The sequence below is a fragment of the Stappia stellulata DSM 5886 genome, assembly GCF_000423705.1.
Classification (GTDB): Bacteria; Pseudomonadota; Alphaproteobacteria; order Rhizobiales; family Stappiaceae; genus Stappia; species Stappia stellulata.
Genome location: NZ_AUIM01000013.1, coordinates 7501 through 63586 on the forward strand (window position 1 = coordinate 7501; position 56086 = coordinate 63586).

Annotated in this window: 55 protein-coding genes and 1 tRNA gene (2 of these 56 running past the window's edge); 25 read left to right on the plus strand and 31 right to left on the minus strand. The window is 66.5% G+C overall.

Annotated features, from left to right (window positions below):
- On the plus strand, window positions 1–818 hold the end of the coding sequence (locus G572_RS0111375; protein WP_029058584.1) for a M23 family metallopeptidase. It extends 1144 nt beyond the left edge of the window; only the last 818 of its 1962 coding nucleotides appear in the window; the start codon falls outside the window, past its left edge; it ends in the stop codon at window positions 816–818.
- Between the two features lie 161 nt (window positions 819–979).
- On the opposite strand, the gene clpB is transcribed toward G572_RS0111375, so the two are convergent.
- The 6 genes from clpB to G572_RS0111405 all read right to left on the minus strand — a co-directional run bounded on the left by clpB (window position 980) and on the right by G572_RS0111405 (window position 10781).
- A complete protein-coding gene (gene clpB / locus G572_RS0111380) occupies window positions 980–3577 on the minus strand; it encodes an ATP-dependent chaperone ClpB (RefSeq protein WP_029058585.1) in 2598 nt (865 codons plus the stop codon).
- 252 nt (window positions 3578–3829) lie between these two features.
- Complete coding sequence (locus G572_RS23535; RefSeq protein WP_245566207.1) at window positions 3830–4753, minus strand: DUF4167 domain-containing protein; 924 nt, start codon at window positions 4751–4753, stop codon at window positions 3830–3832.
- A 370-nt stretch (window positions 4754–5123) separates the two neighbouring features.
- The gene (prmC, locus tag G572_RS0111390; RefSeq protein ID WP_029058587.1) at window positions 5124–6017 is read right to left on the minus strand and encodes a peptide chain release factor N(5)-glutamine methyltransferase; all 894 of its coding nucleotides are present in this window, start codon (window positions 6015–6017) and stop codon (window positions 5124–5126) included.
- Window positions 6014–7087, minus strand: coding sequence for a peptide chain release factor 1 (prfA, locus tag G572_RS0111395; RefSeq protein ID WP_029058588.1), 1074 nt, complete (start codon window positions 7085–7087; stop codon window positions 6014–6016). Before prfA ends, prmC begins: the two co-directional genes overlap by 4 nt.
- 85 nt (window positions 7088–7172) lie before the next feature.
- Window positions 7173–9440 carry a phosphoenolpyruvate--protein phosphotransferase gene (ptsP, locus tag G572_RS0111400; protein WP_029058589.1) on the minus strand — a complete coding sequence of 756 codons (2268 nt, stop codon included), beginning with the start codon at window positions 9438–9440 and terminating at the stop codon, window positions 7173–7175.
- 90 nt (window positions 9441–9530) lie between these two features.
- Window positions 9531–10781 carry an aspartate kinase gene (locus G572_RS0111405; protein WP_029058590.1) on the minus strand — a complete coding sequence of 417 codons (1251 nt, stop codon included), beginning with the start codon at window positions 10779–10781 and terminating at the stop codon, window positions 9531–9533.
- Between the two features lie 164 nt (window positions 10782–10945).
- On the opposite strand from G572_RS0111405, the gene ubiG reads away from it, so the two are divergent.
- Window positions 10946–11722 carry a bifunctional 2-polyprenyl-6-hydroxyphenol methylase/3-demethylubiquinol 3-O-methyltransferase UbiG gene (gene ubiG, locus G572_RS0111410; RefSeq protein WP_029058591.1) on the plus strand — a complete coding sequence of 259 codons (777 nt, stop codon included), beginning with the start codon at window positions 10946–10948 and terminating at the stop codon, window positions 11720–11722.
- A 7-nt stretch (window positions 11723–11729) separates the two neighbouring features.
- Window positions 11730–12422 (plus strand): alpha/beta fold hydrolase, encoded by a 693-nt coding sequence (locus G572_RS0111415; protein ID WP_029058592.1) that lies wholly within the window; start codon window positions 11730–11732, stop codon window positions 12420–12422.
- 27 nt (window positions 12423–12449) lie between these two features.
- Here the strand turns inward: G572_RS0111415 and G572_RS0111420 are convergent, their stop codons facing one another.
- On the minus strand, window positions 12450–12806 hold the full coding sequence (locus G572_RS0111420) for a DUF1428 domain-containing protein (RefSeq protein WP_029058593.1): 357 nt from the start codon (window positions 12804–12806) through the stop codon (window positions 12450–12452).
- A 137-nt stretch (window positions 12807–12943) separates the two neighbouring features.
- Between G572_RS0111420 and G572_RS0111425 the strand changes: the two genes are divergently transcribed.
- Window positions 12944–13384 carry a MarR family winged helix-turn-helix transcriptional regulator gene (locus G572_RS0111425; protein WP_029058594.1) on the plus strand — a complete coding sequence of 147 codons (441 nt, stop codon included), beginning with the start codon at window positions 12944–12946 and terminating at the stop codon, window positions 13382–13384.
- A 27-nt stretch (window positions 13385–13411) separates the two neighbouring features.
- Here G572_RS0111425 and G572_RS0111430 read toward each other — a convergent pair whose 3' ends face one another.
- From G572_RS0111430 to G572_RS0111445, 4 genes are all read right to left on the minus strand, one after another.
- The gene (locus tag G572_RS0111430; RefSeq protein WP_029058595.1) at window positions 13412–13939 is read right to left on the minus strand and encodes a DUF1178 family protein; all 528 of its coding nucleotides are present in this window, start codon (window positions 13937–13939) and stop codon (window positions 13412–13414) included.
- On the minus strand, window positions 13936–14790 hold the full coding sequence (locus G572_RS0111435) for a carbon-nitrogen hydrolase family protein (protein ID WP_029058596.1): 855 nt from the start codon (window positions 14788–14790) through the stop codon (window positions 13936–13938). Before G572_RS0111435 ends, G572_RS0111430 begins: the two co-directional genes overlap by 4 nt.
- 31 nt (window positions 14791–14821) lie before the next feature.
- On the minus strand, window positions 14822–15076 hold the full coding sequence (gene grxC / locus G572_RS0111440) for a glutaredoxin 3 (protein WP_029058597.1): 255 nt from the start codon (window positions 15074–15076) through the stop codon (window positions 14822–14824).
- Between the two features lie 124 nt (window positions 15077–15200).
- The gene (locus tag G572_RS0111445; RefSeq protein WP_245566208.1) at window positions 15201–16091 is read right to left on the minus strand and encodes a ComF family protein; all 891 of its coding nucleotides are present in this window, start codon (window positions 16089–16091) and stop codon (window positions 15201–15203) included.
- 144 nt (window positions 16092–16235) lie between these two features.
- Between G572_RS0111445 and G572_RS0111450 the strand changes: the two genes are divergently transcribed.
- The gene (locus G572_RS0111450) at window positions 16236–17201 is read left to right on the plus strand and encodes a class I SAM-dependent methyltransferase (protein ID WP_084650089.1); all 966 of its coding nucleotides are present in this window, start codon (window positions 16236–16238) and stop codon (window positions 17199–17201) included.
- A gap of 16 nt (window positions 17202–17217) precedes the next feature.
- Here the strand turns inward: G572_RS0111450 and G572_RS0111455 are convergent, their stop codons facing one another.
- The 5 genes from G572_RS0111455 to G572_RS23540 all read right to left on the minus strand — a co-directional run bounded on the left by G572_RS0111455 (window position 17218) and on the right by G572_RS23540 (window position 20970).
- Complete coding sequence (locus tag G572_RS0111455) at window positions 17218–17433, minus strand: hypothetical protein (protein ID WP_029058600.1); 216 nt, start codon at window positions 17431–17433, stop codon at window positions 17218–17220.
- A 53-nt stretch (window positions 17434–17486) separates the two neighbouring features.
- Window positions 17487–17885: a (deoxy)nucleoside triphosphate pyrophosphohydrolase gene (locus G572_RS0111460; RefSeq protein WP_029058601.1), complete on the minus strand. Its 399-nt coding sequence runs from the start codon at window positions 17883–17885 to the stop codon at window positions 17487–17489.
- Window positions 17886–17953: 68 nt separating this feature from the next.
- Window positions 17954–18739, minus strand: a complete 786-nt coding sequence (locus G572_RS0111465) for a GNAT family N-acetyltransferase (protein WP_029058602.1) — start codon at window positions 18737–18739, stop codon at window positions 17954–17956.
- A gap of 14 nt (window positions 18740–18753) precedes the next feature.
- A complete protein-coding gene (gene argJ / locus G572_RS0111470) occupies window positions 18754–19986 on the minus strand; it encodes a bifunctional glutamate N-acetyltransferase/amino-acid acetyltransferase ArgJ (protein WP_029058603.1) in 1233 nt (410 codons plus the stop codon).
- Window positions 19987–20082: 96 nt separating this feature from the next.
- Entirely contained in the window at window positions 20083–20970 is an 888-nt protein-coding gene (locus G572_RS23540; protein ID WP_037546681.1) for a peptidylprolyl isomerase, read from the minus strand.
- A gap of 365 nt (window positions 20971–21335) precedes the next feature.
- Here G572_RS23540 and secA point away from each other — a divergent pair, with 365 nt between their 5' ends.
- The 3 genes from secA to G572_RS0111490 all read left to right on the plus strand — a co-directional run bounded on the left by secA (window position 21336) and on the right by G572_RS0111490 (window position 26316).
- Window positions 21336–24119, plus strand: a complete 2784-nt coding sequence (secA, locus tag G572_RS0111480; protein ID WP_029058604.1) for a preprotein translocase subunit SecA — start codon at window positions 21336–21338, stop codon at window positions 24117–24119.
- Window positions 24120–24200: 81 nt separating this feature from the next.
- Window positions 24201–25070, plus strand: coding sequence for a glycosyltransferase (locus G572_RS0111485; protein WP_051242242.1), 870 nt, complete (start codon window positions 24201–24203; stop codon window positions 25068–25070).
- 43 nt (window positions 25071–25113) lie between these two features.
- Window positions 25114–26316: an adenylate/guanylate cyclase domain-containing protein gene (locus G572_RS0111490; protein WP_029058606.1), complete on the plus strand. Its 1203-nt coding sequence runs from the start codon at window positions 25114–25116 to the stop codon at window positions 26314–26316.
- Here G572_RS0111490 and G572_RS0111495 read toward each other — a convergent pair.
- Window positions 26303–26941: a L,D-transpeptidase gene (locus tag G572_RS0111495; protein WP_208979097.1), complete on the minus strand. Its 639-nt coding sequence runs from the start codon at window positions 26939–26941 to the stop codon at window positions 26303–26305. The genes G572_RS0111490 and G572_RS0111495 overlap by 14 nt on opposite strands.
- A gap of 65 nt (window positions 26942–27006) precedes the next feature.
- A complete protein-coding gene (locus G572_RS0111500) occupies window positions 27007–27954 on the minus strand; it encodes a sugar kinase (protein WP_029058608.1) in 948 nt (315 codons plus the stop codon).
- Window positions 27955–28123: 169 nt separating this feature from the next.
- Here G572_RS0111500 and G572_RS0111505 point away from each other — a divergent pair, with 169 nt between their 5' ends.
- The gene (locus tag G572_RS0111505) at window positions 28124–28909 is read left to right on the plus strand and encodes an alpha/beta fold hydrolase (protein ID WP_029058609.1); all 786 of its coding nucleotides are present in this window, start codon (window positions 28124–28126) and stop codon (window positions 28907–28909) included.
- An 82-nt stretch (window positions 28910–28991) separates the two neighbouring features.
- Here the strand turns inward: G572_RS0111505 and ppa are convergent, their stop codons facing one another.
- The 4 genes from ppa to G572_RS0111525 all read right to left on the minus strand — a co-directional run bounded on the left by ppa (window position 28992) and on the right by G572_RS0111525 (window position 32223).
- Window positions 28992–29528: an inorganic diphosphatase gene (gene ppa / locus G572_RS0111510; RefSeq protein ID WP_029058610.1), complete on the minus strand. Its 537-nt coding sequence runs from the start codon at window positions 29526–29528 to the stop codon at window positions 28992–28994.
- Between the two features lie 102 nt (window positions 29529–29630).
- Entirely contained in the window at window positions 29631–30224 is a 594-nt protein-coding gene (gene thpR, locus G572_RS23545) for an RNA 2',3'-cyclic phosphodiesterase (protein WP_051242244.1), read from the minus strand.
- Window positions 30225–30401: 177 nt separating this feature from the next.
- Entirely contained in the window at window positions 30402–31454 is a 1053-nt protein-coding gene (locus G572_RS0111520; RefSeq protein WP_029058611.1) for an aldo/keto reductase, read from the minus strand.
- Window positions 31455–31578: 124 nt separating this feature from the next.
- A complete protein-coding gene (locus G572_RS0111525; RefSeq protein WP_029058612.1) occupies window positions 31579–32223 on the minus strand; it encodes an arylesterase in 645 nt (214 codons plus the stop codon).
- Between the two features lie 129 nt (window positions 32224–32352).
- On the opposite strand from G572_RS0111525, the gene G572_RS0111530 reads away from it, so the two are divergent.
- From G572_RS0111530 to G572_RS0111550, 5 genes are all read left to right on the plus strand, one after another.
- Window positions 32353–33072 (plus strand): ABC transporter ATP-binding protein, encoded by a 720-nt coding sequence (locus tag G572_RS0111530; RefSeq protein WP_029058613.1) that lies wholly within the window; start codon window positions 32353–32355, stop codon window positions 33070–33072.
- A 3-nt stretch (window positions 33073–33075) separates the two neighbouring features.
- The gene (locus tag G572_RS0111535; protein WP_029058614.1) at window positions 33076–35658 is read left to right on the plus strand and encodes an ABC transporter permease; all 2583 of its coding nucleotides are present in this window, start codon (window positions 33076–33078) and stop codon (window positions 35656–35658) included.
- A 150-nt stretch (window positions 35659–35808) separates the two neighbouring features.
- Window positions 35809–36570 carry a hypothetical protein gene (locus G572_RS0111540; RefSeq protein WP_037546682.1) on the plus strand — a complete coding sequence of 254 codons (762 nt, stop codon included), beginning with the start codon at window positions 35809–35811 and terminating at the stop codon, window positions 36568–36570.
- A 264-nt stretch (window positions 36571–36834) separates the two neighbouring features.
- Window positions 36835–37620 (plus strand): Bax inhibitor-1/YccA family protein, encoded by a 786-nt coding sequence (locus tag G572_RS0111545; protein ID WP_029058616.1) that lies wholly within the window; start codon window positions 36835–36837, stop codon window positions 37618–37620.
- Window positions 37621–38016: 396 nt separating this feature from the next.
- Window positions 38017–40095 carry a S8 family peptidase gene (locus tag G572_RS0111550; protein WP_029058617.1) on the plus strand — a complete coding sequence of 693 codons (2079 nt, stop codon included), beginning with the start codon at window positions 38017–38019 and terminating at the stop codon, window positions 40093–40095.
- A 250-nt stretch (window positions 40096–40345) separates the two neighbouring features.
- On the opposite strand, the gene G572_RS0111555 is transcribed toward G572_RS0111550, so the two are convergent.
- Window positions 40346–40738: a DUF2794 domain-containing protein gene (locus G572_RS0111555; RefSeq protein ID WP_029058618.1), complete on the minus strand. Its 393-nt coding sequence runs from the start codon at window positions 40736–40738 to the stop codon at window positions 40346–40348.
- A 486-nt stretch (window positions 40739–41224) separates the two neighbouring features.
- Here G572_RS0111555 and G572_RS23550 point away from each other — a divergent pair, with 486 nt between their 5' ends.
- Window positions 41225–41761, plus strand: coding sequence for a GNAT family N-acetyltransferase (locus G572_RS23550; RefSeq protein WP_037546684.1), 537 nt, complete (start codon window positions 41225–41227; stop codon window positions 41759–41761).
- Here G572_RS23550 and G572_RS0111565 read toward each other — a convergent pair.
- On the minus strand, window positions 41758–42336 hold the full coding sequence (locus G572_RS0111565) for an NAD(P)H-dependent oxidoreductase (protein ID WP_029058619.1): 579 nt from the start codon (window positions 42334–42336) through the stop codon (window positions 41758–41760). The genes G572_RS23550 and G572_RS0111565 overlap by 4 nt on opposite strands.
- A 115-nt stretch (window positions 42337–42451) precedes the next feature.
- On the opposite strand from G572_RS0111565, the gene G572_RS25485 reads away from it, so the two are divergent.
- The 4 genes from G572_RS25485 (at window position 42452) to G572_RS0111585 (ending at window position 46110) form a co-directional block, all read left to right on the plus strand.
- Complete coding sequence (locus G572_RS25485; RefSeq protein WP_029058620.1) at window positions 42452–43075, plus strand: TetR/AcrR family transcriptional regulator; 624 nt, start codon at window positions 42452–42454, stop codon at window positions 43073–43075.
- Window positions 43076–43184: 109 nt separating this feature from the next.
- On the plus strand, window positions 43185–44219 hold the full coding sequence (locus G572_RS0111575; protein ID WP_029058621.1) for a TRAP transporter substrate-binding protein: 1035 nt from the start codon (window positions 43185–43187) through the stop codon (window positions 44217–44219).
- Window positions 44220–44230: 11 nt separating this feature from the next.
- Window positions 44231–44722, plus strand: a complete 492-nt coding sequence (locus tag G572_RS0111580; protein WP_029058622.1) for a TRAP transporter small permease — start codon at window positions 44231–44233, stop codon at window positions 44720–44722.
- Window positions 44723–44790: 68 nt separating this feature from the next.
- Entirely contained in the window at window positions 44791–46110 is a 1320-nt protein-coding gene (locus G572_RS0111585; protein ID WP_029058623.1) for a TRAP transporter large permease, read from the plus strand.
- A gap of 25 nt (window positions 46111–46135) precedes the next feature.
- Here the strand turns inward: G572_RS0111585 and G572_RS0111590 are convergent, their stop codons facing one another.
- Window positions 46136–46756 (minus strand): LysE family translocator, encoded by a 621-nt coding sequence (locus G572_RS0111590; RefSeq protein WP_029058624.1) that lies wholly within the window; start codon window positions 46754–46756, stop codon window positions 46136–46138.
- 131 nt (window positions 46757–46887) lie between these two features.
- Between G572_RS0111590 and G572_RS0111595 the strand changes: the two genes are divergently transcribed.
- Window positions 46888–47331, plus strand: a complete 444-nt coding sequence (locus G572_RS0111595; RefSeq protein WP_037546686.1) for an Lrp/AsnC family transcriptional regulator — start codon at window positions 46888–46890, stop codon at window positions 47329–47331.
- A gap of 201 nt (window positions 47332–47532) precedes the next feature.
- Here G572_RS0111595 and G572_RS0111600 read toward each other — a convergent pair whose 3' ends face one another.
- Window positions 47533–49218 carry an acyl-CoA dehydrogenase family protein gene (locus tag G572_RS0111600; RefSeq protein WP_029058626.1) on the minus strand — a complete coding sequence of 562 codons (1686 nt, stop codon included), beginning with the start codon at window positions 49216–49218 and terminating at the stop codon, window positions 47533–47535.
- Window positions 49219–49385: 167 nt separating this feature from the next.
- On the opposite strand from G572_RS0111600, the gene G572_RS0111605 reads away from it, so the two are divergent.
- Complete coding sequence (locus G572_RS0111605; protein WP_245566209.1) at window positions 49386–50312, plus strand: YihY/virulence factor BrkB family protein; 927 nt, start codon at window positions 49386–49388, stop codon at window positions 50310–50312.
- An 18-nt stretch (window positions 50313–50330) separates the two neighbouring features.
- On the opposite strand, the gene G572_RS0111610 is transcribed toward G572_RS0111605, so the two are convergent.
- Entirely contained in the window at window positions 50331–51224 is an 894-nt protein-coding gene (locus G572_RS0111610) for a DMT family transporter (RefSeq protein ID WP_029058628.1), read from the minus strand.
- Window positions 51225–51467: 243 nt separating this feature from the next.
- On the opposite strand from G572_RS0111610, the gene G572_RS0111615 reads away from it, so the two are divergent.
- A complete protein-coding gene (locus G572_RS0111615; protein WP_029058629.1) occupies window positions 51468–52652 on the plus strand; it encodes an NAD(P)/FAD-dependent oxidoreductase in 1185 nt (394 codons plus the stop codon).
- 25 nt (window positions 52653–52677) lie between these two features.
- Here the strand turns inward: G572_RS0111615 and G572_RS0111620 are convergent, their stop codons facing one another.
- From G572_RS0111620 to G572_RS0111635, 4 genes are read right to left on the minus strand one after another with little or no spacing between them, the layout of a single operon-like run.
- On the minus strand, window positions 52678–53112 hold the full coding sequence (locus G572_RS0111620) for a metallopeptidase family protein (RefSeq protein WP_051242250.1): 435 nt from the start codon (window positions 53110–53112) through the stop codon (window positions 52678–52680).
- A gap of 26 nt (window positions 53113–53138) precedes the next feature.
- On the minus strand, window positions 53139–53390 hold the full coding sequence (locus G572_RS0111625) for a hypothetical protein (RefSeq protein ID WP_029058631.1): 252 nt from the start codon (window positions 53388–53390) through the stop codon (window positions 53139–53141).
- 36 nt (window positions 53391–53426) lie between these two features.
- Window positions 53427–53936 (minus strand): disulfide bond formation protein B, encoded by a 510-nt coding sequence (locus tag G572_RS0111630; protein ID WP_029058632.1) that lies wholly within the window; start codon window positions 53934–53936, stop codon window positions 53427–53429.
- Between the two features lie 17 nt (window positions 53937–53953).
- Window positions 53954–54532, minus strand: a complete 579-nt coding sequence (locus tag G572_RS0111635; RefSeq protein ID WP_029058633.1) for a YqaA family protein — start codon at window positions 54530–54532, stop codon at window positions 53954–53956.
- 168 nt (window positions 54533–54700) lie between these two features.
- Here G572_RS0111635 and G572_RS0111640 point away from each other — a divergent pair.
- From G572_RS0111640 to G572_RS0111650, 3 genes are all read left to right on the plus strand, one after another.
- Window positions 54701–54787, plus strand: a tRNA-Leu gene (locus G572_RS0111640).
- 116 nt (window positions 54788–54903) lie between these two features.
- Window positions 54904–55602 carry a class II aldolase/adducin family protein gene (locus tag G572_RS23560; RefSeq protein WP_037546688.1) on the plus strand — a complete coding sequence of 233 codons (699 nt, stop codon included), beginning with the start codon at window positions 54904–54906 and terminating at the stop codon, window positions 55600–55602.
- A gap of 43 nt (window positions 55603–55645) precedes the next feature.
- On the plus strand, window positions 55646–56086 hold the 5' portion of the coding sequence (locus G572_RS0111650; protein ID WP_208979098.1) for a hypothetical protein. The gene runs 66 nt beyond the window's last position; the window shows 441 of its 507 coding nt (coding positions 1–441); the start codon lies at window positions 55646–55648; its stop codon lies beyond the right edge, outside the window.

Sequence of the window (56086 nt, forward strand, 5' to 3'; positions counted from 1 at the left end):
CCGGCACCACGCCGACGCTTTACGACAGCCTCTATCAAACCGCGCTGGAACAGAACGTCGAGAAGGACCTGATCTCCGACCTGGTGCGGATCTTCTCCTTCGACGTGGATTTCAAGTCGCGGGTGAAACCGGGCGATTCCTTCGAGGTGTTCTACGGCCTCCAGCAGGACGACGCCGACGTTCCGGCGGAAATCCTATACACCGCACTGACCAATCGCAGCACCACCCGCCGCTTTTACCGCTTCCGCACCCCGGACGACGGGATCGTCGATTTCTACGATGAAACCGGAAAGAGCGCGAAAAAATTCCTGATGCGCAAACCGCTGTCGGGCGGGCGCTACCGGTCGGCTTTCGGGATGCGCAAGCATCCCATCGTCGGCACCATGCGCATGCACAACGGCGTCGACTGGTCGGCCAAGCGCGGCACACCGATCATGGCCGCCGGCAGCGGCGTGATCAGCCGCGCGAAATGGGTCTCCGGCTACGGCCGCCGCATCGAGATCCAGCACGCGAACGGCTACACCACGACCTACAGCCACCAGACGAGCTTCGCCAAGGGCATTCGCGAGGGCATGCGCGTGCGCCAGGGCCAGGTCATCGGCTATGTCGGCTCCACAGGCCTGTCGACCGGTCCGCACCTGCACTATGAGGTCAAGGTGAACGGCCGCTTCGTCAACCCGATGCGCATTCGCCTGCCGCGCGGGCGGGTGCTGGAAGGCGATCTGCTCGAAGCCTTCAACCGCGAACGCGACCGCATCGACACGCTGGTCGAACGCGCGGCTGGGCCGTCGCGCGTCGCCTCCCTGGAAAAACCCTGAATTCAGGCTCAAGCGGTCGCCGCGCCCTGCGGCGCGCGCCGGCCACAGTCGCACACACAAAAGGCCCCGGGCGGAACCGCCCGGGGCCTTTGCATTTCACTGGCAGTGTGTCGGGTGCCGGACGCGACGCCCGGCCCCGGCGCGGTGGCGTTCAGCCCCCGTCAGGCGGCTTCGCTCTGTGACCCGACCACCTCGAACAGCAATCGGTCGCTTCCGGCACTCACCCGCACCGACTGGCCGTCGGCGACCTTGCCGGACAGGATCAGCTCGGCGAGCGGATCCTGCACCTCGCGCTGGATCACCCGCTTGAGCGGACGCGCGCCATAGGCCGGGTCGTAGCCCTTGTCGGCGAGCCAGATGCGGGCCTCCTCGTCGAGCGTCATCTCGATCTTGCGGTCGCCCAGCAAACGCTCCAGACGGGTCAGCTGGATGTCGACGATCGCCGCCATCTGGTTTCGCTGCAACCGGTGGAACAGGATCTGGTCGTCCAGCCGGTTGAGGAACTCGGGCCGGAAATGTGCCCGCACCACCGTCATGACCTGATCGCGCACCATCGAGGAATCCTCGCCCTCGGCCTGCGCGGTCAGGAACTCCGACCCCAGGTTGGAGGTCATCACGATCAGCGTGTTGCGGAAATCGACCGTGCGGCCCTGCCCGTCGGTCAGACGACCGTCGTCCAGCACCTGCAGCAGCACGTTGAAGACATCCCCGTGCGCCTTCTCGATCTCGTCGAACAGCACGACCTGATACGGACGCCGCCGGACCGCTTCGGTCAGCGCACCGCCCTCCTCGTAGCCGACGTAGCCCGGAGGCGCGCCGATCAGGCGGGCCACGGAGTGCTTCTCCATGTATTCCGACATGTCGAGGCGCACCATCGCGGTCTCGTCGTCGAACAGGAACTCGGCAAGCGCCTTGGTCAGTTCGGTCTTGCCGACACCCGTCGGCCCGAGGAACAGGAACGAGCCGATCGGCCGGTTCGGATCCTGCAAGCCGGCGCGCGCACGGCGGACCGCCGTGGAAACGGCATGCACCGCCTCCTGCTGGCCGATCACCCGGCGCGCGATCTCGTCTTCCATGCGCAGCAGTTTCTCGCGTTCACCCTGCAGCATCTTGTCGACCGGAATGCCGGTCCAGCGCGACACGATATGCGCAATGTGATCGGTGGTGACGGCCTCTTCCATCATCGCACCCGCGTCGTCCTGCCCTTCGGCATCGGCGATGGCCTTCTCCAGGTCGGGGATCACGCCATAGGCGAGCTCGCCCGCACGCCCCAGGTCGCCCTGGCGCTGCGCCCGTTCCAGATCGCTGCGCGCCTGGTCGAGCTGCTCCTTGAGCTTTTGCTCGGACGAGAGCTTCTGCTTCTCCGCCTGCCAGCGGGCAGACAGCGCAGAGGCCTCTTCCTCAAGGTCCGCCAACTCGCCCTCGAGCTTGTCGAGCCGGTCCTTCGCGGCCGCATCCGTCTCCTTCTTCAGCGCCTCGCGCTCGATCTTGAGCTGGATGATCCGCCGGTCGAGCTCGTCGAGCTCCTCGGGCTTGCTGTCGACCTGCATGCGCAGCCGGCTGGCCGCCTCGTCCATCAGGTCGATGGCCTTGTCCGGCAGGAACCGGTCGGTGATGTAGCGGTTGGACAGCGTCGCGGCGGCGACAACGGCGCTGTCGGTGATGCGCACGCCATGGTGCAGCTCGTATTTTTCCTTGATACCGCGCAGGATCGAGACAGTGTCCTCGACCGTCGGCTCGGACACGAACACGGGCTGGAACCGGCGCGCGAGCGCCGCGTCCTTTTCAACATGCTTGCGGTACTCGTCGAGCGTGGTCGCGCCGACGCAATGCAGCTCGCCGCGCGCAAGTGCGGGCTTCAGGAGGTTGGAGGCGTCCATCGCGCCATCCGCCTTGCCGGCCCCGACCAGCGTGTGCATCTCGTCGATAAACAGAACGATGCCGCCGGCCGCCGCCTGCACTTCCGAAAGCACCGCCTTCAGCCGTTCCTCGAACTCACCGCGATATTTCGCGCCGGCGATCAGCGAGCCCATGTCGAGCGCGAGAAGCTTCTTGTCCTTCAGGCTCTCCGGCACGTCGCCATTGATGATCCTGAGCGCGAGCCCCTCGGCGATCGCGGTCTTGCCCACACCCGGCTCGCCGATCAGCACCGGATTGTTCTTGGTCCGGCGCGACAGCACCTGGATCGTGCGGCGGATCTCGTCGTCGCGGCCGATGACCGGATCGAGCTTGCCGTCGCGCGCCGCCTGGGTCAGGTCACGGGCGTATTTTTTCAAGGCGTCATACTGGCTTTCCGCCGAGGCGCTGTCGGCCGTGCGGCCCTGCCGCAGGTCGTTGATCGCCTCGTTCAGCCGCGCCGGCGTGACGCCGGCGGCCGCGAGCGCCTTGCCGGCCTCACTGTCCTTGCTCATGGCAAGCGCGAGCAGCAGCCGCTCCACGGTTACGAAGGAATCGCCCGCCTTGTCGGCGATCTTTTCCGCCTGGTCGAAAAGCTGCGCCAGCGCCGGCGCGAGATACAATTGCCCGCTGCCGCCCGAGACCTTGGCAATGCCTGCAAGCGCCTTTTCGTTGGCGAGAACCGCGTCCTTGACGTGCCCGCCGGCGCGCTCGATCAGCCCGGCGGCCATGCCCTCGGGATCGTCGAGCAGCACCTTCAACAGGTGCTCGGGCGAGAATTGCTGATGGGATTCGCCGATTGCATAGGTCTGTGCCGACTGCACGAAGCCTCTGGCGCGTTCCGTGTATTTCTCGAAATTCATCTGTCACCTCCAGATCAGGCCCTCCCCCGAAGCAGGAGGCCTTTACGGATTGCGGACCCTCATTCGGCATCCGCCCGGTCTTCATCGACCGTCAACAGGATATAGTGTGGCATTTCGATCACAAAAGAGGGAAAGCCCTTAGACCAACAAAAAAGGAGCACGCGTCACCGCGTGCTCCTCATGGTCTCTTGCGAAAGCTCACTCCGGCGACGCCAGGGTCGCTTGGAAGCGGTGCCCCGTCCCAAAGTCGCCTTAGGCGTCGTTTGTGGCGGGCGTTTCGCTTTTTTCGTCCGTGGCGGCCGCCTTCGGGGTGCGCGGACGCGGAGTCCGTCTGGCCCGGGGCTTGGGCTGGGCCTCCGGCTCCCCGCCTTCGCTGGCGGCTGCGGGGGCATCGGCCGTGCCATTGGCGGCCGGCGCATTGTCCGCGCCGCCATCCTGTGCGGCCGACTCGTCGCCCGGCCCCGGATTGCGGGCCTTGCGCAGACCGCGTCCCCGCGTGCCGCGCGTGCGACGCGTCCGGCGATCGTCGTCGTCGCCGCTGCCTTCACCGCTGTCGTCGTCCTTCGCCTTGGCGGTATTGGCTTCCTCGCCGGCTGCCGCACTCTTGGCATTCAGCACGGGCATGTTCTCGACGAAGGGCTGAGGCGCATCCACCGGCATCACCGACTTGCCGCCGTCATCCGACTTGGCAGCCTCGCGCTCGCCGCGCTCGCCACGATCACTGCGCTCGCCACGATCACTGCGCTCGCCGCGATCACCGCGCTCGCCACGATCACCGCGATCGCGACGCTCCTGGCGGTCCTGACGTTCGGCGCGTTCGGTCTGCGCCTCGGCCTCGTCCTCGGCCTCGTCACCGCGCGGAAGCACCACGGGCTGCTGCATGCTCTGCTGGGCAGATGCGATGATGCGCAGGTAGTGCTCGGCGTGCTGATAGTAATTTTCCGAAATCACCCGGTCGCCCGCAGCGGCGGCGTCGCGCGCCAGCTGCTGGTACTTTTCGGCGACATGGTGGGCGGTTCCGCGGATCTTCACGTCGGGCCCATTGGACTCATACGTGCGCGAAAGCGGATTTGGCCCCTTGCGGCCGCCGCGGCCACGGATGCGTTTGTTGTTTTGATTTCCTGGTCTCATTCTGCCGTTTTCTCTCACGAACGGCGATCGACAACGGCCGATCAACAGTCCGGTCCGACACGGACCGGCGCCATGAAACGCAACGAGACTAAGTCGGTGTTGCGCGATCCGTGCAGGCCCTTCTCTCGGAAACAGGACGACGCGCTGGCGCCGACCTTTCCGGTCGTCTTGAAGGAGTCACCTGAACAGACCTATGCCAAGTCGCCCTGGGGCCCGGAAGCCCCGGCGCATCGTCCCCGACGGTGAATGCCCGTCGCGCAATGCAGGATCTGGCTGGAACGAAAAGTCTCTCAAAAACTTGTCGATCTGCCTACCCGTGGATAACAGCACCACCCCCGTCGGGTCTCGGCGCTCAGAAACTAGCCGGTTCCGCCGGGTTTTCCAAGCGTCTTTTTCACAGCGGCGAAAAGTGACGTCATTTTGCGATCCTCAGCGCGCCCGCGACGCGGTCGCGACCGCCAAGGTCTTGAAAGACGGCGATGTCTTGAAATCCGGCTGCAATCAGGATCCCGGTCACATCCGCAGCCTGCGCGGCGCCGATCTCGACCATCGCGAACCCGCCGTCGACCAAAATGCGCCCGGCCTCGGTGGCGATTCGCCGATAGGCGGCCAGGCCGTTGTCCTTCGCAAACAACGCCAGCGGCGGATCGAACAGGCGCACCTCGCGGGACAGCGCCTCGCGTTCCTGCGGCGCGATATAGGGCGGATTGCTCACCAGCATGTCGAACCCGGGCGCAAGCGCATCCGCGAAATCGCCGCACACCGCGCTGAACCGTGCGGCGACCCCGTGGCGCGCGGCATTGGCCTGGGCGGTGACGAGTGCCGACTGCGAGAGATCCACCGCGACCGCCCGCGCATTCGGCAATTCGCAAAGCAGCGCCACGGCGATGCAGCCGCTGCCGGTTCCGACGTCGGCGAACCGCCACGCCCGCTCGCGCCCGCCCCGGGCGTCGCACCATGAAAGCACGCGTTCGACGAGCGTTTCGGTATCGGGTCTCGGTTCAAGCGTCTCCGCCGACAGGGCAAACGCCAGCCCCCAGAACTCGCGTTCGCCCAGGATACGGCCGACCGGCTCGCCGGCAATCCGCCGTTCCATCAGCCCGGCGGCGCGCGCGCCCTCCTCCGGCGATACGGGCCTTTCCGGATCGAGCACCACACGGTCGGCATCGACGCCGGCGGCATGGGCCGCCAGAATGCGCGCATCGAGCGCGGCAGTGTCCAGCCCCGCCGCGCGGAATGCGGCTCGCAAGGATGCCGCAAGGCGCCCGAGCGTCTCCGGCGGATCCCCCTGCGGCGCCCCGGGCGTCACAGCCCCTCGGCCGCGAGAAGATTGGCCTGATAGTCGAGGACAAGCGCGTCGATCACCTCGCCGAGCGCCTCGCCGCTGACGATTTCGGGAAGCTTGTAGAGCGTCAGGCCGATGCGGTGGTCGGTCACCCGCCCTTGCGGAAAATTGTAGGTGCGGATGCGTTCCGAGCGATCTCCCGAGCCGACCTGAAGCCGGCGGGCCTCGGTGCGCTCGTCGGCGAGCCGTGCCCGTTCGGCGTCAAAGATGCGTGCGCGCAGCAGCTGCATCGCCTTTGCCTTGTTCTTGTGCTGGGAGCGTTCGTCCTGCACCCCGACGACGATGCCCGTCGGAACATGGGTGATGCGCACGGCGGAATCGGTGGTGTTGACGTGCTGCCCGCCGGCGCCCGAGGCGCGGAACGTATCGATGCGCAGATCCGCTTCCTGAATGGTGACGTCGACATCCTCCGCCTGTGGCAGAACCGCAACCGTCGCCGCCGAGGTGTGAATGCGCCCGCCCGATTCCGTGTCCGGAACCCGCTGCACCCGGTGCACGCCGGATTCGAACTTCAGCGCGGCGAAGACGTTCTGCCCCGAAACCGACGCGATCACCTCCTTGAAACCGCCGACCTCGCCCTCGCTCGCCGACAGGATCTCCATCTTCCAGCCCTTGATCTGGGCGAATCGCTGGTACATGCGAAACAGGTCGCCGGCGAAGAGCGCGGCCTCGTCGCCGCCGGTTCCCGCCCGCACCTCCAGGATGACGTTGCGGCTGTCGGCGGCATCGCGCGGCAGAAAGCCGAGGCGCACCTCCTGCGACAGCGCCTCGATCCGCTCGACCAGCGTCTCGCGTTCCGCTTCCGCCAGCGCCCGCATCTCCTTGTCGCCGCCGGCGTCCGCGATCATCGCCTCGACGTCGGCCAGCTCGCCTTCCGCCTCCTGGAGCGCCCGCACCTTTTGCGCCAGCGGGTCCAGTTCGGCATAATCGCGCGACAGCCTGACATAGGTGTCCGGATCGGGATTTTGCGTCATCCCGTGCTCGATCTCGGCTACGCGCGCCAGGAGCGCTTCGAGTTTTTCCGCCGCAATCATCGCGTTTGGGCATCCTTTGAGGTGAGAAACGGGAAAGCCGGCGTCGCAGACGGACGCGACACGGCAGAAAGCGAGGGCCGCCTCGCTACAAGGAAATATCGTTGTCGGAGGCAAAGGCGCGCAGCAGCGCGCGCGGATCCTCCAGCGCCCCGGGCGTTTCCAGCCGGGGAAGAAGCCGTGCGGACAACCGTCCGACATCGAGTCCGCGCACCATCGCCTTCACAGGCCCGAGCGCGGCCGGCGACATCGACAGCGCCCGGTAGCCGAGCGCCGTCAGCGCCATGGCCTGCAGCGGCTGGCCGGCGATCTCGCCGCACAGCGTCACCGGCGTGTTATGCGCATTGGCCCGTTCCGCGATCTGGCGCAACGCCCTGAGGAAGGGCACGCCCATCGTGTCGAACCGCGCGGCGACCCGCGTGTTGCCGCGATCGACGGCGGTAAAGAACTGGAAGAGATCGTTTGAGCCGATGGAGGCGAAATCGACGACATCGAACAATTCGTCGAGCTGATAGAGCAGCGACGGCACCTCGATCATCACTCCGAGCTGAAGGCGTTCCGGCCCCTTGTGATCGTGACGGCGCAGATGCTTGATCTCGCGCTCCACCATGGCCTTGGCCTGATGGAACTCCGACACCGCCGACACCATGGGGAACATGATGCGCAACTCGCGGCCGGCGGAAGCATGCAGCAGCGCGCGGATCTGGGTGCGCAGGATGCCCGGACGGTCGAGGCCGAAGCGGATCGCCCGCCAGCCCATCGCCGGGTTTTCCTCCTGGATCGCGCGCAGGTAAGGGAGCACCTTGTCGCCGCCGATGTCGAGCGTGCGGAAGGTGACGGGGCGCCCGTCCGCCGCGTCGAGCACCTGGCGGTAATAGTCGGTCTGCTCGCTCATGCGCGGGAACGACGAGGCCACCATGAACTGCAATTCGGTGCGGAAAAGTCCGACGCCGGCCGCGCCCGATTCGGAGACCGCCGGCAGATCGACCAGAAGGCCGGCGTTGAGCTGCAGCGAAATGTCGACATTGTCGCGGGTGATCGACGGCTTGTTGCGCAGCCGCCGGTATTGCGCCTGACGACGGGCGCGGAAGCGCACCTTCTCGGCGTAAGCGTTCTCGATGTCCTGCGCGGGGCGCAGGTGGATCTGACCGCTTTCGCCGTCGACAATCACCGCGTCGCCCGATTCCGCCAGACTGACGAGATTTTCCGCAAGGCCCACGGCGGCGATGCCAAGCGCCCGCGCCACGATGGTGACATGACTGGTCGGGCCGCCTTCTTCCAGCGCGATGGCGCGAATGCGGTCGCGGCCGTAGTCGAGCAGCTCCGCGGCACCCATGTTGCGCGCGACGATCACCGCGTCCTGCGGCAGGCTTTCCGACACCGGTCCGTGCTGGCGGCCCATCAGTTCGCGGATCAGCCGGTGGGCCAGATCGTCGAGATCGTGCAGCCGCTCGCGCAGGTAGGGGTCGGTCTGGCGCATCATTCGCGCGCGGGTGTCCGACTGGACCTTCTCCACCGCGGCCTCGGCGGTCAGGCCGTTGTTGATCGCCTCCTCGATCTTGCGGATCCAGCCGCGATCGTTGGCGAACATCCGGTAGGCTTCCAGCACCTCGCGATGCTCGCCGTGCTGGGCGAAGTCGCCGGAGGCCAGCAGGTCGTCGAGGGAAATGCGCAGCCGTGCGATGGCGCGCTCCAGCTTGGCAAGCTCGGCGGCGGCATCCTCGGCGATCAGGTTGGTGACCACGACGCGCGGTTCGTGCAAAACGACATGGCCAAGCCCGACCCCGTCGGACAGCGCCACGCCCTGAAAATGCATCGGCCGCGTCAGGTCGAGCTTGGTGCCCTGCTGGACGATGGCTTCCAGTTCGCCGGCCGCGACCATTTCCGCGATCACCATCGCGGTGGTCTGCAGGGCCTCGACCTCATCCTCGAAATAGGTCCGATGCGACTGGTTCTGGACGACGAGCACGCCGAGCGTCCGGCCCGCGCGCAGGATCGGCACGCCGAGGAAGGAGTTATAGGCATCCTCGCCCGTCTCCGGACGGTAGGCGAAGGCGGGATGCGCCTGGGCATTGGGAAGATTGAGCGGACGTGCGTCGGCCGCGATCAGGCCGACAAGGCCCTCGCCGACCTTCAGGCTGGTCTTGTGCACCGCGTCGCGGTTGAGGCCCTCGGTGGCATAGAGTTCCAGCACGCCGTCGGCGCGCAGAATATAGACGGAGCAGACCTCGGCCACCACATTGGCCGCGATCAGGACAACGATCTTGTCGAGCCGCTCCTGAGCGTTGATCGGCTCCGCCATCACTTCGCGGAGACGACGCAGCAGAACACGGGGGCCGGCGAGAGTGCTCCGCATCACCCGTCTAGTCCTTTCCGCATGGTCCGAACGGGTGACAGACGCACCGGCCGACGATCCCCCTCCGGAGCCGGACCGGCAGCCGTTCGCTTACCCGTCCAGATCGTATAGCGAATGGAGAGTCCGCACCGCAAGCTCGGTGTAGGCGGAATCGATGAGAACGGAGATCTTGATCTCCGAGGTCGAGATCGCGCGGATGTTGATTCCCTTCTGCGCGAGCCCCTCGAAACAGCGCGCCGCGATGCCGGCGTGCGAACGCATGCCGATGCCGATCACCGACACTTTCACCACGTCGCGTGCGCCCTCGATCGCCTCGTAGCCGATGGAGCCGCGCTGGTCCTCCAGCACGGCGAGCGCGCGGTCGTAGTCGCTGTCCGGCACGGTGAAGGTGATGTCCGTCCTGCGCCCGTCGGGCGAGATGTTCTGGACGATCATGTCGACGTTGATGTTCGCGTCGGCAAGCGACCCGAACACCGCGCCGGCAACGCCGGGCTTGTCGTCGACGTTGCGGATGGAGACCTGCGCCTCGTCCCTGGCGAAGGCAATCCCGGTCACGACTTGCTGTTCCACGATTTCATCCTCGTCGCAAATGAGAGTTCCCGGCGGCAGGCCGCCCGCGCCGACCTGCGGCGCATCCGGATCGTCGAAGCTTGAGCGCACGAATGTGCGCACGCCATGCACCATCGCCATTTCGACGGAGCGCACCTGCAGCACCTTGGCGCCGAGCGAGGCCATCTCCAGCATTTCCTCAAAGGCGATGCGTTCCAGCCGCCGCGCCCGGGGCACGATCCTGGGGTCGGTGGTGTAGACCCCGTCGACGTCGGTGTAGATATCGCAGCGATCCGCGCCGATCGCGGCCGCGATTGCCACCGCGCTCGTGTCCGATCCGCCGCGCCCGAGCGTCGCGATCCGGTTGTCGGGCGCAACGCCCTGAAACCCTGCGACGACGGCGACCTGCCCCTTCTCGAGGCGCTCGATCAGCCGGTCGCCGTCAATGTCGGTGATCCGTGCCGCGCCGTGCTGGGAATCGGTCTTCAGCGCGATCTGCCAGCCCTGCCAGGAGCGGGCCTCGACGCCCATGTCCTGCAGCACGATGGCCAGCAGGCCGCTGGTGACCTGCTCGCCCGAGGCGACCACCGCGTCATATTCGCGCGCATCATGCATCGCCGACGCCGCGCGGCACAGGCCGACGAGCTTGTTGGTCTCGCCCGACATCGCCGAGACGACGACCGCGACCTGATGACCCGCGTCAACCTCGCGTTTCACATGACGCGCCGCGTTGCGGATGCGCTCCATATCGGCGACGGAGGTTCCGCCGAACTTCAAAACCAATCGGGCCATGGGACACGTATGCACTGCGAGCGTGAAAGGGGGGCCGCAGCGACGAAAAGCCGTGCGGATCGGCGCATAGCCATACAGACTGCGACGCCCAACCGCAACTGCCGCGCTTGACAAAGCGCCTGCGACCATCGACCAAACCTGAGGCTAGCGAAAGGGACGACACGATGAGCGCCGCACATTCCTCGAAAGGCACCTCCACCGGCACGGTCGACGACGCGGAGGTCGCCCGGTTTTCCGCGCTCGCCGCGGAATGGTGGAATCCGGCCGGCAAGTTCCGTCCGCTGCACAAGTTCAACCCCGTGCGCCTCACCTACATCAAGGAGCAGGTCTCGGCCCATTTCGGCCGCGACAATCGCGCCGCGAACGCCTTCGAGGGCTTGAAAATCCTCGACATCGGCTGCGGCGGCGGGCTGTTGTGCGAACCCATGGCGCGCCTCGGCGCCAATGTGGTCGGTGCCGATGCCTCCGCCACCAACATCGAGGTCGCCAGGCTGCATGCCGAGACCTCGGGCCTCGACATCGACTACCGCGCGACGACGGCGGAAGATCTCGCCGCCGCGGGCGAGCAATACGATGTCGTGCTCAACATGGAGGTGGTGGAACACGTCTCCGACGTACCGCTCTATCTCGACGCCTGCGCGCAACTGGTCAAGCCCGGCGGACTGATGTTCATGGCGACCATCAACCGCACGCTCAAGGCCTATGCGCTGGCCATCGTCGGGGCGGAATACGTGCTGCGCTGGCTGCCCAAAGGCACCCACAGCTACGAGAAGCTGGTGAAACCGGACGAGCTGGAAGGCCCGCTGACGGCCGCCGGCCTGACGGTCCGCGACCGTTGCGGCGTGAGCTTCAATCCGCTCGCCGACAGCTGGAACCGCACCACCGACATGGACGTGAACTACATGATGCTGTTTTCGCGCGACGCCGACCGGGCGAAGTGAGACCGCGATGAGCGATACGCCGCTTGTCCTCGTTCCGGGCCTCTTGTGCACGCAGACGCTGTTTGCCCCGCAAGTCGCAGCGCTTGCCGGGCGGGCGGTGATGATCGCCGACCACCGCTCGGACGCAACGCTGGAGGCCATCGCCGACCGGCTCCTGGACGCCGCACCCGAGCGCTTTGCGCTGGCCGGGCTGTCGATGGGCGGTTACGTGGCAATGGCGGCGATGCGCAAGGCGCCGCATCGCGTCACCCGGCTGATGCTGCTCGACACCGCCGCCCGGCCCGATACGCCCGAGCAGACCCAAAACCGCCGCCGGCAGATGGCGCTGGCCGACGCCGGGCGGTTCGACCAGATCCTGCCCGCGCTCTTTCCGCTGTTCGTGCATGAAAACCGCGAGGGCGACGCCGCCCTCAAGGCGATCTGCGCGCGCATGGCGGAAGACGTCGGCCCCGACGCCTTCATCCGCCAGCAGGAAGCGATCCTGGCGCGGCCCGACGCCCGCCCGAAGCTCGGCGAGATTGCCTGTCCGACAACCATCGTTGTCGGCGAAGGCGACCGCCTGACCCCGCCCGACCGTGCGAGGGAAATGCACGATCTGATCCCGGGAAGCCGGCTTGAGGTGATTGCCGATGCCGGGCATCTTCCGACCCTGGAAACACCGGATGCGATCACCCGCGTCATGCGTGACTGGCTGGCCTGAGAAACCCGCGCGACAGCGCGCCGGGTCTCAGGCCCGCGTGTCGACCATGACCTCGAAGCCGCCGAAGATCATGCGTTTGCCGTCAAACGGCATCTCGCCGATCTCGGCCATGCGCGGATCGCTCATCATCTTCTCGAACACCTGATCGCGGATCGCGCGCGAGGGGAACTCGATCCAGCTGAAGACGACGACCTCGTCCTTTTCGGCCTTCACCGCACCGAAGAAATCCGTTGTCTCGCCCTCGGGCACATCGTCTCCCCAGCAATCGGTGACGCGCGTGGCGCCGAACTCGATGAAGAGCTTCGCCGCCGCCGCCGCATGGGCGCGAAACGCCTCCTTGTTCCCGGCCGGCACGGCCGCGATCATTCCAGTCACGTAACTCACGGTGTTTCCTCCTCGTGAACCGCACCAGACCGCAGGTCCGCCGCCGCTGTTGCAGATACGGGCACCGCAGCCACTCAGGCGCGGACAAGCAGCAATCTTTGCTTGTCTATTTATGTTGATATCAACATAATTACCGCATGTCAAAGAAGCTGCCCTTCACCGCAACGCTGGAAGCGCGCGACACCTGTCTGTGCCTGCATGTCCAGCGCGCCGGCCGCGCTCTGGCGCGTCACTACGACGAGGCGCTTCGCCCCTTCGGCCTGACGAACGGACAGTTTTCGCTGCTGATGTCGCTGAACCGGCCCGAGCCGCCAACCGTCGCGCCCGTCGCCGAGGTTCTCGCCATGGACCGCACGACGCTGACCGCCGCCCTCAAGCCGCTGGAGCGGCGGGGACTGGTTCGCATGGAGCCGCATCCGAGCGACAGGCGAGCCAAGTGCCTGATCCTCACCGACGAGGGGCACGCCGCGCTGATCGCCGCCCTGCCCGCCTGGCGTGAGGCACAGGCACGGATCGACCGGCTGCTTGCGCCGGCGGACCCTCAGGCCGTGCGCGACGCGTTGAAACGGTTGTCGTGACGTCGCCGGCCGGAACCGGAAGAGAGATCAGTTGCGGTCTTCCGGGAGCACCGGCAACGGCAACACCGGAATGCCTTCCTCGATCAGCTCCGCCGCTTCCTCGCGGGTCGCCGCGCCATAGATGCCGCGGTCCTCGGTTTCGCCGTAGTGGATCTTGCGCGCTTCTTCCGGGAAGGCCGTTCCGACGTTCTCGGCCCTGGCCATGAGTTCCGTGCGAAGCGCCCTGAGCTTGTCGAGGATCTCAGCCGCGCGACCGCCGCCTTCCGAGGTCCCCGGGCGTGAGGCGACCGGCTCCGAGGCAACAGGTCCGGCAGGGACGGGCGCGTCGGAGGCGACAGCCGCCTCGGGCGTTGCCACGGGCGCCGGCGTGACCCGGCCTTCGCGCGAGCGCGCGGTGGACACCGCAGGCGCCATCAGCGCCTTCTCCACATCGGACGATCCGCAGGTCGGGCAGGCCACGAGGCCGCGCCCCTTTTGCGCCTCGAAATCGTCTGACCCGCGAAACCACGCCTCGAACGCATGTCCGTCGGTGCAGCGCAGCTGATACCGGATCATCCCGAAACCCCGGCGCGCGCGCCAACCTCGCGCAGAGCGAAGTCGCGGCCGTTGGCAAGGGCCGGAATGCGCTGGCGGGCGGTCGCGACAAGATCCAGATCAAGCTCGGCCAGCGCATAGCCCGGTGCGTCGCCATCGACCTCGGCGAGGATCTCGCCCCAGGGCGCGACGATCAGGCTGTGACCATAGGTCTCGCGCCCGTCCTCGTGGCGCCCGCCCTGCGCGGCGGAAACCATGAAAGCGCCTGTCTCGATGGCCCGCGCGCGCTGAAGAACGTGCCAATGCGCCTCGCCGGTCTGCCGGGTGAAGGCGGCCGGTGCCGTGAGGATCCCCGCCCCGGCGCCGGCGAGCGCACGAAAGAGCGCGGGAAAGCGGATGTCGTAACACACGCCCATGCCGAGCTTCACATCGCCCAGGTCGACCGCAACCGCCTCTTCGCCCGGCGCATAGGTCGCCGATTCGCGCCAGCTCTCGCCATTGGGAAGATCGACGTCGAACATGTGGATCTTGTCGTAGCGCGCCTGAAGCTTTCCGTCGGGCCCGAACAGCAACCCGCGGTTGGCGACGCTCGTCTCGCCAGTGCGGATGGCGAGCGAGCCGATATGCAAGAAGACGCCAAGCTCTGCGGCAAGCCGCGCATAGGCGGCAACGCCCGCATCGTCTTCTTCGCTGGCGATCTTGGCGAACAGGTCCTTGCGGCTTTTCTCCAGCAGATGCGTCATTTCCGGCGTCTGGATGTAGCGTGCGCCATCGCCCGCCGCCGCGCGGATCAGCGCGCTCGTCTCCTCCACGTTGCGGGCGATGTCCCGCCCGCTTCGCGTCTGGATCACGGCTGCGCAAAGATGGGTCATCCGCTGTCCTTCCCGCTTGTCGCGGCCCGTGTCACGCCGACAGCAGCGCGTCGAGCTTGCCGGCACGCTCCAGGGCCATCAGTTCGTCGCAGCCGCCGACATGCGTGTCGTGAATGAAGACCTGGGGAAACGTCGAAGCGCCATTGGCGCGCTGGATCATTTCCTTGCGCAGTCCCGGATCGAACGTCGCGTCGAGTTCCCTGAACGCGACCTCTTTCTTCTGCAGGAGGCTCTTGGCCATCGTGCAGAACCCGCACATCTGCCGTGTGTACACTTCAACCGCCATGTCGCGCCTTCCTGAGCCTGTTTTCCGTCGCTGGGCACGCCGGGGTGTGGACCCACACGACGACCCGGTGGGGATATATCGAGCAATCGTCGTTGCGTGCAAGGGCAGCCGTCGCGCGACGGCCTCATCCAAGCGGCCGGTCGGCGCCCGCATGGGCGAAAACCAGCACGTCCACGCTGGCGGCGCCGGCCTTCGCCAGAACCCGAGCGGCCGCATTCGCCGTCGCGCCCGTGGTGTGAACGTCGTCGATGAGAACACAGCGGCGTCCCGCAACCGCAAGCGCACCCTCCCGCGACACGGCGAAGGCACCGCGCACGTTCTTCGCGCGGGCACTTGCATCCAGTCCGACCTGCCGGCGCGTTGCGCGGACGCGGCGAAGACCGTCCGCGCAGATCTCGACATGCGCGCGGGCGCGGAGGATTTCGCGGGCCAGCAGCCCTGCCTGATTGTAACGGCGGGACCAGTTGCGAAAGGGGTGCAAGGGCACGGGGACCAGCAGAGGCGGCCCCGCGCCGGCGGGATCCATGACAAGAAGCTCGTCGCCGGCACGCGCCATCCAGCGCCCCATCGCACGCGAGACCGACGGGCGGTCGTGATACTTCAGCCGCGCGACCAGCGCCCGCGCCGGCCCGCTGTAGGCGCTGACCGCACGCAGCCGGTCGTAGACGGGCGGCTTGGCGATCGCCTGCGGCGACACGGCGCCCGGTCCGAGATCGTAGGCAAAGGGCAAACCAAGCCGCTGGCACCAGGGCGGTGCGAGAAACGGCATCTCGTGCCAGCAGTGGAAACACAGCGCCTGGTCGCTGGCGACCAGGCGGTCGCAGCAAAGGCACGTCGGCGGCAGGGCAAGATCGCCGGCCGAACGGAAAAACCGGCGCGCCGTTTGCATCAGCCGCGCCAGCGGCAAGAGCTGCGGCCACGCCGCGACCGCCCGCCCTTCGGACCGCGCTCGGTCAACCGGCATGCCGGCCTGCAGGTCCATGTGTCCGCCCCGCTCCCGCGTCGCATCGCTCATGACGGCAGTCCTTGCGTTGACGCGCGAAAGCCGTCGTGTTTTGACGAAGCCGCGCGGCATCGCCATATGCAAGCCTATCACGATCCCGGCCGGTCGCGCGCCCGTTCGCAACAGCCGCCGGGCCTCAACACGACGGAACCTGCCATGCCGACCAAGAAACCGACCGCGCCGCCGGGCGCCCCGGATATCGATCCGACCGCTGCGCCGCAGGTTTTCGACCGCGCGCTTCTGGCGCGGCACAGGGCGCGGGCGCTGGCGCGTCGCGAGCCGGGTGCGGATTTCCTGCTCGCCCATGCGGTCGGCGATCTGGCGGACAGGCTCGCCATCGTCACCCGCAGCTTCCCCACGGCGGTGGATCTGGGCGGCCACACGGGGCGACTGCACGAGATCCTGCGGCGCATGCCCGGTGTCGAGCGGGCCATTCGCGTCGACGTGCTGACACAGGACGGCATGACGCCGGGCGCGGATCTGGTCGCCGATGACGCCCTTTTGCCCTTCGCGGATGCCCGTCTCGATCTTGTCGTCTCGGCGCTGTCGCTGCAATTCGTCAACGACCTGCCCGGCGCACTGATCCAGATCCGTCGCGCGTTGAGGCCCGACGGCCTGTTTCTGGCGGCACTGCTTGGCGGTGACACGTTGCAGGAACTAAAAGATGTGCTGATGCGCGCGGAGCTGGACGTCACCGGCGGCGCGGCCCCCCGGGTCGCGCCCTTCGCCGACACCCGCGCACTCGGTGCGCTGCTTCAGCGCGCCGGCTTCGCGCTTCCCGTCGCCGACGTCGACCGCGTCACGGTGCGTTATGGCGACTTTTTCTCGCTTCTTTCCGACCTGCGGGCGATGGGGGCGGCCAACATGCTGAGCGAGCGGTCGCGCAAGCCTCTGACCCGCGCGACGCTGATGCGCGCGGCGGAACTTTATGCTGCCGATCATGCCGACGCCGACGGGCGCCTCCGCGCCACCTTCGACATCGTGTCCCTGTCGGGCTGGGCGCCGCACGAAAGCCAGCAAAAGCCGCTGGCTCCGGGCTCGGCGAAAATGCGCCTGTCGGACGCGCTTGGCGCTTTGGACCCGCAGCCGGACGGGTCTTCGGGAAAAAGCGACGCGGACTAGGACGGGCGCACGGGCGTCAGATCGCGGCCGCCGCCTCGACGAGGACGCTGAACACATCCTCGTCGATGACACGGCCAATGGCCGCGAGCGACGCCACGATCGCAAAGGAGATGAACCCGACCATCACTGTGTATTCGACAGACGCGTTGCCCGCGTCATCGTGAATGAACCCATCGACCAGGGTGAAAATCCGGTCACGGCCGTCGCGAAACTGTCTTGAAATTGCGGTCATCCTGGCGCGTCCCGTGTTGTTTCGGCACGGCCGTTCCTTCCGGAAAGGACCCCTCAGGCGAGATCGATCAGATGCGGAATCAAAGGGTCGTCTGCAGGCGGCATCGGGAAATCCCGCAGCCGCACCGGCCTTACCCATTTGATCGCCTGACCCTCGCGGCCTGCAACCGTGCCCGACCATCGTCGGCACACGAAAAGTGGCATCAGCAGGTGAAATTCCTCATAAGCGTGGCTGGCGAATGTTAACGGTGCAAGGCACTCTTTCTTAACCGTAATTCCCAGTTCTTCGGCCAATTCGCGAATGAGCGCATCCTCCGGGCGCTCGCCCGGCTCGATCTTTCCGCCCGGGAATTCCCACAATCCCGCCATCGCCTTTCCCTCCGGGCGCTGGGCGATCAGAACGCGGTTGTCGGCATCGAGCAGCGCGCAGGCCACGACCAGAACCATTTTCATGCAAGACCCCGTCTCGTTTCGGCACGGCCGCACAATACTTTGCTCACCATGTCCGGGAAAACGCCGCTTCAGCCGCCGGTCGGCGGAAACCGGTAGTGATAACTGTAGGCGTCGGCAAAGCCGCAGCGCCGGTAGAGCGCCCGGGCCGGAGCGTTCTCGCACACCACCTGCAGCCAGGCGGTGCGACAGCCGAGCCGTCCGCCATACTCGAGGCAGGCCCCGACCATCCGGGTGCCAAGCCCGCGCAGGCGCGCCCGCGGATCGACGGCGAGATCGTAGATGCCGAGCAGGTCGCGGTCGGCCACGGCGATCGCCACCGCCACCGCCCGCCCGTCGGTGTCGCGCGCCACCAGACAGATCCGGCGCGCGGCAACACGCGACAGTGCGGCTCCGAGCTGCTCCACGGCGCCCGGCGCGACCGTCTCCGGTCGGGTGCCGCCAACGCGGATGAAGGCGGCGAGCCAGTCGGCAAGCGAACAGGGGGCGATCTCGACGCCGTCTACCTCCGCCCCGGCGGCGATGTCGCCCGGCGCAAGCGCGCGGGTCCACACATCAGTGTCGCCGGCCGAAAGCCAGCCCAGCGCATCGACATGGGCTCTCAGGGCCGGCGGCGTGAGTGGCGTGTCGCGCAGGTGAAAGGCAATGTCGTGATGCGAAAACAGCGCGCGGGTCTCATCGAGACGCGCCGCGATTCGGGTGTCGTCTTCCGCATCGAAGACAGTCAGCGAGTTGACGCGTCGCGCGGGAACCCCCGGCGACAGGCGCGACAGCCAGGCGCCGTCGGCGCGCTGCATTTCGGCAGGAAAACCGTTCAGGTTGGCGGTCTCGATTGCGAGGATGGAAGACGGCTCCACGCGCTTTGTCCGCGTCAGGACCGGTAGTCGCCGTTAATGGCGACATAGTCCTTGGTCAGGTCGCAGGTCCATACCGTCGCACGCCCCGAGCCGATGCCGATGTCGACCGTGAGCTGGATGTCCTCCCGACGCATGACCGCCGTGGCCGCCTCTTCCGAGTAGCCCGCGTCCCGTTCGCCGTCGACGGCGACCCGCACATCGCCGAACCAGATCGCCAGCCGGTCGCGTTCGGCCGGCTCGCCCGCCTTGCCCACCGCCATGACGACGCGGCCCCAGTTGGCGTCCTCGCCGGCGACCGCCGTCTTCACCAGCGGCGAATTGGCGATGGAAAAGGCGATCTTCCGGGCGCTTGCGTCGCTTTCCGCCCCGCGCACGGAGACCTCCAGGAATTTCCGCGCGCCCTCGCCGTCGCGAACGATCCACTGCGCGAGCTCCCGCGTCAGGTCGGCGAGCGCTGCCCGGAAAGCGGGAAGCCGCGGGTCGTCGAGCGTCTCCACCCGCTCCCCCCCGGCCGCGCCGGTGGCGAACAGCAGCACCGTGTCGGAGGTCGAGGTGTCGCCGTCGATAGTGATGGAATTGAAGCTCGGACCGACGGCCTCCGCAATCAGCGCCTGCAGCACCGGTGCGGCGATCGGGGCATCGGTCACCAGAAACGACAGCATCGTCGCCATGTCAGGCGCGACCATGCCGGCCCCCTTGGCGATGCCGTTCAGCGTCACCGCGACCCCACCCATGTCCACGCTGCGGGTCGCCGCCTTGGGAAAGGTGTCGGTCGTCATGATGGCGCGCGCGGCGTCGAGCCAGCCTCCGGGGGCCGCCTGTTGCACCATCGTGTCGAGAACGGCGGAAAATTTCGTCGCGTCGAGCGGCTCGCCGATTACCCCGGTGGAGGCAAGAAAGATCTCGTCGGGCGTGCAGCCGGCCGCCTCGGCCGCAAATTGTGCACTCAGCCGGGTCGTCTCCGCGCCCTTTTTTCCGGTGAAGGCATTGGCATTGCCGGAATTGACGAGCAGCGCCCGCGCCTTGCCGCCGGCGAGGTTTTCACGGCACCAGTCGACGGCGGCGGAGGGACAGCGCGAACGGGTGAACACGCCGGCGACCTCGGCGCCCGCATCGAAGAGCATCAGGAGAACATCGGTGCGCCCGACGTATTTGATGCCCGCCGACGTTGTGGCCAGGCGGATCCCGCGCAACGCCGGCATGTCCGCATATGACTTGGGAGCCAGGGGAGAAATCGCATCCGACATGGCGATACCGTCTTTCCTTGTGCAGCGGGAACCAAAAAGCCTGCCCGCGCGATGCGGACAGGCCATTTGTCTAACCGGTTGATCCGATCTGTCAAACTACTGTTTGGCAGCGTCCTCGGCGTCCGGCGCCGTATCGTCGTCCGTCTCCGTGGCGGCCGGCTCCTCCGCAACGACCTCGATGGTGGTGTTGGCCTTCAACGCGTCCATCACTTCCGCGTAACGGGCGCGCAGCAGGTCCTGGCGCAGACGGTCGCGCACATCGTCAAGCTCCGGCGCCGGCTGGGTGCGGGCGTCCTCGACCTTGATCACATGCCAGCCGAACTGCGTCTGCACCGGCTCCTTTGTGAAGGCGCCGACCTCAAGCGCGAAGGCCGCGTCGTCGAATTCCTTGACCATGCGGCCGCGGGTGAAATAGCCGAGATCGCCGCCGTTCGGACCGGAGGGACCGGTGGACTTTTCCTTGGCAAGCTCGACGAAGTCGCCGCCGTCCTCAAGCGCCTCAATGACGGCTTCGGCCTCTTCCTTGCTCTCCAGCAGGATATGGCGGGCCTTGCGCTCATCCTCTCCGGCGTAATCGGCGAATTCCTTGTCATAGGCCGCCTGCACCATCTCGTCGGAGACCTTGTTCTCCACCTCGCGCACCAGATAGGCGTTGCGCAGGGCACGCATCGTCAGAAAGTCGACCTGACGCTGGAAGTCGTCTTCGTCGTCGATGTCCGCCTCTTCGGCCGCATTGGCCATCAGCTGCATGTCGATGACGATGTCGGTCAGGACCTTGCGCCATTGTCCCTGCGGCACATTGGCGAGCTGCTCAGCGAAATCCTGCGACGCGAAGGCGATGTCGGCCTCGGTGATGACGCTTTCCCCGACCGTGGCGACCGCGTCGCCCGGCTCTTGCGCCTGCGCTGCGGCAAGACCGAGGCCCGAGGCGAACGCCAACGCGACCGTGGCGCGCTGCAATGTCGCGGCAAATCTGGGTGTCATGCTGTAATCCTCTTGGTTGAACGCAATGCCTCTCGGGCATTTGCATGTGCGGGTCGCGGTTGCCGGATCCACCCCGGCCGGGCCGTTGCCCGGACGGATGTGCCCCCGCATTGGCGGTGCGGACGCCCTTCGCCGCGGCTCGGCGGCAGACTTGCGCAAAACGCGCGGCGTTGACAACCTCCGGACCCCCTCTTATCTGTCGAACGTCCCCGCCAGATGGCCGGACGACCCCATCAGGGCGCGTGTTCGTCTCCCGTCTCAATATGGCGGTTGCGAGGCCGGCGCCAAGTATCGTCAATCCGAATGCCGGGTTGCCGCCCATGTCTGACCCTGGCGGCGCCTTTGGCAAGCATAAGGACCGCCACATGGCCGGCCTCGGCGCACTCGCCAAAAAGCTCTTCGGCTCAGCAAACGACCGCCGCATCAAGATGATGCGCGGGCGAGTCGCCTCCATCAACGCGTTGGAGGAAGAGCTGAAGGCGCTCAGTGACGACGCATTGCGCGCCCGCACCGAGGATTTCCGCAAGCAGGTCGCCGACGGCGCCTCGCTCGACAGCGTCCTGGAACCGGCCTTCGCGACCGTTCGCGAGGCATCGCGCCGCGTGCTTGGCCAGCGCCACTATGATGTCCAGCTGATCGGTGGCATGGTCCTGCATGCCGGCCAGATTTCGGAAATGCGCACCGGCGAGGGCAAGACGCTCGTCGCGACGCTCGCCGTCTATCTCAATGCCTTGTCCGGCAAGGGCGTCCATGTCGTGACCGTGAACGACTATCTGGCAAGCCGCGATGCGGAATGGATGGGCCGGATCTACCGTTTCCTCGGCCTCAGCGTCGGCGTGATCGTGCACGGGCTGAGCGACGAGGAGCGCAAGACCGCCTATGCGGCGGATGTGACCTACGGCACCAACAACGAATTCGGCTTCGACTATCTGCGCGACAACATGAAGTACGAGCGCGCATCGATGACCCAGCGCGGACACAATTTCGCGATCGTCGACGAGGTCGATTCGATCCTGGTCGACGAGGCGCGCACCCCGCTGATCATTTCCGGCCCGCTCGAGGACCGCAGCGAGTTCTACACCACGGTCGACGCGTTCGTGCCCCACATCGAGGACGGCGACTTCGACCTCGACGAGAAGCAGCGCTCCGCCACCTTCACCGAGGCCGGCAACGAGAAGCTTGAGGCGCTGTTGCGCGACGCCGGCCTGCTGAAGGGCGAAAACCTCTACGACGTGGAGAACGTGTCGGTCGTTCACCACCTGCAGCAGGCGCTCAAGGCGCACAAGCTGTTCCAGCGCGACAAGGACTACATCGTCCGCAACAACGAAGTGGTGATCATCGACGAGTTCACCGGACGCATGATGCCGGGCCGCCGCTATTCGGAAGGCCTGCACCAGGCTCTGGAGGCCAAGGAGAAGGTCGCGATCCAGCCGGAAAACCAGACGCTGGCCTCCATCACCTTCCAGAATTATTTCCGCCTCTACGACAAGCTCGCCGGCATGACCGGCACGGCGTCGACGGAAGCGGAGGAATTCGGCGACATCTACGGGCTGGAAGTCATGGAGATCCCGACGAACCTTGCCGTGCGGCGCATCGACGACGATGACGAGGTCTACCGGACCGTCGAGGAGAAATACCAGGCGATCGTCGAGCTTGTTGACGAGTGCAAGTCGCGCGGCCAGCCGATCCTCGTCGGCACGACGTCCATCGAAAAGTCCGAGGTTCTCGCCGCCGCCCTCAAGAAGGCCGGCTACCGACAGGTCGATGTCACGGATCCCGATGCTTTCAAGCCGCTGCAGGAAGGCGACTTCAACGCCAAGAAGGCGCGGATCTTTGCCGTTCTCAACGCCCGCTACCACGAACAGGAAGCCTCGATCATCTCTCAGGCCGGTCTGCCGGGTGCGGTGACCATCGCCACCAACATGGCCGGCCGCGGCACCGACATCCAGCTCGGCGGCAACGCCGACATGCGCATCGACTACGAGCTCGAGGGCATGGAAGAAGGCGAGGCGCGCCAGGCCCGCGAGGCCGAGATCCGCGCCGAGATCGAGGCGCGCAAGCAGACCGCGATCGAGGCCGGCGGCCTCTTCGTCATCGGCACCGAGCGTCACGAGAGCCGGCGCATCGACAACCAGTTGCGCGGCCGTTCCGGCCGTCAGGGCGATCCGGGCCGCTCCAAGTTCTTCCTGTCGCTTCAGGACGACCTGATGCGCATCTTCGGCTCCGACCGCATGGACGGCATGCTGCAGAAGCTCGGTCTCAAGGAGGGCGAGGCCATCGTCCATCCCTGGATCAACCGGGCACTCGCCAAGGCGCAGCAGAAGGTCGAGGCGCGCAACTTCGACATCCGCAAGAACCTCCTGAAGTTCGACGACGTGATGAACGACCAGCGCAAGGTCGTCTTCGACCAGCGCATCGAGCTGATGGACGGCGAGGCGATCGCCGAGACCGTCACCGACATGCGCCACGACGTGATCGAGGGCCTCGTCGCGCGCCACATTCCCGAAAAGGCCTATCCCGAGCAGTGGGACACCGAGGGCCTTCAGGCGGAGGTGCGCCAGGTCCTCAACATGGACCTGCCGGTCGTCGACTGGGCCCGGGAAGAGGGCATCGCCGACGAAGAGGTGATCGAGCGACTCAAGCGCGAAACCGACCAGGCCATGGCGCGCAAGGTCGGCCAGTATTCGCCCGACGTCATGCGCCAGGTCGAAAAGGCGGTCCTGCTGCAGACGCTGGATCATCTGTGGCGCGAGCATCTCGCCAACCTCGACCATCTGCGCTCGGTGATCGGTTTCCGCGGCTACGCCCAGCGCGATCCGCTGCAGGAGTACAAGACCGAGGCCTTCACGCTGTTCGAAAGCATGCTGGCCAACCTGCGCCAGGCGACCACCGCGCAGCTGATGCGCGTCGAGCTGGTGCAGGACCAGCCGGAGCTTCCCAGCGACGACGACCTGCCGGAAATGCAGGCGAGCCACATCAACCCGCAGACCGGCGAGAACGAGTTCGAGACCGCCGATGCCCGTCCGCCCGTCGCCGACGGCCCGCGCGATCCGCAGGATCCCGCGACCTGGGGCAAGGTCGGCCGCAACGAGGCCTGCCCCTGCGGCTCCGGCAAGAAATACAAGCACTGCCACGGCGCGCTTGCCTGAGCGAGACACGCCCCCTTCCCCGCCCCGCCCGGCTACACCGGGCGGGGCTTTTTCTTTGTCCCCTGCCTGCGTTCGAGTGACATGATCGGCCCGGTTCTCGACAAGATCATCGGCACGGACGGACCGGACCTTCCCGGATTGCGGATCAAGACGCCCGCGGGCCTTCCGCTTGCCACCCTGCGCGCGCGGGACCGATCGGACACCGCCGCCGCGCCGTCGCCTCCCCTCACCGTTCATCTTCTCTGGGTCGAGGGCGATCTGTGCCGCCTCGGGCACCTCGCCTGTGCGAGCTTCCTCGCGCATGGCTATGACGTCCAGCTGTGGAACTATCGCCGCCCGACGAACGCCCCCGAGGGGGTGACGCTGCGCGATGGCCGGGAAATCCTGCCCGAGACGCGCATCTTTCGTTACCAAAACGGCAGCCTCTCCGCCTTTTCCAACCTGTTTCGCTATGCCGTGCTCGCGCGCCACGGCGGGCTGTGGGCGGACACGGACGTCGTCTGCCTGATGGAGCAGGACGCCCTGCAAGCAGCGGCGCCGGACGGCTTCCTCGTCAGCGAACGCATCCGGGGCAAGCGGCGGGTCCAGCTGAACTCGAACGTGATCTATCACCCCGCGCCGCAACGCGGCGACGTGATCGACCTCGCCTTCCGCTTTGCCGACGGGTTTGATCCCGCCCGGCTTGAATGGGGCGACTGCGGCCCGAAGCTCCTGACCACGCTCGTCGATCAGTGGCCGGCGCTCGCGCCGACGCTGATGGCGGCCCGCGTCGCAAATCCGGTCGACTACTGGGCCTGTCCGCGGGCGCTGCTGTCGCCGCGAACCAGGCTTGGCCCGGACACCGCCTTCCTGCATTGCTACAACGAGATGTGGCGTCGCGCCGGGATCGACACCAACGCCCCCTTCCCTCCGAACACCTTGATCGGCCGGATCGCGGCGCGCTACGACTAGCGCCGCAGGGCACATCATCTGCCGCGACGAGGAGGAGGCCCGCATGCGCACGTCCCCGGAAATCGAGGACATCGAGGACTGGCTGATCCGCGAGGCGCTCGGACAGCCGGACATCGGCCAGATGTTCGCCGACACCTGCGAGCGCATGCGCGCGGCCGGTATCGAGATCGACCGGGCGATGCTGACCTGGTCGACGCTGCATCCGCTGATCGAGGCGGAAACGGCTCTCTGGCTTCCGGGCGAGACCGTCGCCCGCGGATTGCACACCCACGACCAGCCCGACACCGACGAGTGGCTCCTGAGTCCGATCCGCGCGCTTCTGACCGCGCGCCAGACCCGCATGCGCCGGCGGCTGAGCGATGGCAACGCCCTGCTGGAATTTCCGATGCTGGAGGCGCTGCGCGATCAGGGGTTCACAGACTACATCGTGATCTCGACGCCCTTCGAGCTGCCGACCTCCAACCCCTTCGACGTGTCGGGCATCACCGTCACCTGGAGCACCCGGACACCTGGCGGTTTTTCAGATGAGGTTATCGAACGGGTCGATTATCTGCAGATGCGGCTGGCCCTTGCCTGCCGGGCCAATGTCCAGTCCCGCATCGCCCGTACCATCGCGGAGACCTATCTCGGCAAGCGCGCCGGCGGGCAGGTGATCTCCGGGCGGATCCGCCATGGCGACGGCGAGGCGCTGGACGCGGTGATCTTCTACAGCGACCTGCGCGGATCGACGGCCCTCGCCGACCGGCTGTCGCCGGACGCCTATCTGGCGCATCTGAACACCTATTTCGACGCAACCGCCGGCGCGGTGATCGCCAATGGCGGCGAGGTACTGGACTTCATCGGCGATGCGGTGCTGGCGGTTTTCCCGATCGACGGACAGGGCATCGGGGCCGCCGCGCGCAGCGCCCTGGAAACCGTCGCGGAGGTCCGTCGCCGCCTCCATGCGGCGCGGCAGGAGACGCGCCACCCCCTGACCTGCGGCATTGCGCTGTCCTCGGGGCGGGTGATGTTCGGCAACATCGGCGTCGCGGAGCGTCTGACATTTTCCGTCATCGGTCCGACCGTAAACGCCGTGGCGCGCATCGAGGCGATGACGAAGCGCCTCGACACCGAGGTTCTCGTCACCGCAGAAATCGCCGATCAGGCACCGGGACAGTTCCGCGCCGCCGGGCGGTATCCGCTCGACGGTTTCTCGACCCCGGTAGAGCTCTACGCCCTTGGCGAAACGGCGCTCAAAGCACCGTGACGCGGGCGCCGACGGCCACACGGTTGTAGAGGTCTTCCACATCTTCGTTGAGCATGCGGATGCAGCCCGACGACACCGCGCGACCGATGGACCAGTCCTCGTTGGTGCCGTGAATGCGGTATTCGGTCGAACCGAGATAGAGCGCGCGCGCGCCCATCGGGTTCTTCGGCCCGCCCGGCATGAAGCGGGGCAGATTACGGCCCTTCTTGCGCTCGCGCACGATCATTTCCTGCGGCGGCGTCCAGCTCGGCCACTTGGCCTTGCGGGTGACCTTTTCCTTGCCCGACCAGCCGAAGCCCTCGCGACCGACGCCGATGCCGTAGCGCACGGCCTTGCCGCCGGGCAGCACGAAATAGAGATAGCGGTCATCGGTGTCGACGATCACCGAGCCCGGCTTTTCCGAGGTGCGGTAGCGCACGGTGGTGCGCTTGTACTTCTCGCGCACGATCTTGCCGGCCGCTTCCGGCGTGATCTTGTAGGTCTGCCAGCTTCGCGTGGTCGGATCGAAATAGCGTTCCGTCACCGCCGACGCCTGGCCGAGCGTCAAGGCGCTCGCCACCATGGCCATCATCATCAAACCGAAAATCCGCATCGTCTTCCTCATCGCCGTCTCAATGCCGTTCATGACAGGCCATTTCCGCGCCACCGACCCGCCGGCACCGCTCACCGCGCAACCGTGCCGCACCACGGTTAAGAATACGCTGAAGTTCCGGTCTGCGGCATCGTTCCCTGTGTCAGATAGGCAACGACATCCGCCCGCTGTGGCAGCGGCGCAACAGCGCCAAACCCGCAGACCGCAAGCGCGGCCGCCGCATTTGCATGACGCGCGGCCGAAAGCCCGTCCGCACCCGCCAGAAGCTCCGCCAGAAACGCCCCGTCGAAGGCATCCCCGGCACCTGTGGCATCCACCGCCGCAACACGGTGCGGCGCGATCCGGGTCATGCCATCCGCATTGGCGTAGAGAACGCCCTCGGCACCCAGCGTCAGCGCCACGTGTTTCGCGCCCGTGCCAAGATAATGCACCGCGATCTCCTCGGGCGTCTCCAGCCCGGTCAGCAGCCGGGCGTCGTCGAGACCGGGCAGCAAGATGTCGGCCATGGCGGCGGTCGCCGCGACAACGGCCCGCGCCCGCGCCAGCGGCCAGAGCTTGAGGCGCAGGTTGGTGTCGTAGGAAACAAGCCCCCCGGCGCCGCGCACGATCTCGATGGCCTCGAGGACGGCATCGCAGGCACTTGGCGAAATCGCCTGGCTGATCGCCGAGACATGCAGGATGCGTGCCCGGGCCAAGGCCGCGCGCGGCAGGTCGCCCGGCGCGATGCGGCTCGCAGCCGACCCCGCACGGCGGTAGGTGAAGACATGCCCCTCCGCCGCGTGGGTGACGAAGTAAAGCCCCGTCGGCGCCTCCGCGCGGCGGGTCACGTTCTCCGCGTCGACGCCCTCGCCGCGCCACAGCTCATGGAGCATGTCGCCGAAGACATCGTCGCCCGTTGCCCCCATGCAGCCGACCGACGCGCCCTGGCGCGCGGCCGCGATGGCGACATTGGACGTGTCCCCGCCAAAACCCTGGAGATAGGGGCCTCCCGCCTGCGTCTGGTTGAATTCGATCATCGCCTCGCCGAAGCACAGAAGATCCGTCACTCCAAACCTCGCAAATTTCAATCGATTTAAAACCGGTCCGGACCTTGTGCGGCCCCCGCCTTTGCCTGTCAAGCGCGAGGCCCGCGCGCCTTTGTCCATGTCTTTCCCGCTCGCCTCCCCGTCCGGCCTGTGGCAACAAGGGGCAGGCATCACGAACGGACACCGAAACATGACGTTACACACGCCGGCAGGCAGCCTCCCCCACCTCGACAGCGGCACGGCGGGCGACGGCGCGCCCGTGGTGCTCCTTCATGGCTTTGGCGGAGACGCCGCCGGCTGGTCGCTGGTGCAGGCGCCGCTTGCCGCCCATCGTCGCACGCTGGCTTTCGACCTCCCGGGGCACGGCCGCGCCCTCGACTGGCCGGAGATCGGCGGGGCGGGGATCGCGGCGCGTGCGGTACGTGCCTCGCTCGATGCGCTGGGGCTCGAGAAAGTCCACCTCGTCGGCCATTCCATGGGCGGGGCAACCGCCGTGCTCGTCGCGCTGAAGGCGCCGGAGCGGATCGCAAGCCTCACGCTGCTTGCACCAGGCGGCTTCGGGTTCGAGATCAACCATCGCCTGCTGCGCCGCTATGCGGCGGCAACGGACGCGGGCGAACTGGAGATGCTGCTGGAGCAGTTCTTCGGCTGGGAGTTCGACCTGCCGCCCTTCGTCGCCCGCCAGGCAGCGGAGGCCCGCGCCCGGCCCGGCGCGCGCGATGCGCTGGTGACCATCGTGGAGCACCTGATCGACGGAAAGACGCAAAAGGTCCTGCCGCGCGACGCGCTGGCCGGCCTGGAGGTCCCCGTCAAGATCATCTGGGGAACGCAGGATCGCGTCCTGCCCACGCGCCAGTCGCACAAGCTGCCGGGCGAGGTCGCGACCCATGTGTTCGAACGGGTCGGCCACATGCCGCATCTGGAAATCCCGGAAGCCGTCTGCCGGCTGATCCGCGAGCAGATGGCTCACGGCTAAGGGGGCGAGCGTCCGCAACAAGAAAGGCCGGAAGCGCTGGCTTCCGGCCTTTCGAAATTCCGCAGTGGCGAAGCCGCGCCGCTCAGCCCTTGCTGGCGTTCTCGCGCTCGATCGATTCGCGAATGATGCGCTTCGCGTCTTCCGGGCCGCCGAAGCCCGCGATCTTCACCCACTTGCCGGGCTCCAGATCCTTGTAGTGCTCGAAAAAGTGCTTGATCTGCTCGATGGTGATCGCCGGCAGGTCCTCGAAGTGCAGCACGTTGTCGTAGCGCTTGGTCAGCTTGGACGAGGGAACCGCGATCAGCTTTTCGTCCATCCCGGCTTCGTCTTCCATGAACAGCACGCCAATCGGGCGGCAGTTCATGATCGCGCCCGGCACGATCGGACGCTGGTTGGCGACGATCACATCGACCGGGTCGCCGTCGCCGCACAGCGTGTGCGGCACGAAGCCGTAGTTTCCGGGGTACCGCATCGGCGTGTACAGGAAGCGGTCGACGTACATCGCGCCCGCATCCTTGTCCATTTCGTATTTGATCGGCTCGCCGCCGACGGAGACCTCAATGATCACATTGATGTCTTCGGGCGGGTTCTTGCCGATCGGCACGGCGTCGATGCGCATGGATCAAGCTCCTCGATTGGTCGTTGGCGCGCTGTATCGCAAGCGCCACGTCCAAAGGCAAGCCGGAAATTGTGCGCTGCACCTTAAGTGCTAGGGCAGATCCTAACCGAAGTCGTGCCCGGCGAAGGCATCGGCATTGAAGTCGTCGCCCAGGCCGCCCGCAACCGACAAAGGGTAGGCTTCCTCCACCAGATAGGGACCGCCGCCGACGCTTGAGCGGGAGGAAAACAGCACGAAGCGCGCGGCCGTGAAGGCCGGCGCCTGGAACCCGCCGTGTTCCGACAGCCAGCGCGCGACGTCCTGGTTGGTTGCGCTCCGGCACCGCGCCAGCGTCACATGCGGGATGTACTTGCGCCGCTCCGCCGGCAGGCGCAGCCGTTGCAGGATACGCTCCTGCTCCCCCTGAAGCTCCATCAGCGCCCGGTTCGGTTCGACCCGCGCCCAGACCGCATGCGGCTTGCCGTTGCCGAAGGAGCCGAGGCCATTGACACGGATCTCGACGGCATCGCGGCGAATGCGCGCCAGCGCATCGGCAATCTCGTCGGCGGTCGGATCGTCGACATCGCCGATGAAGCGCAGGGTGATGTGGTAATTTTCGGGATCGATCCAGCGGGCGCCGCGCAGGCCGCCGCGTAGCAGGGAGAGCATGAGACCCGTCTGGGCGGAAATCTCAAGCCCGGTGAACAGTCGAGGCATGGCATCCCCTCCTCTGTCGCCGATGTCCTATCACGACAGGGAAACGCCCCGCTCCGCAACCAAAAAAGAAAACCCGAAAAAGATCAGTCCCGTGAGGGCGGCGCACCATGAACGAAAAACGGGCGAAGACCGTTTCCGGCCCCCGCCCGCGCCTGTCGAATCGCGCTCGCCCCGCTCTCAGGGGCAGGGCGAGCCGTGCCGCTGGAAGATCGCGGTGATCTTCTTCTCGATCTCCGGCGTGATCGTCACCTCCAGCGCGCCGAGATCGTGTTCCAGCTGCGCCAGCGAGGTCGCGCCCAGGATCACCGAGGTCATGAAGCTGCGCGAGCGTGCGAAGGCGATCGCCAGTTGCGACGGCGCAATGCCCAGCTCCGCGGCAAGATCGAGATAGGCGTTGATCGCCGCTTCCGCGCCCGGCCTCTCGTAGCGACCGAGACGGTTGAACAGCGTCTTGCGCGCACCCGCCGGCAGCGCGCCGTCGCGGTACTTGCCGGTGAGATAGCCCTGCGCCAGCGTCGAATAGGCGAGCAGGCCGACGTCCTCGCGCAAGGCGATTTCGGCAAGGCCGGTCTCAAAGGTCCGGTTCACCAGCGAATAGGCGTTCTGGATCGAGACCACGCGCGGCAGGCCGAGGCGTTCCGCGGTCGCGAGCCAGGTCATCGTGCCCCAGGCGCTTTCGTTGGACAGGCCGATGTGGCGGATCTTGCCGGCCTTGACCTGATCGGCAAGCGCCGACAGCGTCTCCTCGATCGCGACCTCGTCGGCCCTCGGTTCGGGGGCCTGCCAGATCGTCGGGTTGGAGCCGAAGCACGTGACGGCGCGATCCGGCCAATGGAGCTGATAGACGTCGATATAGTCGGTCTGAAGGCGCTTGAGGTTCTTGTCGACCGCCTCCTCGACATGGGCGCGGCTCAGATTGGCCTTCACGCCGCCATCGCGAAACCAGGTGTTGTCGCTGCGTCCGACCATCTTGGTCGCGAGCACGATTCTATCGCGGTTGCCCCGTGCCTTGATCCAGCTGCCGACGATCTCCTCGGTCCGCCCTTGCGTGTCGGCCCGGGGCGGGATCGGATAGAGCTCGGCGGCGTCGAAAAGATTGACGCCATGGTCCAGCGCCATGTCCATCTGGGCATGACCTTCGGCTTCCGTGTTCTGCTCGCCGAAGGTCATGGTTCCCAGCGACAGGCAGGAAACATGAACGTCCGTGCGTCCGAGACGACGCTTTTCCATGCGGTTTCTTTCTTCTTGAAGGGTCGGAGACGACAGGATCTCGGACGGATGGATCGATAAGCGATGGAAACTTGGCGCAAGCCAGGCGCCGCGGTCAACCTGTCGGCTTGCGGAAACCCGGCTGTCACCGGCTGCCGGCGCGGGCCCGCTCGATCAGCGCCTCGACATCGGGCAGGATGCCTTCCACGATCAGCGCCACGCCCTTTTGGGTTGGATGCATCCCGTCCGGCAGAACGGTTTCGCGCGACACCGGCACCCCTTCCAGGAAATAGGGATAAAGCAGCGCCCCGTGCTTCTCCGCCACCTCGGGAAAGATCGCATCGAACGCCGCCGCATAGTCCTCGCCCATGTTGCGCGGGGCGCGCATGCCGGCGACAAGCACCGGCAGGCCGCGTTCGTCGAGCCTTGCAACGATCGCATCGATGTTTTCGCGCACGGAAGCAACCGGCACGCCGCGCAGCGCGTCGTTGGCACCGAGTTCCACGATCACCGCGTCCGCCGCCTCCCCGACCGACCAGTCGAGCCGGGCGAGGCCGCCGGAACTCGTGTCACCCGACACGCCGGCATTGACCACCTCGACGTTGTGCCCGCGCGCCTTCAGCGCCGCTTCCAGCTGCACGGGAAACGCGGCCTCCGGCGCCAGCTGGTAGCCGGCCGTGAGGCTGTCGCCGAGCGCGACGATCTTCACCGGATCGCTCCCGGCACGGGCCACGCCGCAGGCGAAAGCGAGAATGACAAGGGCGCGCAAAACTGTATCAAATCGTATCACCTGGACTGATCCTCTGGACGTCGTCTTCATAGGGTCCCATATCGGACAGATCGATCCGACCGCAATCCGGAGCGCGAGTGCCTCCGGTCCGCCCCGTTTTCCATCGTCCCGCCGTATATAGGGTAGTGCATGACCGACCGACCAGACCCGGCTCCGCTGATTTCGCTCAAGGACGTTCATCTCAGCCTGGGTCACGATGCCGGCCGGGTCCACATCCTGAAAGGCGTGGGACTCGACATAGCCGCCGGCGAGACGGTCGGCATCGTCGGGCCGTCGGGGTCGGGCAAGTCGACGCTCTTGATGGTCATGGCCGGACTGGAGCGCGCCGACAGTGGCAGCGTCGTGGTCGGCGACGCCGATCTCACCCGCCTGTCGGAGGACGACCTTGCCCGCTTTCGCGGCCGCTCCATCGGCATTGTGTTTCAGTCGTTTCACCTGATCCCCAACATGACGGCGCTGGAAAATGTCGCCGTTCCGCTGGAACTCGCCGGGCATGCCAATGCCTTCGAAGCGGCACGCGCCGAGCTTGCCGCCGTCGGGCTTGGCGGGCGTGTCGACCACTATCCGGCGCAGATGTCGGGCGGCGAGCAGCAGCGCGTGGCGATTGCCCGCGCGCTGGTGACGCGCCCGCCGTTGCTCCTGGCGGATGAACCGACCGGCAACCTGGATGAAAAGACCGGCGCGCAGATCGTCGAGCTGATGTTCCAGGCCACCCGCGAGCGCGGCATGACGCTGGTTCTGGTGACCCATGACGCAGCCCTGGCAAAGCGCTGCGACACCGCGATCCGCGTGCGCTCCGGCCATATCGAGACAGTCGACGCTCCCGTCGCCGCCGTGCGGGAGGCCTGATCCATGACGGCTTTCGTCGCCGGGCAGGCCTCCGCCTCCCGACCCGGCCTTGCGCTGGCGTTTCGCTTTGCGCTGCGCGAGATGCGCGGCGGGCTGAAGGGCTTCTACATCTTCATCGCCTGCATCGCGCTCGGCGTTGCCGCCATTTCCGGCGTCACCTCCGTCTCGCGCTCTCTTGTCGAAGGCATCGCCGCGGAAGGCACGACGATCCTCGGCGGCGACCTGTCCTTCCGCCTGATCCACCGGCAGGCCACGCCGGAGGAATACGCCTTTATCGAGAGCCTGGGCGCGGTCTCGCGGATTTCCACGCTGCGCGCCATGGCGCGGGCGCCGGGCGAAGATGGCACGACCGGCGAACAAACGCTGGTCGAGGTCAAGGGCGTCGACGACGCCTACCCGCTCTTCGGCGAAATGAGCCTCGCCGCCGGCGGATCGCTGGACGCAGCGCTTGCACCGCAGGGCGAAACCTTCGGCGCGGCGGTCGAACCGGAGCTGCTGGTACGTCTCGGCCTGTCGGTCGGCGACAGCTTCACCCTCGGCCGCGCCACGCTCACGGTCTCCGACACCATCGAGGTCGAGCCGGACCGCCTCAGCGACGGGCTGAACTTCGGCCCCCGGGTGATCGTCGCCAATGCCGCCATCGAGGCCAGCGGCCTGATCCAGCCGGGAAGCCTCGTGCGTCAGCACTACCGGGTCCGCCTCGACACGCCCGAGCGGCTCGACGCCATCGTCGAGGAGGCCGAGGACGCCTTTCCGGAAGCCGGCTGGCGCATTCGCTCGCGCGCCGATGCAGCCCCCGGCCTCCAGCGCAACATCGGCCGTCTGGCCCAGTTCCTCAGCCTTGTCGGCATGACCGCGCTGCTCGTCGGCGGCGTTGGCGTCGCCAATGCGGTGCGCTCCTTCCTCGATGCCAAGCGCCCGGTGATCGCCACCTTCCGTTGTGTCGGCGCCGACGGCGGCTTCGTGTTTCGCGTCTATCTGATCCAGATCCTGATGCTGACCGGCCTCGGCATCGCCTGCGGCCTCGTTCTCGGCGCCGCGATCCCCTTCGCGACCCAAGGGTTTCTCGCGACCATCCTGCCGGTCCAGGCGATCGCCTCCATCTATCCCGCCGAACTCGGCCTTGGCGTCCTCTACGGCGCGCTGACGGCGCTCGCCTTCGCGCTCTGGCCGCTGGGGCGCGCGCATGACGTGCCGCCGCGCCTGCTCTTCCGCGACGACGTCAGCACGCGCCACCGCTGGCCGCGCAAGCGCTACATCGTCGGCACGGCGCTTGCGGTCACCGTGCTCGCCGCGCTCGCCATCTGGCTGTCGGGCGACACGCGCATCTCGCTGGTCTACGTCGGCGCGACGGCGGCCGTCTTCCTGCTGCTGTCGCTGATCGCACGCGCCATCATGGCGGGTGCGCGCCGTTTGCCGTGTCCGCGCGGCGCGGAACTCAGGCTCGCACTCGGCAACATCCACCGCCCCGGCGCCCTCACTCCGTCCGTGGTGCTGTCGCTCGGCCTCGGCCTGTCGCTTCTGGTGACGCTGGCGCTGATCGACGGCAACCTGCGCCGCGAGCTTGGCGCGACCATCGCCCGCGAGGCGCCGAGCTTCTTCTTTCTCGATGTGCAGAACAGCGAGCGCGACGCCTTCGACGCGCTGCTTTCGAGCGAAGCGCCAACGGCCACGATCGACGGCGCACCGATGCTGCGCGGGCGGATCGCCGCCATCAACGATGTGCCGAGCTCGGAGATCGAGACCCCGCAGGGCGGTGGCTGGGCGCTGCGCGGCGACCGCGGCATCACCTACGCGGCAGAAAAGCCCGACAACACGACGCTGACGGACGGCGAATGGTGGGCGGCCGACCACACGGGCACGAACCTCGTCTCCTTCGAAAGCGAAGTGGCCGGCGAGCTTGGCCTGAAGCTCGGCGACACGGTGACGGTCAATGTGCTTGGCCGCAACATCACGGCGGAAATCGCCAATTTCCGGCGCGTCGACTGGGAATCGCTCTCGATCAACTTCGTCATGGTGTTTTCCCCCAACACCTTCGCCGGCGCACCGCACACCCACCTGCGCACGCTGACCTATCCCGACGGCGGCACGCGCGCGGAAGAACTTGCGCTCCTGAAGACGGTCGCGAATGCGTTCCCGACGGTGACCTCCATCCGGGTGAAGGACGCAATCGCGCAGGTGAACGCGCTGGTGGAACAGCTCGCCTGGGCAATCCGCGCCGCCGCCTCCGTCACGCTGGTTTCCTCCGTGCTGGTCCTGGGTGGGGCGCTGGCGGCCGGGCACCGGCACAGGGTCTACGATTCGGTGATCCTCAAGACGCTGGGGGCAACCCGGATGCGCCTGATCGCAAGCTTCGTGATCGAGTACGCGGCCCTCGGGCTGGTGACCGCGACCTTCGCCGTCATCGCCGGCGCGCTCGCCGCGTCCTTCGTGCTGGTGCAAGTGATGGACAGCGCCTTCACCTTCCTGCCGGCGACAGCGATCGGCGCGGCGATTGCCGCCCTCGTGCTCACCGTCGGCTTCGGGCTGATCGGCACCTGGCGGGTGCTCGGCCGCAAGCCGGCCCCGGTCCTGCGCAACCTCTAGGACAGGCAATCGTACAGGTCATCCACATGTCGATGACCTGTACGATTGCTGCGGGGGTGCCTTTTTGTCCGCCGAACGATATTCTCCGAAAATCCGCGTGAGGGCACCAGCGCCCCGCCACCCAGGACACGTATCCGGAGACACGTTTTCATGACCCTTCTCAACCTCAGGAGCGCCGCGCTGGCGCTTGCGATCGGCTCGGCTGCCCTGACCGGCATGACCAGCCCGAGCGCAGCGGAATCGCCCTTCCACACCGGCGTGTGGCAGGTCAACGAACCGACCGGACCGCGCGGTCTGGTGGTCAGCGACTGGCTGGTGTTCGAAAACGGCCTGCCCGCGATCTGGCTGTACCGCAAGGCCGGCACGAACGATCTCAACCAGTTCGACTTCCTGACCCGCCGCATCGGACAGGCGACCTACGATCCGGTCCAGATCCGCGTCTATCGCACCGGCGAACACGAGATGAAGTTCACCACCTTCACCAAGGGCGCGGAGCCGGTGGAACACCCCTCCAAGCGCCTGTCGATCCCCAACTACAAGAACTCCTGCCTTTCGGTGGAAAACAAGGGCGAGCGCCTGTTCGGCCGCTGGACCGGCACCAAGGCGGCCTCCTTCAAGTCGCTGCGCCTGTCGAAATCCAAGATGACCATCGACGGCACGACCCGCAACGTGGAGGTGACACCCGTGCGCGTCGGTCGTCTCGGCATCGTCGAGAACGGCCAGCCGGTTGCCTTCCTGACGGACGGCGGCGGCGACTATGCCGTCCTTCAGTGGTTCAAGCCCGGCGTCACGGCGGAGACCATGGTCGACCCCAAGAAGGAGATCCTGGACTTCGCCCGCGAGGAAATCGTGCGCTGGCCGGGCGGCACCTGCGACCGGCAGATCGCATCGCGCCTCAAGGCGATGAAGTGACAATCGGGCGAGCGGGTCGCGTTTGCGACCCGTTTACCCTTTGTCGTTCATGACAGATCGGTAATGTGTTTTGGTTCGATTGCACCTTGTTCGCGCGTTCGCCAACGCCCATATTCACTGAGACTTGTACGTAATCCGCCGTGTTTGGTGCGATTTTGGCGGGAAATCTGAGCCCGCGCGGGACAGGACAGTGATGTTTTCAAGGGGCACTCGCCCGCCGACGCGACGTCGCGGACGGTTCACGAGAGGATGGAGAGGATTTCGATGTCGACCTTCGACCGCAATTCCAACTTAGGGTATACGGCGGCCGGCGCGCGCGCAGGGGCCGGCGTCTATGACGAGGGCCTTCGCGCCTACATGCTGGGCGTCTACAACTACATGGCGCTTGGCCTCGGCATCACGGGCATCCTTGCTCTCGCCACCGCCTGGATGGCGACGACGCAGGATCCCTCGCAGGCCGCAGCCCAGTTCGGCAACGGCATCATGCTGACCCAGCTTGGCGCAACGCTTTACGGCAGCCCGCTCAAGTGGGTGGTGATGCTTGCACCGCTTGCCATGGTGTTCTTCCTCAGCTTCAAGGTCCAGTCGATGAGCGCCTCCACGGCGCAGACCACGTTCTGGGCCTTCGCAGCCGTCATGGGCGTGTCGCTGTCGTCGATCTTCCTGGTCTACACGGGCGGCTCGATCGCACGCGTGTTCTTCATCACCGCGGCCTCCTTCGGCGCGTTGAGCCTTTACGGCTACACGACCAAGAAGGACCTGTCGGGCTGGGGATCGTTCCTGTTCATGGGCCTGATCGGCATCGTCCTCGCCTCGATCGTCAACATCTTCCTGGCCTCCTCGGCCCTGCAGTTCGCCATCTCCGTGATCGGCGTCCTCGTGTTCGCCGGCCTCACCGCCTATGACACGCAGCAGATCAAGGAAATGTACGACGGCAACGACGGCGCGGAAGTGGCCACGAAGAAGTCGATCATGGGCGCGCTTCGCCTGTACCTCGACTTCATCAACCTCTTCCTGATGCTGCTGCAGCTCTTCGGCAACCGCGAGTAATCGCACCGCCGCGCGGGCCGCACGCAGGGCCCGCTGCACCGAGACACGAAAGGGGCGCCGGAGACAATCCAGCGCCCCTTTTTTCTTGCGCCCCGCCATTCAACCGGCGCGCGGCGGCACCGGTCCTGGTCCTCGAAACAAGCCTTTCAAGTCAGCCCGCCCCCCGGTTCAGGGTGATTGACGTGCAGCCCCCCGGCCCGCCATACGACCGGCATTTTGGCCGCGCGGCCTCGCCGACAGCGGCATCTACGCGCATCACCCCGGTCCGGCAGGGAACGCGGCATCGGCCTCCAGTTCTTACGCAAGGGCCGTTCGAGAAACCCCGATTCAGGGTGATTGCCCCCCGGACGACCGCTCGCCATACCTTGGCCAATTTTCCCCAAGTGGCGAGGACTTATGTCAAAGTTATTCTTCCAGTCGAACCATTCGCACCGTGGCCCTTTCGGTCGTCGGGCCGGCGGCCTCGCGGGAACCGCCCTTGGCGCGGCCCTGCTTGCCGGCGCCGCTCAGGCGGATCCGGAGTATGATGCCCAGTGGGGTCTCGGAATGGTCGGCGCCAAAGCGGCTCACGATCGTGGCTACACCGGCGCCGGCGTGACGGTCGGCCTCGTGGATTCAGGCATCTTCCAGTACCATCCGGACCTTGCCGGACGCCTGAGCCCGATCTCGAGGAACGGTTCGGACGGAGCAGCCAACGACGGCATCGATGCTCAGGGGCAGGGCACCCATCTGGCCGGCATCATCGCCGCGAATCGCAACGGCACGGGCATGGTCGGCGTGGCCTATGGCGCCCAGGTGTCCGCGCTTCAGCTGACGACGCGCGGCAGTGCCAGCATCGATATGAGCCGGATCGACTTCATCGCGGCCGGTCTCTTCGATCACGGGCACCTCAATGGCATCGAATTCTACAACAACGCCTGGGGCTCGGCGCAGATAATGCCCTCTTCCGGTGCCGCGATGGATACCGTGCGCGACTTTTTCGAAACCGACCGGAAGCACACGCTCGATGCCATCAGGCGCGGTGTTGACGCCGGGAGCATCTACGTTTGGTCGGCAGGCGACAGCGGCGATACCAGTGTGAAGCTCGAAGCCGGCCTCCCCCATCTTTATCCCGAGTTGAAGGGACACTGGATGGCGGTTGCCGCCGTCGGCCAGACCGGCGAGATCGCCTCCTACTCCAACCGCTGCGGTCTCGCCGCCACCTGGTGCATCTCCGCACCCGGCGGCGATGACGATGCCTCTTCGGGTGGCATCAATTCGACCTCCAACTCCACCGGATATCAACGCCTGTCCGGGACCGCCCAGGCCTCGGCACACGTCAGCGGTGCGCTCGCGATCGCCCGCGAGATGTTTCCAAACGCCAAGGCAAGCGAACTCGCCCAGCTCGTCTTCGCCACCGCCACCGATGTCGGCGACGCCGGGATCGACGACGTCTACGGCTGGGGCATTCTCAACCTCGACGCCCTGACCTCGACCCGGGACGCGAAAACCGGCGCCATCTTCTCGCAAGGCGCCTACGCCCAGGGCCGCACCATGGGCCAGATCGCCGATATCGCCGGCGTCCTCGGCTCCGGGGGCACCGACAACGACGACGGCACCGTCACCTTCTCCACCTATGGCGACGCGCCGAAGACCGACTTCAACGCCCGCTGGTGGACCGCTCCCATCGCCGGACTGACGCAAACCTCGGCGAGCGCCACCACCGCCTCGGCGCTCACCCGCACCGGCGGTGCCCTCATCGGCATGGACTTCCGGCCCTCGCAGGACGTGCGCTTCGGCTTCGGCCTCGGCTTCAGCGAGACCCGCACCTCGAGCGCCGGCAACAGGACCAGCGCCACCGGCCTCCACGCCCTCGCCTACGGTGGTCTCGACATGGATCGCTGGTTCGTCGACGGCGCCGCAGGTCTCAGCCACTTCGACAGCTCCACGACCCGCTCGGGGATCGTGGGTGCTGGCGGCGGCGCCGGAGCGCTGGCCGGCACGTCGAAGGGAACGGACATCGGCGTGTGGAGCAACGCCCGTGTCGGCATGACCTTCCAGACCGCCATGGCCGCGCTGCAGCCCTACGCCCAGGCGCGCATCGTGCATCAGTGGCTCGGCGCAACGGGCGAAACCGGCGCAGGCGCCTTTGCACTCTCCGCGCCCTCCGCGACCTCCTCGCAGACCGACCTGGGCGTCGGCATCAAACTGTCGGGCACGGATTTCGACACCTCCGCCGGCGCCTTCCGGCCGGTGCTCGACCTCGGCTATGCCCGCGCGGTCGGGTCGCTCGGCGACAGCCGCGCGACGACCATGCTGGGCGCACCGGTGGCGGCGAGTTCGGTCGGCATCGGTCGCGATATCGCCCGCCTCTCCGCCGGCCTCGCCTATGCCTCGGCCTCGGGCCGGGTCACCGGCACGCTCGGCTATTCGGGCGAATACCGCGCCCGCGCGGCGTCGCACGCGCTCAACGCCAGCGTCAGCGTCAAGTTCTGACGCTCGGGCGTAACCGGAAAACCAAGACGGCCGCGCAGCCCCTGCGCGGCCGGATTTCCGGCAACGTCCAGACACGCACGCATCGTCATCCCGGGCGCGGCGCAAGCCGCGACCCGGGACCGGGGAGCCCCGACATCGGTTATGGAAACCAAGCAAAGCAGACAGGCACTGCCTCTCCGATCCCGGCTCTCATTGCATTCGGCCGGGATAACGCATTTCCGAGGCGTTCTCGTCCACCTCGGCCGCTCGATCACACCACGCTCAGATGACGCTTTTTCTCAAACACCCTGAGCACCTGTGCGAGGTCCGCGCCGCGCTTGAGGATCGTTCCCCCGGCGCCGACAACCGCGTAGGCGCCTTGCCGTCGGGCGTTTCTCGGCACCTTTTCGATACGGTACAGCGGCATTTCCGACGCACGACGGAAGACCGAGAACACGGCCCGGTCCTTCAGGTGGTCGATGGCGTAGTCGCGCCATTCCCCGGAGGCAACCCGGTGTCCGTAAACCCGCAGGATGAGATCGAGTTCACGGCGATGAAAGGTGACGATTGGAGGGGAAGGAGCCTGTCCGCCGCCGCCGGAAGCGCCGCCCGGCTCGCCCTGTCCCGCCCGGAACCGGGATGCGTCCTCATCGAACTCACTCATTGCGCCTCCCCGCCCGAATGCCCGGCGGACGTTGTGTCCGACACGTCGTCCTTGCGATGTGAGACCGGGCGCGCAAGCGCCCCGAGGTCAGTCGAAGTGTCACCGCCCCGTCATGATGGGCCGTCGGCTTCCGCTTTGGCAAGCAACGTTTTTCGCGCGGCTCGCAACAGGCGCGAGGATTTCACGATTTCGCCCCAATACAGCCCCGACGGCGCCATCTTGACCTGCAAGGTTACACTCGTTGCAAACGGATCATCGAAACGCGAAACCTCGGTACGCAACAGCCCCCCAGCCCCCCGGGGTTTTGCTGTTCATGGTCCCGGTCCCGCAAGGGACGCGTATGCAACCGGAAGGGCCGGCTTAACGCCGGCCCTTTTCCCGTTTCAGGGCCTTTTTCCGCCCCCGCCCTTCCCCGTGCGATCCCCGCGAGACCATTCGCGCCCCCTCTGTCTTTTGCGATTCCAGAATCAAGGGTATCATTGGCGCATGAGCCTCGGCCTGATTGCCCTGCGCCCCGCGCACCAAGACGATGCCGTCTCCCTAGCCGCCGTGCATGAGGAGGCCTGGCGCGCGACCTATCGCGGCATCATCGACGGGCGCGAGCTGGAGCGGATGATCTCCAAACGCGGGCCGAAGTGGTGGCGCACGGCGCTGTCGCGCGGTGTGCAGATCCAGATCCTGCACGTGGCCGGCACGCCGGCGGGATATGCCACCTTCGGTCGCTCGCGCATGCGCGAATTGCCGTTCGAGGGCGAGATCTACGAGCTCTACATCCGCCCCGACCATCAGGGGCTCGGCTTCGGCACGGAACTGTTTCATGCCGCGCGCGGCGCACTCGCGCGCTCGCGCATGTCGGGTCTCGCCATCCGGGTCCTGCGCGACAATGAGGACGCGCTGCGCTTCTATCGCCATCGCGGCGGACAGGTTCTGCTGACAACCCGCGAACGCGTCGCCAACAGCGCGCTCGACCTGACGGTGTTTGGCTGGTTCGACGACGACGACACGGACGGGGCCGCGCGCTAGGCCGCCCGCCCGTAACCGGCGGCCCGGGCAAGAAAGCCGCGCCGGTCCTGTTCGCTGGAGCCCTGCACCGGCGCAAAGGTGCGGAACCGGATCTTGCGAAACCCGCAAAACCCCAGGATCTGTTTCTTCATCGCCTTGTTGCCGGGCGCCCCGACGATCAGGTGAAGATACCAGCGCGGCGTGTCGGCGGTGACAAGCACCTCCGCCGTCCGGCCGGTCAGATGCGGAACCGGCAAAAGATTGCCCTTTTCGTAGGAATAGGCGAAGCGCGGCAGGAGAACGCGGTCGAACAGACCCTTGAGCTTCGCCGGCACCCCGCCCCACCACAACGGATGGGCGATCACGAGGTGCTCGCACCACGCGAGAGCCTCCTGAACCTCGACCAGACAGGGTTCCAGCGGCTTTTTGCTGCCGTACCCGCTTTCCATGTCGATGTCGAAAGCCATCCCGGAGAGCCGCAAGACCCGCAGCTCGTTGCCCGCAGCCGCGGCCGCATCCGAATAAGCGCGGGCCAGCGCCCCGCACAGACTGTCGCCACCTGGATGGCCATCCAGCACGAGAATACGCCTTGCCATGCCGTTCTCCTGATCCGGTCGTTTTCTGACCACGGTCAATCGTGATATTCTTTATTTTATGACCGCGGTCAACTTAAATTTTGACCGCGGTCAATTTAAACGAAGGGACACGAAAATGGTCGGCAAACCGCAGCAGCGCACCCGGCGAACGCAGCAACGCATCCTTGCCGCGGCCCGCGATCTCTTCGCGGAAACAGGCTACGAGGCGACCAGCGTGGATGCGATTGCCGCGCGCGCCGGGGTGGCAAAGGCGACCGTCTTTGCGCATTTCTCCGACAAGGCCAGCCTCCTGATCGCCGGCAAGATCCAGCGGCTCGCCGCGCTGAGCGGGACCATGCGCCAGACCATTGCGGACGGCTCCACGGACCATCCCGCCCGCTACCTCGCGGACGTGTTCCGGCCATGGCTGGTGCTTTATCGCGGCGACCCCGAGTTCGCGCGCCTGTTCCTGTCCCAGTCGACGCTCAACGACGGTCCCTGGACCCGCCAGTTCCTCGATATCTGCGCAACGATCGAGGACAACGCCGCACGTGCGGTCGACCGGCTGCGGGCCGAGGGCCGCCTGCGCGCGGACCTTGAGCCGGAAACCGTGACGCAAGGCATTCTGGCGTTTTACTACCACATGATCGTCGGCCACAGCGTCGGAGCCCTGCCGGACGGCCGCGCCCAGGAAACCTTGTTCGACGGCTTGATCGCCACCTGGATGAACGGCTGCCGGTCCACGACCGCCCCTGCCTGATCGGGCGTCGACGGGCGGGAGACGCTGCGTTTTGCGGACTTGACGCGGTCTTTCATTTCTGAAAAGTTTCAGTTGCAACTAATTTTCGTCGCAGACGGGGAGGAAATCCATGCGACTTCTGAAAACGACCGCGCGCCTCGGGCTCGCGGCCCTCGCTCTCTCCTTCGCCACCGGCCTGACGCCGGCCGCCGCCGAGACCACGCTGGTGCTGTCGTCCTGGCTGCCGCCGAAGCACCCGATCGTCGCCAAGGTCATGAAGCCCTGGGGCCGCGACGTGGAAAAGGCCACGGAAGGCCGCGTGCGCGTGCGCGTGCTGGCCAAGCCGCTCGGCGCCCCGCCGGCGCATTTCGACCTCGCCAGGGACGGCGTCGCCGACATCACCTACGGCCTGCATTCCTTCACCAAGGACGACCGCTTCCTGCGCTCGCGCATCGGCCAGTTCTCCTTCCTCGGCAACAATGCGGTGGCCGTCTCCAAGGCCTATTGGGACGTCTATACGGGCGAGCTGGATGCCGCCGGCGAGCATGAGGGCGTCAAGCTTCTCTCGCTCTTCGCCCATGGGCCCGGGCTGGTGCACAACAACCAGCGCAAGATCGAAAGCGCGGAGGATTTCTCGGGACTGAAGCTGCGCACGCCGGGCGGTTACATCGCCGACCTGGCGCAGGATCTCGGCGTCACCACCCAGTTCATGGGGCCGGGCGAGGTTTACGAGAAACTGTCGCGCGGCGTGATCGACGGCGTGACCTTCCCGATGGAGGCGCTCAAGGCCTTCCGCCTGTCCGATCACATCAAGTACTCCATGTCGGTTCCGGGCGGCATCTACAACACCTCCTGGTTCCTGGTCATGAACCAGGCCAAATGGGACCAGCTCTCCGACGCCGACAAGGCGGCCATCGAGGCGCTTTCGGGCGCAGCCTTCGCCGAACGGGCCGGCGCCGTTTGGGATCAGGCCGATGCCGGCGGCGCGGAACTTGTCGCCGAGAGCGACATCGATCTGCATCAGGCCAATGACACCGTGCTCGCAGCCATCAAGGAGCGCGCCGCCAAATACGAGGCGGACTGGGCCGAGGCGGTCGAGGCGCAAGGCTTTGACGGAGCCAAGGCGCTTGCCGAGCTGCGCGCGCAGACCGGCGTCAGCTACTAGGTCGCCGGAACATGTCATCCCCCACCGAAACGGTCCGGCGTCCGCGCCGGACCGCGCCCCGCGTCCTGCAGACCGTCCTCACGGCGGCGGCCGGCACGCTTCTTGTCGCGCTGACGCTCGTCACCTGCATCGATGTCGTCGCGCGCTACTGGTTCAACGCGCCGCTGTCGGGTGCCTATGAGCTGACCGAGATCTTTCTCGCCTCGCTCATCTTCCTGGCCCTGCCGCTGACCACCGCGCGCAATGAACATGTCGAGGTCGACCTGCTCGACGCCGCCGCAGGCAGCAGGATCGCGCGCATCGTGCGCCCGGTCACCGGCCTTTTGAGCGCGGGCGTTCTCGCCATCTTCGCCTGGCGGCTGTGGGAGCATGCCGCGCGTCTGGCCGAGGACGGTGCGGTCACCGATTCGCTGTCCATCCCGCTTGCGCCGGTCGGTTTCCTCGCGGCCGGAGCCTGCGCGATCAGCGCCCTTGCCGCCGCCCTCAACGCACTCAGGCCCTAGGCCCTTCGGCCGCACCTTGTTGCGGTCTGCCCTCACCGCCCTCATTCGCCGACTGACCGGGACATCCCATGACGGAATCGCTGATCGGCTTTGCCGCGCTCCTCATTCTCATCTTCCTGAAGATGCCGGTGGCTTTCGCCATGGCGCTCGTCGGCATGGCGGGCTTTGCCTGGATGCGCAGCATCGACGCGACGCTTGCCATGACCGGAACGCTCGTCTTCGACGCCGGCCTCGCCTATTCGCTGTCGGTCGTGCCGCTGTTCATCTTCATGGGCAACGTGCTGGCCCGCTCCGGCGTCAGCCACGGTCTCTATGCGGTCGCCAATCACGCAACGGCGCGCATGCGCGGCGGGCTTGCCATGGCCTCGGTGATCGCCTGCGGCGGCTTTTCCGCCGTCTGCGGCTCGTCGCTCGCCACCGCCGCCACCATGTCCAAGGTGGCGATGCCCTCGATGCGCAAATACGGCTATGCCGACAGTCTGGCCGCCGGCTCCATCGCCGCCGGTGGAACGCTCGGCATTCTCATTCCGCCGAGCGTCATCCTGATCATCTATGGCCTGTTGACGGAATCCGACATCGGCAAGCTCTTCATCGCCGGCGTCGTGCCGGGCGTGCTCGGCCTGCTGCTTTACCTCGTCGCCGTCCAGGTCGCGGTGTGGCGCAAGCCGGAGCTGGCCCCGCCGGCAACCGGTCTCGAGCCGCTGACCACCCGCGACGCGCTCGGCGTGATCGCGCTGCTGCTGCTTTTCGCCATCATCATGGTCGGGATCTACGGCGGGTTCTTCACGCCGACGGAGGCCGCCGGCATCGGCGCCGGCGCCTCGGTGCCGATCTCTGCCGCCTTCGGGCGACTCGGCTTTCGCGCCCTTGGCGAGGCCATCGGCGAAAGCGCAAGGGCAACCGCGATGATCTTCGCACTGATCATCGGCGCCGACATTTTCACCAATTTCGTGAATTTCGCGGGCCTGCCGGATGCGCTGTCGGTCTTCGTCTACGACCTCGACGTCAATCCCTGGCTGGTGATCGCGGCGATCATCGTCGTCTACCTGCTGCTCGGCTGCGTGCTGGAAAGCCTGTCGATGATCCTGCTCACCGTTCCGGTGTTCTATCCCTTGGTGATGGAGCTCGATTTCGGCGCGGGCCTGCTGGCCGATCCGGAGCTGGTGCTGATCTGGTTCGCCATCGTCGTGGTGGTGGTCACGGAAATCAGCCTGATCACCCCGCCGGTCGGACTGAATGTCTTCGTGCTGCGCAGCGTGCTGGAAGACGTCAGCCTGGCGACGATCTTCAAGGGCGTCACGCCCTTCTGGATGGCCGACATCGTGCGGCTGGCACTCTTGATCGCCTTCCCGCCGCTTTCGCTCTGGCTCGTCATGGCGATGAGCTGAACGAAGGCGGGGCGCCAGGCCTCTTTTATCGCGATCCCAGCAGGAGCTTTCCGGCAAAGCCAAGCAGCAAGACGCCGGAGAACTGGCGAAATCTGTTGTATCTCGTCTGCGACATGAAACGGCTTCGAAGCATATGCGCCAGGGCTGAGTAGATGCTGAGAGAGGCGACCGAGAGGGCGCAATACGTCAGGATCAGGATGCTGGCCTGCGGCACCAGATCAAGCTGCGGGTCCAAGGCCTGGGGAAAGAGAGCCATATAGAAGAGCAGCGCCTTGGGGTTGGTTGCAGCCAGCAGGAACGCCTCAAGGAAAAGGGTCTTGGCGCCTACCGACCCGTGGAGCGCCTCGTCCAGCCCGAGAGCATCGGCCTTTGTCAGAAGTCTGAACCCGAGCCATGCGAGATAAGCCACCCCCACCCATCGAAAGAGCGTCCACAGCATATCGGAGGCGAGCACGAAAGAGGCGATGCCAGCTGCGCAAACGGCACCGCCGACGGCAAGACCCAACGCATTTCCAAAGATCGTTGGAATGACACGTTTGCCTCCCAACTGCACAGCGCGCCGCACTGTGTTCAGGTTCGCCGGTCCGGGTGTCACAATGTTAACGACGGAAACCGCAGCGAATGATGCCCAGAGCATCCAGTTCATGATCTTTTCCCTTGTTGAGACATCGTCAACGCAGAGGCTATCCGGGAAACGGCGCATTGTGCCTTTCAGTTCGGAGGGGTTGGGCGCATAATTCTTTGCATTGGAAGGCAGATAATCGAATTGGATTCATTATGGAAACCGCACTGGACGACCTCGATCGCACGATCCTGACAGCTCTGGCGGGTGACGCGCGCATCAGCTGGAAGGATCTGGCCATTGAGGCAGGCGTATCGTCGCCAACCATTCGCGATCGTGTCAGGCGGTTGCAGGATACCGGCGTTGTTCAGGGGTTTGCCGTGAAGGTGTCGCCTGCTGCGCTCGGCTATGCCCTCGAAGCTGTTGTCAGATTCAAACCGTTGCCTGGAAAGCAGCATATCCTGGAGCAACAGATTCAGAATACGGACAGGGTCGTTCAATGCGACAAGGTTACCGGAGAAGACGGGTTTGTCGCCCGCGTTTTGCTTCGGGATATTGGCGAACTTGACCCGCTGCTGGAGACCTTTGGCAGGATGGCGACAACCAACACGTCAATCGTGAAATCCAGTCCGGTCAGGATGCGGCCGCCCACCTTTTGAAAGGAAATTGCCGGCTCCCATGCGGGTGCCGCGAAAATCTGATCCGTTCCGTCTCTTTTCAGTTCCTGCGGGACTGGCCAGCTCCTGCGGGACCGGAGAGCCACGCCGGGCTGCCATCAGGGCGGTCAGCGCGGCACAAAAAGGCGCGCCCCGGATCGCGGGGAACCGGGGCGCGCTGTCATTTCGCGGCTTCGAAGTGGGTCAGGCCCGCATCTCCAGCACGCGCCGGGCGATCACCTGGGCCTGGATTTCCGCAGCGCCCTCGAAGATGTTGAGGATGCGCGCGTCGCACAACACCCGCGAGACCGCGTATTCCAGCGCAAAGCCGTTGCCGCCGTGGATCTGCAGCGCATTGTCGGCCGCCGCCCAGGCAACCCGGGCACCGAGCAGCTTTGCCATGCCCGCTTCCAGGTCGCAACGCCGGCCCGAATCCTTTTCCCAGGCGGAGAAATAGGTGAGCTGGCGCGCCGCCATCAGCTCCGCCGTCATCATCGCCAGCTTGTCGGACACACGCGGAAAATCGATCAGCGGCTTGCCGAACTGGATGCGTTCCTGCGCGTAGCGCAGACCAAGGTCGAGCGCCGACTGCGCAACGCCGAGCGCCCGCGCCGCCGTCTGGATGCGCGCCCCCTCGAAGGTCTGCATCAATTGCTTGAAGCCCTGGCCCTCGACCTGCCCGAGCAGGTTTTCATGCGCCACCTCGAAGCCGTCGAAGGCGATCTCGTATTCCTTCATGCCGCGGTAGCCGAGCACCTCGATCTCGCCGCCGGACATGCCGGGCGCGGGAAAGGGATCGGCGTCCGTGCCGCGCGGCTTTTCCGCCAGGAACATGGACAGGCCCTTGTAGCCCTTCTCGTCCGGGTCGGTACGCGCCAGAAGCGTCATCACGTCGGCGCGCACCGGGTGGGTGATCCAGGTCTTGTTGCCGTAGATCTTCCAGACATCGCCCTCGCGAACGGCGCGCGTCTTCAGCGAGGCAAGGTCGGAGCCGGTGTTGGGTTCGGTAAACACGGCCGTCGGCAACACCTCGCCGGAGGCGATCTGCGGCAGCCATTTCGCCTTTTGATCGTCCGTGCCGCCGCACAGGATCAATTCGGCGGCGATCTCGGAGCGCGTGCCGAGCGAGCCGACGCCGATATAGGCACGGCTCAACTCCTCGGAGACCACGCACATGCTCTCCTTGCCAAGTCCCAGCCCGCCGAAGTCCTCCGGGATCGTCAGTCCGAAAACGCCGAGTTCGGCCATCTGGGTGATGATTTCCAGCGGGATATAGTCGTTCTTCAGGTGCCACTCATGGGCATGGGGCAGCACCTTGTCGGCGGCGAAGCGGCGCATCTCGTCGCGCACCTGCTCATAGGTCTCGTCGAGACCGGTGGCGCCGAAGACGGAGGCGCCCTCCTGCTGTCGGACGAGCGCGGTCAGCCGGGCGCGCACCTCGGGCGTGTTTCCGCTCGCGATCAGCGCCTCGATCTCGGGCACGACAAAGTCGCCCGCCTCGCGCGGCGGCAGGCCGAGATCGGCAAGCCGCACGGTCTCGCCCTGATTCATCGGGATGCCACCGAAAATCTGCGCCAGGTATTCGGCAAAGGCGAGGCGCACGATCAGGTCTTCCGTTTCGCCGAAGCTGCCGGCATCGCGCATCCGCCCGGCATAGCCGTGCAACTGCTTGAGCGCCTCGACATAGGTCGCAAGCCATGCCAGCCCGTGGGTCGCCCGCTGTTCGGCCTCCATCTTCGCCGAAGAGATCCGGCCGTCGTCGAGCACCCGCACCCGGACCTTCGCGGCAGCGGCATCGAGCAGACGCTCCAGCGATTGGACGCTGGCGCCTGTCAGCGCCTCAAGGGGACCGTCCTGGGTGTAGTGACCGACTTCGCTTGCAAGCGACATGCATCTTCTCCGTCATCGTGTCGCGGGGCCCTGCCACGCGCGGGCCGCGCCAGCGCCAACCGCCCCGGAACAAGGGCGGCCCTCCCGTCAAATTGGTGCGCTGCAAACAATATCGCGCGTCGTTCGCGAAGCAATCCTTCTTTTGACGCACGATTGGAGAAATTTTATTGCCAGACACCTTGCGGCGCAACATCGCCCGCTTGACCGCACGCCGGCGCTGCCGCATTCAGCAGGGCATGACCATCTTTCGACCGATCCGCGCGGCGCTGTCCGTAACCTGGGACGCCCTTGCACACATGTCGCGCGACGACGGCTTCGTGCTCGCGAGCCACGTGGCGCTGTCCTCGCTGCTGGCGCTGTTTCCCTTCCTGATCTTCATCGCCGCGCTCACCGGCTTCTTCGGCATGGAGAACATGGCCGACCGCATCGCCGCGTTGCTGTTCGATGCCTGGCCGGAGAAGGTCGCCGGTCCGATCTCCCAGGAGATCCGTGTCGTCCTCACCGAGCCGCGCGGCGATGCGTTGACCTTCGGTATCGTGGTCGCCCTGTGGTTTGCCTCGAACGGCGTTGAGGCACTGCGCGTGGCGCTGAACCGCGCCTATCAGGCGCGGGAAACCCGCGGCTATGCCCGTTTGCGCCTGCAGTCCATCGCCCTGATCGTCGTCGGCACGGTGATTCTCGTCGTCTTCGCCGTCCTGATCGTGCTGGCCCCGCTGGTCTGGACGGCGGTGGTTGCCTATGCGCCGATCGTCGAGGAGTTCACCGCGCAACTGAATCTCTCGCGCTACCTGATCGCGACGCTTCTGACCGGGGGCGGACTTGTCGCCGTTCACGCGCTCCTGCCGGCGGGGCGGCGACGCCTCGGCGAGATCCTGCCGGGCGTGGTGGTGACGCTGGTGCTGTGGCTCGTATCGGGCGCCGCCTTCGGCGCCTATCTCGCGAGCTTTGCCAACTACGTCTCGACCTATGCCGGCCTTGCCGGTGCGATGACGGCGCTGGTCTTTCTCTATCTGGTGGCGATCTGCTTCGTCTTCGGCGGCGAGTTGAACGCCGCGATCATGCGCGCAAGACGGTCTCCGCGCGCCACGGGCTGACAACGCCGCTTCGTCGCCTCAGGCCGGTGTGCGCCGCGTGCCGACGCGCCTTTCGCGGATCATAAGGAGCGCCCCGACCACGAGCGCGCTGCCGGCGATCTGCACCAGGGTCAGCGTTTCGCCGAACAGGAAATAGCTCTCGATCGCCGCCGCCACCGGCACGAGATAGAAGAGGCTCGCCACCCGGGCCGCGCTGCCGCGCCGGATCAGCACCATCAACAGCAGGATGGCGCCGATCGACAGCACCAGCACCAGCCAGCCCATCGCGAAGATCATCTCGCCCGACCAGACGATCGCCCAGCTTTCGGTAAGCGCAAGCGGCACGACGATCAGCAAGGCGCCGGCATATTGCACCATCGTGCCCGAGAGCAGGTCGATGCCGCCGGCATAGCGCTTCTGGTAGACCGTGCCGACCGACATGCCGGCGACCGCAAGCAGGCAGACGAGCGCGTTGACCGGCGTCAGTCCCGAGGCATCGACACCCAGCCGCGGGGCGACGACGAGCAGCAGCCCGCAGGCCCCGACCGCAAGCCCCGCCCAATGCCGCGCCGCCACCTTTTCACCGAGCAGGGGCCCGGCAAGCAACGCGGTCAGCAGCGGCTGAAGCCCGAGCACGAGGGCCGCGATCCCCGCCGGCATGCCGTTGTCGATGGCATAGAAGATCCCGCCCAGGTAGATCCCGTGGATGAGCGCCCCGGCGACAAGGCAATGCATCACCTCCGTGCCGCTCTTCGGCCAGGACGCGCGCGTTGCCAGGATCAGCACCAGGAGCAGCGGCAGCACCAGCAGGAAGCGCAACGACAGGAACACGAAGGGCTCGATGTAGGGCGCGCCCAGCTTGGAGCCGATGAAACCGGTCGACCACAAGAGAACGAAGATGCCGGGGGCAAACGTATCGAGATATGAGCGCAAGGAAACGTCCAATCGAAAATCGGGGGCTTCCGGCGCGCGGACGAACGGACAGGCTGTCCGCCCGGCCCCGGAATGGGCCAAGGTAGTGCGCGCAGCCACGGGGAGACAGCGGTTTTTCAACCATAGGGATATCGATTTGACAACACATCCCTTTTCCCCGCCCCGTCTGGCCGCATATACCTGAGCCCCGGTGGCGCGTCCCGCGCGCCGTGCTAGAACGCAGCCGTCACAGGAGAAAAGCGCATGCAGGACAGCTTGGTAATCGTCGGTGCCGGACAAGCGGGCGCCCAGGTGGCGCAATCCCTGCGCATGGCCGGCTTCGAGGCGCCGATCGCCCTTGTCGGTGACGAGCCGCATCCGCCCTACCAGCGCCCGCCGCTGTCGAAGAAGCACCTCGCCGGCGAAATCGACGACGAGGCGCTGCACCTGCGCCCGCTTGCCTTTTACGAACAGAACCGCATCGACTGCCGCTTCGGCGTTTCGGTCGAGGCCATCGACCGGGATGCGCGCGAACTGGCCCTTTCCGACGGAACCCGGCTCGGCTACGCCACGCTGGTGATCTGCACCGGAACCCGCCCCCGTGCCCTGCCGTTGCCCGGCGCGGATCTTGCGGGCGTCGTCACGCTGCGCACCATCGCCGACGTGGAGCGCATGCGCGCGCGACTTGCAGACCCCGGGCACGTCGCCATCGTCGGCGGCGGCTACATCGGGCTGGAGGTGGCTGCCGTGGCCCGGACCATGGGGCACGAGGTCACCGTGCTGGAATCGCGCGACCGGGTGATGCAGCGCGTCGTCTCGCCGGATGTCTCGGCTTTCTTCGATGCGCTCCATCGCGGCAATGGCGTCGACATCCGCCTCGACACCGGCGTCGCCGGCTTTTCGGGCGAGGGCCATGTCCGCGCACTCACCCTGGCAACCGGAGAGGAGCTTGCCTGCGACCTTGCGCTTGTCGCCGTCGGCGCGCTTCCCAATGACGACCTGGCCCGCGCGGCCGGGCTCGAGGTGGACGACGGCATTCTGGTCGACGCCAGCGGACGGACCTCCGACCCGCACATCTATGCCGCCGGCGATTGCACGCGGTTCTTCTCCGCCCGCTACGGCCGCTCGATCCGCCTTGAAAGCGTGCAAAACGCAATCGACCAGGCCAAAGCGGTGGCCGCGGCGCTCACCGGTGGCGCGCCGGATTACGATCCCGTTCCCTGGTTCTGGTCGGATCAATATGCGATCAAGCTTCAGATCGCCGGCCTGTCGCAGGACCACGACACGGCGCTGACGGTCGGCGACCCGGCGACGAACAGCTTCTATGTGGCTTATCTGGCGCAAGGCCGGCTTGCCGCCGTGGACAGCATCAACCACCCGCGCTCGCACATGATGGCGCGCCGCGCCATTGGCAAGACCTACGAGGATGGATTGCTGCCGCCGGCGTGAACGGCGCGGCCGCAGCGCGGCCGCCTCACGGCGTCTCCGCTTCCAGCGCGTACATGTCCGCGTCCGACAGCCCGAAGTGATGGCCGAGCTCGTGGATCAGAACGTGGGAGATGATGCCGCCGAGCGGCTCCTCATGCCCGCACCAATAGTCGAGAATGGCCCGCCGATAGAGCCAGACGCGGTTGGGCATCTGCCCCGACAGCATCTCCGCCCCGCCCTGCGCCAGGCCGACCCCCTCGAACAGGCCCATCAGCAGGAAGGGGTCGTCGATCGACAGTTCGTCCAGAACGTCGTCGTCGGCCATGTCCGCGACCCGGATCTCGATGTCGCCGCACAGGTTGCGAAAAGGCTCGGGCAGCGTGGCAAAGGCCTGCCCCGCGATCGCCTCGAAGGCCGACAGATCGGGCGCGAAGGCGTTTTGCCAGGAGAGATGCGGCTCGGGTTCGATTGCGGTTGCCATGTCGGTCTCGTTTCCAGGGCAAGGCCCTAGAGGTAGGTCCAGGCGAGATAGACGATCAGCACGACGGCAAAAATGCCGCCCGCCGTGCGCCCGATGCGCGCGCCCCAGATCTCGATGGGATCGTCCTGCGGCGCGCCGTTCTCCGCCCCCCTGTGCCGGGACGCGCCCTGAAAGGTGGTGCGCAGCAGCGTCTCGCTGTCGCGGTCGACGCGGGCAAGGCTCTCGTCAACGGCCCTGCGCCGTTCGGCGTCGTCCTCATCTGGGGTCTTGCCTGTCATCCGGTTCCTCCCGCGTGCGGCCCGCCCGCCATTCCTTCAGATAGGAACGCGGCGCCGCGAGGTCCAGAGGGCGGCGAGCGCAAGCAGGGCGAGACCGGCCGAGGCGACCGCGTTCCAGCCGGCAAACGACAGGCCGAACATGCGCCAGCTCGCCTCCGTACAGCTCACCACCCGGGTCTCGCGCAGCGCGTTGAGCATGTTGGCGGCGGAGACCGGTGCCGTGCTGCCGCCGCCGCAGCCGTCGGGTCCCGCCCAAAAGCCCCATTCCGCGCCCGACTGATAGACGCCAAGCCCCGCGCCATAGGCAAAGATCGCGGCGACGGCGAGCAGAAGCAGTCCGCGCGTGAAGGCGGCCGCGTCCTGCCACAAGAGCAGGGCGGCCAGCGCCGCCAGCGGCAGGCCGGCATAATAGGGAATGCGCTGCTCCAGACACAACTCGCAGGGCACATAGCCTCCGATCAGCTGAAACCCCCAGGCGGTCGCGATCGTGGCGAAACCGCCAGCGATCAAGAGCAGAACCAGCGCGAGCGAACGTCCATGCGTCATTCGGGTCCTCGTGAGGGTCAGAGAAACTTGATGGCGACGAACCCGCCGACGAGGCCGACCACGAAGATCGTGAACATCAGCGACAGCCGCTCCTCGATGAAGGTACGGATCGGCGGTCCGAAGAGGTACAGGAGGCCCGCCACGGCGAAAAAGCGCAAGCCCCTGGCCAGCACGCTCGCCACCATGAAGACCGGCAGGCTGAGGCCGGTGGCGCCGCTGGCGATGGTGATCACCTTGTAGGGAAAGGGCGTGATACCGGCAATGAAGACGATCCAGGCGCCGTAATCGTTGAAATTGGCACGAAAGGCCTCGAACTTGTCGAGATACCCGTAGAACGACAGGATCGGTTCGGCGAGCTGCACGAAGAGCAGCGCGCCGATGGCATAGCCGGCCGCGCCGCCGATCACCGATGTGATCGTGCAAAGAAGCGCATAGGAAAACGCCCTGGCGCGCCGCGCGATCACCATGGGAATCAGCAGGATGTCGGGCGGAATGGGAAAGAACGAACTTTCCGCAAAGGAAACCGCTCCCAGCGCGAAGGGCGCGCGAGGGCCGGAAGCGAGCGACATTGTCCAGTCGTAGAGGCGGCGCAACATGGCGATTGATTAGCCGCTCGCGCCCGTCTTGTCATCTGTTTCCGGTGCGACCGAATGCGTTCTCCGGCGCGGCGCTGCGGGCATGCTGCCGCCGGCGATCTTTCAATTGACGCGTCGCCCGCGATGACTATGATCGCGCCCGTTCGGCGGCTCTTGGCGGTCGCCCGGGCCCCCGTGGCGGAATTGGTAGACGCGACGGATTCAAAATCCGTTTCTTTAACCGGAGTGTCCGTTCGAGTCGGACCGGGGGCACCATTTCAGGGTTTCGCGCCGCAATCGCGGTTTGGCCGGAAACCTCCGTCCGGTCAGGCCCTTGCAGCCGCCACCCGGCACGCATAAGCTCGCCCGGTCCGTTCGCACCGGGATCCAGCATGACGTCTTCACCGAATACCGATCCGCGCCAGGCGGTCATCGACACCTGCCTTCGCATGAGCGAGATGGGGATCAACCAGGGCACCGCCGGCAACGTGAGCCTGCGTCAGGACGACCGCTTCTGGATCACCCCCTCCGGCGTTGCCTACGAGGGGATGCGCCCCGAGCAGGTCGTTTCCGTCGGCCTCGACGAGACCTATCGCGGCGACTGGCTTCCCTCCTCGGAATGGCGCATGCATCTCGACATCTACGCCGCCCGCCCCGAGGCCGGCGCGGTGATCCACACGCATTCGCTCCATGCCACCGCGCTGTCGTGCCTGCGCGAGGAAATCCCGCCGTTCCACTACATGATCGCGGTGGCCGGCGGCACGACGCTCAAATGCGCCGACTACGCCACCTTCGGCACCAAGGCGCTGTCGCGCGCCATGCTGGCAGCCCTCGATGAGCGCTCCGCCTGCCTTCTCGCCAACCACGGCATGATCTGCTTCGGCCCGACGCTGGATAAGGCATTGTGGCTTGCCGGAGAGATCGAGACGCTGTGCCACCAGTATGTCATCGCCCGCCGGGCCGGCACGCCGGTGATCCTCGACGAGGCGGAAATGGCCGACGTGCTCGCCCGCTTCAAGACCTACGGCAAGCAACCGCGCGATATCGGGACAAGCGACACCCCCGCCGTCGACGCGCCCCGCCGCATCTGACCGCCGGCCGGAAACGGCGACCGCGAACAGGAGACATTCCGCCATGCCGCTTTCCGCCCTCCGCCGGCAAACCCACACGCCGATCCTGCTCCTGACACTGCTTCTTTGCACGGCGCTCGTCGCCGGCACAGCCCGCGCTGCGGACATGCACGCCGGCTACTACTATCCTGAACCGGCCAGTTCGGAAGTCTATGTGGCGCGCGTCGCCGTCGCCAGCGACGCGACCAAGCGCTCGCGCGCCGCTTTCGCAGCCGGCTTCGAGCAGCAGCAGCTCGCGCGCGGCTTCGCTCCCGATTACCATCTCTTCGTCAAGGGCGACGACTTCGAGAAGATGATCGTCGTCGCCACGGGCCCTGGCCGCTACGACACGCTCTTCAGGATGCGTGCACTGCTCGCCGCCCTTACCTCCCAGGCCCGCACCACGCCGTTGTTTCAGCAGGCCGAGACCCCGCACGAACTCACCTTCCTCGATTTCTGCAAGCTG

Excerpts from the sequence above, each read along its gene's own strand:
- clpB (WP_029058585.1), bottom strand. The coding sequence starts at position 3,577 with ATGAATTTCGAGAAATACACGGAACGCGCCAGAGGCTTCGTGCAGTCG.
- prfA (WP_029058588.1), bottom strand. The coding sequence starts at position 7,087 with ATGATTGCGGCGGAAAAACTCGAAGCGCTCCTGGCGCGCGTAGCCGAG.
- ptsP (WP_029058589.1), bottom strand. The coding sequence starts at position 9,440 with ATGCGGAGCACTCTCGCCGGCCCCCGTGTTCTGCTGCGTCGTCTCCGC.
- G572_RS0111405 (WP_029058590.1), bottom strand. The coding sequence starts at position 10,781 with ATGGCCCGATTGGTTTTGAAGTTCGGCGGAACCTCCGTCGCCGATATG.
- ubiG (WP_029058591.1), top strand. The coding sequence starts at position 10,946 with ATGAGCGCCGCACATTCCTCGAAAGGCACCTCCACCGGCACGGTCGAC.
- G572_RS0111415 (WP_029058592.1), top strand. The coding sequence starts at position 11,730 with ATGAGCGATACGCCGCTTGTCCTCGTTCCGGGCCTCTTGTGCACGCAG.
- G572_RS0111425 (WP_029058594.1), top strand. The coding sequence starts at position 12,944 with ATGTCAAAGAAGCTGCCCTTCACCGCAACGCTGGAAGCGCGCGACACC.
- G572_RS0111430 (WP_029058595.1), bottom strand. The coding sequence starts at position 13,939 with ATGATCCGGTATCAGCTGCGCTGCACCGACGGACATGCGTTCGAGGCG.
- G572_RS0111435 (WP_029058596.1), bottom strand. The coding sequence starts at position 14,790 with ATGACCCATCTTTGCGCAGCCGTGATCCAGACGCGAAGCGGGCGGGAC.
- grxC (WP_029058597.1), bottom strand. The coding sequence starts at position 15,076 with ATGGCGGTTGAAGTGTACACACGGCAGATGTGCGGGTTCTGCACGATG.
- G572_RS0111445 (WP_245566208.1), bottom strand. The coding sequence starts at position 16,091 with ATGAGCGATGCGACGCGGGAGCGGGGCGGACACATGGACCTGCAGGCC.
- G572_RS0111450 (WP_084650089.1), top strand. The coding sequence starts at position 16,236 with ATGCCGACCAAGAAACCGACCGCGCCGCCGGGCGCCCCGGATATCGAT.
- G572_RS0111455 (WP_029058600.1), bottom strand. The coding sequence starts at position 17,433 with ATGACCGCAATTTCAAGACAGTTTCGCGACGGCCGTGACCGGATTTTC.
- G572_RS0111460 (WP_029058601.1), bottom strand. The coding sequence starts at position 17,885 with ATGAAAATGGTTCTGGTCGTGGCCTGCGCGCTGCTCGATGCCGACAAC.
- argJ (WP_029058603.1), bottom strand. The coding sequence starts at position 19,986 with ATGTCGGATGCGATTTCTCCCCTGGCTCCCAAGTCATATGCGGACATG.
- G572_RS23540 (WP_037546681.1), bottom strand. The coding sequence starts at position 20,970 with ATGACACCCAGATTTGCCGCGACATTGCAGCGCGCCACGGTCGCGTTG.
- secA (WP_029058604.1), top strand. The coding sequence starts at position 21,336 with ATGGCCGGCCTCGGCGCACTCGCCAAAAAGCTCTTCGGCTCAGCAAAC.
- G572_RS0111485 (WP_051242242.1), top strand. The coding sequence starts at position 24,201 with ATGATCGGCCCGGTTCTCGACAAGATCATCGGCACGGACGGACCGGAC.
- G572_RS0111490 (WP_029058606.1), top strand. The coding sequence starts at position 25,114 with ATGCGCACGTCCCCGGAAATCGAGGACATCGAGGACTGGCTGATCCGC.
- G572_RS0111495 (WP_208979097.1), bottom strand. The coding sequence starts at position 26,941 with ATGAACGGCATTGAGACGGCGATGAGGAAGACGATGCGGATTTTCGGT.
- G572_RS0111505 (WP_029058609.1), top strand. The coding sequence starts at position 28,124 with ATGACGTTACACACGCCGGCAGGCAGCCTCCCCCACCTCGACAGCGGC.
- ppa (WP_029058610.1), bottom strand. The coding sequence starts at position 29,528 with ATGCGCATCGACGCCGTGCCGATCGGCAAGAACCCGCCCGAAGACATC.
- thpR (WP_051242244.1), bottom strand. The coding sequence starts at position 30,224 with ATGCCTCGACTGTTCACCGGGCTTGAGATTTCCGCCCAGACGGGTCTC.
- G572_RS0111520 (WP_029058611.1), bottom strand. The coding sequence starts at position 31,454 with ATGGAAAAGCGTCGTCTCGGACGCACGGACGTTCATGTTTCCTGCCTG.
- G572_RS0111530 (WP_029058613.1), top strand. The coding sequence starts at position 32,353 with ATGACCGACCGACCAGACCCGGCTCCGCTGATTTCGCTCAAGGACGTT.
- G572_RS0111535 (WP_029058614.1), top strand. The coding sequence starts at position 33,076 with ATGACGGCTTTCGTCGCCGGGCAGGCCTCCGCCTCCCGACCCGGCCTT.
- G572_RS0111540 (WP_037546682.1), top strand. The coding sequence starts at position 35,809 with ATGACCCTTCTCAACCTCAGGAGCGCCGCGCTGGCGCTTGCGATCGGC.
- G572_RS0111545 (WP_029058616.1), top strand. The coding sequence starts at position 36,835 with ATGTCGACCTTCGACCGCAATTCCAACTTAGGGTATACGGCGGCCGGC.
- G572_RS0111550 (WP_029058617.1), top strand. The coding sequence starts at position 38,017 with ATGTCAAAGTTATTCTTCCAGTCGAACCATTCGCACCGTGGCCCTTTC.
- G572_RS0111555 (WP_029058618.1), bottom strand. The coding sequence starts at position 40,738 with ATGAGTGAGTTCGATGAGGACGCATCCCGGTTCCGGGCGGGACAGGGC.
- G572_RS23550 (WP_037546684.1), top strand. The coding sequence starts at position 41,225 with ATGAGCCTCGGCCTGATTGCCCTGCGCCCCGCGCACCAAGACGATGCC.
- G572_RS0111565 (WP_029058619.1), bottom strand. The coding sequence starts at position 42,336 with ATGGCAAGGCGTATTCTCGTGCTGGATGGCCATCCAGGTGGCGACAGT.
- G572_RS25485 (WP_029058620.1), top strand. The coding sequence starts at position 42,452 with ATGGTCGGCAAACCGCAGCAGCGCACCCGGCGAACGCAGCAACGCATC.
- G572_RS0111575 (WP_029058621.1), top strand. The coding sequence starts at position 43,185 with ATGCGACTTCTGAAAACGACCGCGCGCCTCGGGCTCGCGGCCCTCGCT.
- G572_RS0111580 (WP_029058622.1), top strand. The coding sequence starts at position 44,231 with ATGTCATCCCCCACCGAAACGGTCCGGCGTCCGCGCCGGACCGCGCCC.
- G572_RS0111585 (WP_029058623.1), top strand. The coding sequence starts at position 44,791 with ATGACGGAATCGCTGATCGGCTTTGCCGCGCTCCTCATTCTCATCTTC.
- G572_RS0111590 (WP_029058624.1), bottom strand. The coding sequence starts at position 46,756 with ATGAACTGGATGCTCTGGGCATCATTCGCTGCGGTTTCCGTCGTTAAC.
- G572_RS0111595 (WP_037546686.1), top strand. The coding sequence starts at position 46,888 with ATGGAAACCGCACTGGACGACCTCGATCGCACGATCCTGACAGCTCTG.
- G572_RS0111600 (WP_029058626.1), bottom strand. The coding sequence starts at position 49,218 with ATGTCGCTTGCAAGCGAAGTCGGTCACTACACCCAGGACGGTCCCCTT.
- G572_RS0111615 (WP_029058629.1), top strand. The coding sequence starts at position 51,468 with ATGCAGGACAGCTTGGTAATCGTCGGTGCCGGACAAGCGGGCGCCCAG.
- G572_RS0111620 (WP_051242250.1), bottom strand. The coding sequence starts at position 53,112 with ATGGCAACCGCAATCGAACCCGAGCCGCATCTCTCCTGGCAAAACGCC.
- G572_RS0111625 (WP_029058631.1), bottom strand. The coding sequence starts at position 53,390 with ATGACAGGCAAGACCCCAGATGAGGACGACGCCGAACGGCGCAGGGCC.
- G572_RS0111630 (WP_029058632.1), bottom strand. The coding sequence starts at position 53,936 with ATGACGCATGGACGTTCGCTCGCGCTGGTTCTGCTCTTGATCGCTGGC.
- G572_RS0111635 (WP_029058633.1), bottom strand. The coding sequence starts at position 54,532 with ATGTTGCGCCGCCTCTACGACTGGACAATGTCGCTCGCTTCCGGCCCT.
- G572_RS23560 (WP_037546688.1), top strand. The coding sequence starts at position 54,904 with ATGACGTCTTCACCGAATACCGATCCGCGCCAGGCGGTCATCGACACC.